Origin of the sequence: Vibrio sp. 10N.261.51.A4 (assembly GCF_041471945.1) — a bacterium.
In the GTDB taxonomy this organism is placed as follows: Bacteria; Pseudomonadota; Gammaproteobacteria; order Enterobacterales; family Vibrionaceae; genus Vibrio; species Vibrio crassostreae_C.
Genome location: NZ_JBFRPJ010000059.1, coordinates 1 through 42,687, shown reverse-complemented (window position 1 = coordinate 42,687; position 42,687 = coordinate 1). Strand labels below are relative to the sequence as shown.

Sequence of the window (42,687 nt, the reverse complement as noted above, 5' to 3'; positions counted from 1 at the left end):
TCTTAAGATCCTGTCTATGAGCCTGCCTTAGTTATCCAATTATCCATCAACTCTGAAAAGTCCAAACACAGTTTTGTCCAAATCCCATTTAGACGCCCAATAATTAAAAAAGGGATTGGTATTTCTACCAATCCCCTCCAAACTCTCTTTCTACTTACAAGCTCTCAATTGCCTTTTGAACCGCAGGGCCAATCTGGCGTTTACGAGAAGTGACGCCTTCTAACGTCAGCATGTCGCTTGTTGGTTCAGCATTGAAAGCTGACTTAATGACTTGATAGTCGCTTTCATCTACCCAAAGTAAGTTTGCTTCTTTGTTCTTGGTGTCTGTGATGGAGAAGAACAGATAGTCTAGCCCGTTCTCTTCTTTGTAAGTCTTCATTGCTGTTAAAAGATCGTCTTTACGGTCAATCAGTTGTTGAGCCGTTAGCGTTTCAGCCACACCGATACCCACCTGTTTGCCACCGTATTTAAAGTTTTTGTAATCCAGCGTCAGAATGGTTTCAGAAGAAAGATGACTGAGATCCGACTTAGCAATCAGCATCTGTTGACCAAAATCTTCGATATCTGAAATACCTGCAACTTTTGCCAGCTTTTCAGCGTATTCACGATCATGCTCAGTCGTGGTTGATGATTGGAATACCACAGTGTCAGAAAGGATTGCGCCTAAGCCTACACAAGCAAGGTGCTTAGGTAGTGACACATCCAGCTTTTCAGCGTTGTCAGCCAGAATAGTTGCAGCCGATCCCCAACCTCGAATATCCATTTCGACAATCTGTGGGGTGTTAATCGGTGAGCCACCAATAGCGTGATGATCAACCACAGCAACAATCGATGCTTGGTCGATAGTTGGCGCTAGCTGAGTGACTTGGTTGAAGTCCACCAGCCCCACTCGATATGAAGAGTAATCTGTCTCTACGCGTGGTGATTCCGCATTACAGTAGTTCAAGATGAAGGTGGATTCTGGATTGATAGGCTCAGGTACTGTCGCTGTACCGCCATAGATATGAGCCGCGAGCATCGCAGACATTACCGTGTCGCTGTCTGGGCTTAGGTGCCCTGTCCATACGAGATCTTCACTGTTTTCATTGGCAGATTGTTTAAGACTGAAAGCATAGCTTGCTGAGCTAAAATACATAATTAGGGCTGCAACGACAGGGGTTAGCTTCACGGGTATTTCCTTATTTGAATTCGATATAGAAGCCCATAAGCTAAACACCAAAAATTTCAGAACCGTGTCACTAATATTTCAGATTTACTTCAGTGAGTAACGAAATGTAATTTCCCTCACTTTGAGAGTATTCTTCTCCCATCAATTGTACCTCCCCCTTTCGATTACACGCCCGCCACAACCAATTTTGGATTAGTTCAGCTTTTCATTATTTCACAATGAATTTCAATGAACCCTAATGATAAGAAAGCTAAGGTACTGATTTATTTACATCATAACATCATCAACCCACATATTAGAAATAAGATAATCTTATTAAAAATGGATTATCGAAAGGCACAAATAAGGCTACAAAGCAGCCTTATTGAGTAAGCATAAATGAGCTATTGATTCACCGATATCGAGGTTCTGTTCCTCCCCTTTCCCACTACTGGTAAGGGATCGGAGATGTAAACCAAGGGGAGGTTAGGAGGGGATTCTAGTGTTTGTATCGAAAGGTATTACTATCATCAACAATCTCGATTTTAACAGGCACGGTGCCTTGTTTAACGTTGCCGATTTTTGCAAATGCCTTGTGCGACAGGTCGATCACTCGGCCTTTTACATAAGGGCCTCGATCATTAATTTTCACATCAACAGACTTGTTATTGTTTGTATTGGTCACTCTCACGATAGTCCCGAATGGCAAGGTTTTATGAGCCGCAGTAGTCGCATTCATATTATACGTCTCACCACTTGCTGTGAGCCTTCCATGGAATTTATCGCCATACCAAGAAGCTTTACCAGCAAGAGCATGTGACTTGGCATATTCCTTTGTTTTAGAACTGCCGACAGCCGACGTTGAGGTGCATCCGGCTAATATCATAAGGATAAGAGCGGTAAAGATAATATGTAATTTTTTCATGTGGTTTGTGTGCGCTAATCTCTGCATGTTTCTCTATTTTCGTTGTTGTTGGTTAGCAATATAATGCTGAGTATAGTCACTGCTCAGCCAAGGCTACCATTCGGTATGATGACGGAATGTTTTCATGAACGACACTTTCTTCCGTCATATTCATGAAAGGTTTTATCGTCAAAACGTCAACTTTAACAACGTCTTAAATCTGTATATTTCTTAATCGCTTCATGTAGATAAGTCACTCAGCCAAACATCCAAATACAAAAGCGGATTGGTATCTCTACCAATCCTCTTTAGGGGTAATTCGTTTTTCTGCCTTAAGCGCAATTGTCCGTAATCAGTCACCTACGCTTCTTCTCGGCTGTATAAGTTACGCTTTACTGGTTTGTACCGAATTCGTCATCGATTTGGCTTTAGTTTCAGGCACCAAAGACATCAACCCGGTAATAACAAGAGCAGCAACACCCGACATCGTGACTGGCGAGCCAAATATGCTTTGCACTAGCGTGGGGGCTTCTTTCAATAAATCCGGTACCAGCATTACCCCCAGCCCTAAACCTAATGAGATGGCAATCGTCATGATTCTGCGACGATCCAGCTTCTCACTAGCGATAATCTTGATGCCCGCCGCAGCAACCGTACCAAACATCACCAATGTCGCTCCGCCTAATACTGGCTTTGGAATCGTCATTAATACCGCGCCTAAGATGGGAAATAGACCTAATAGAAACAGAATTGCCGCAATGAAGTAGCCAATGTAACGACTCGCAATCCCAGTAAAATGGATCACGCCATTGTTCTGGCTGAAAGTCGTGTTCGGAAAAGTATTGAATACCGCTGCGATGAGCGAGTTCACACCGTCACCTAGCACGCCCGCCTTGAGTCGATTGATGTATTTTGGACCCTTAACTGGTTGGCCTGAGAACATGCTATTGGCGGTAAGGTCACCCGTCGTTTCAATAACAGTAATCAAGTAGATAAAAGCAATAGGGAGGAAGGCTTGCCAATCAAAAGCGAAGCCATATTTAAATGGGACTGGGATACTCAATAGCGGTTGAGATGCAAAAGAAACCATTGGCGCTTTGCCCATCAGAATAGCAACGCCCCACCCTACAACCAATCCGACTAAAATCGACGACAGCCTTACCATGGTGTTGTTGCTTAGGTTAAGTGCCACTATGGTTCCGAGCACAATCGCACCCAACATCAAATTGCTTCCAGAACCAAAATCTTCTGCGCCAACACCACCAGCGATATCAGTGACGCCGACTTTAATCAAAGAGACACCAATCGTCGTGATAACGATGCCAGTAGCAACGGGCGTGATCACTACTTTGAGTTTTTCGATAAAGCGCGATAGGACGATTTCGACAAATGCACCAAAGAAGCAGACACAAAAAATGGTGGCGAGCATTTCATCCGGCCCACCTCCATTTGATTTAACAAGAAAACCCGCACCTAACACAGAACCTAAGAACGCAAAGCTGGTCCCTTGGACACAGATCATCCCTGCGCCAACTGGCCCTATTTTCCTAGCTTGTATAAAAGTGCCGACCCCAGACACCATCAGTGCCATGCTGATCAAATAAGGGATGTGTTCACCCAACCCTAAAACACCGCCAATAATGAGCGTTGGTGTGATAATGCCAACAAAGCTGGCTAATACATGCTGCAGCGCCGCGTAACTGGCTGCTTTAACTGATGGTCGATCGTCTAATCCGTAGATCAATTCACTGTTCTGTTCCATGTGACTTCCTTTATGTATTTTTTATTGTATACAATTTACATAAAGGCAATAGAGCAACATATATGCCAATGGTTTAACATCATACTTATCAATCAGTTAAGTTTTCAATCAGTCCAACGTGCACTATAGAGCAACAATGTCGGCTTGTTTTAGTGCAACCGATAGTTTATCCGATGTTCCCAAATTTAGCCCTACAGACACAAAAAAGGATTGGTATCGCTACCAATCCTCTTTAGGGGGTGTTTCGGTTTTTCTACCTATGGAAGGCAGTAACGCTATTACTCGTAATCAGTCGCGTAGGTGTCTTCGTATGTGTGCGAGTAAAATTCGAATAGGTTGCCAAACGGGTCTTCTAGATAAACCATTTGCGCTTGTTTTAGTTCGTCTTCTGGGTGGTAACGCATGATGTCCATACGAACCTTACCGCCAAACTCTTCAACGCGCTTAATAGCTGAATGAAACTGCTCTTTTGGAAGTTGCAGACAGAAGTGGAAGATGCCTAGACGAGAGAAGTCTACTTCGTGACGCTCTTGACGATCTTTCATTTCGAACAGCTCAACACCGATGCCATCAGATGTGACTAGGTGTGCAATGTTGAAGCCTTTGAAGCCTTCGCCAAATACTGCGATACACATACGGCCGATTGCTGATTCGCGCTCTTCCAAAACCTTAGTGTTGTTCATTACGATTCTTAGACCCAGAGCCTTAGTGTAAAACTCGACTGCTTTGTCCATGTCGCCAACCATGATGCCTACGTGATTCATTTTCATAACTTGCTCCAAATTCGTTTTTAATTCTGTGCGTTTCGAAGACTGGCTTCGATGTTTCGTTTCGATGAAGAGAGTATATGGAGATGTGACGATTAACTGAAATTATCATAAATTATATTAATGATAATTTTTTGTTATTTACAGATTGGTATAACAACTCAACTCAACTCGCGTAAAGAAACCGTACTTCCCCTTACCTACATAGACACTGAACCAAATACTGCTTACCTAAATAGAGAACAACCTAAAAAGCATAGCTACTCAAATTGGGGTTGCTGATGTTTGATGGCTTTTGTTAATCGTTTTTGTTGATAGCTTTTACCGATAGTCCTTTCCTTTCGAAGATAGGATTCGCCTATTGAATCTATAGAAATGTCCGATTTCACTAATTTTCGGTGGCAATGCAATATATCTACATCGACGCGGGATAGCGTTAAACACTATAAATTAGAAAGAGAGTCAAATCATGATCAACACAGAAATCAAACCATTCAACGCAACAGCATTCAAAAACGGCGAATTCGTAGAAATCACTGAGCAAGACGTTAAAGGCAAGTGGGCTGTATTCTTCTTCTACCCAGCAGACTTCACGTTTGTATGTCCAACTGAGCTAGTTGACCTACAAGACAAATACGCAGAGCTTCAATCTCGCGGCGTAGAAGTTTACTCAGTATCAACTGACACTCACTTCTCTCACAAAGCATGGCACGATACTTCTGACAAAATCGGCACTATCGAATACTTCATGGTAGGCGACCAAACTGGCAACATCACAAATAACTTCAACGTTATGCGTGAAGGTCAAGGCCTTGCAGACCGTGCAACGTTCCTAATCGACCCTGAAGGCGTTATCCAAGCAATGGAAATCACAGCTGAAGGCATCGGCCGTGACGCAGAAGACCTACTACGCAAGGTTAAAGCAGCACAATACGTAGCCGCTAACCCAGGTGAAGTTTGCCCAGCTAAATGGAAAGAAGGCGAAGAGACTCTAGCTCCATCTCTAGACCTAGTAGGCAAGATTTAATCTAAGCCTAGCTAACAAGAATAGCTAAACGGTTCTACAGGCGCGCTTCGGCCCCCCTCCTAAAGGGCAGTCGCGCGCCACCCTTTCAAAACATCAACACCACAATATTTGCCGACTTGCGCCCCCTTTTTATTTTCCTTTTTCAGCAAGAAGGTATTGGTCAATACCAAGACACAGAATTTAAGAGCAGGCACGATTATGTTAGATCAAGCAATGAAGCAGCAGCTAAAAGCATACCTAGAAAACCTAAAAACCAATGTTCAGTTAGTGCTTAGCCTGGATGGCAGCGACACCGCGAACAAACTTCAAGATCTGGCGAATGACATCTCGTCTTTAACCGATAAAATTGAAGTGACTCGCGATGACAGCGCAAGCACTCGCAGCCCTATCATGCAGGTCGTGAACCAAGAGAAAGGCACCGCGATCGGTTTTGCCGGTTTGCCAATGGGTCACGAATTTACGTCACTGGTTCTAGCACTGCTTCATAGTGGTGGTCACCCTATCAAGCTTGAAGCGGACGTAATCGAGCAAATTAAAGAACTCGATCAAGAGCTTAATGTAGAGATTTTTATCTCGCTCTCATGCCAAAACTGTCCAGAAGTGGTTCAAGCCTTCAATATGATGTCGGCGATTAATCCTCTGGTTAAGACAACGATGATCGACGGCGCAGCATTCCAAGATGAAGTGAAGTCTCGCGACATCATGGCAGTACCAAGTGTATTCGTTAATGGTGAGCTATTTGGTCAAGGCCGTATGTCACTGGCTGAAATCCTTAACAAGGTTGATTCAGGCGCAGCGGAAAAGAAAGCAGCAAACCTAAACCAACAAGCACCGTTTGATGTATTGGTTGTCGGCGGCGGCCCTGCAGGTTCTTCAGCGGCAATTTATGCTGCACGTAAAGGCATTCGTACTGGTGTGGTTGCTGACCGATTCGGCGGCCAAGTGATGGACACTATGGCGATTGAGAACTTTATCTCAGTGAAAGCAACCACCGGCCCTAAATTAGTGGCAAGCCTTGAAGAGCACGTAAAAGAGTACGGTGTTGAAGTAATGACTGAGCAGCGCGCTGCAAACATCATTGCGGCAGAAGACACTGAAGACACTGAAGACGGTTACATCCACGTTGAGCTAGAGAGCGGCGCAACATTACGATCTCGCACGGTCATCACCAGTACTGGTGCTCGCTGGCGTGAAATGAACGTTCCGGGTGAGCAAGATTACCGCAATAAAGGCGTCGCTTACTGCCCACACTGTGACGGCCCTTTATTCAAAGGAAAGAAAACAGCGGTTATCGGTGGTGGTAACTCAGGCATTGAAGCGGCAATTGATTTAGCGGGTATCGTGGAACACGTAACCGTACTTGAATTTGCAGACACACTGCGTGCCGACCAAGTGCTTATCGACAAAGCAAACGCAACACCAAACATCGAAATCATCAAGATGGCACAAACCACACAAGTGATTGGTGATGGCAACCGTGTAACCGGTCTGGAATACAAAGACCGCAACACGGATGAACTTAAACAGATCGAACTAGCGGGTATCTTTGTTCAAATCGGCCTGATGCCAAACAGCGAATGGTTGAAGGGTTCGAAAGTTGAGCTGTCACCACGCGGTGAAATTGAAATTAACGCTCATGGCGCAACATCAATGAAAGGTGTGTTTGCAGCGGGTGATGTAACAACCGTACCTTACAAACAGATCATCATAGCGATGGGTGAAGGTGCAAAAGCAAGCTTAGGTGCATTTGACCACCTAATCCGTAACTCAGCTCCGGTTAAAGAGGCTGAAACCGCTTAAACTTAAAACTTAAAAGCTTCTAGGCATAAAAGCTTTTAACTCAAGTTCCTTAAATATTTGTTAACTTAATTCTTTACTGTTAACGACTTAGTCGACATTTAGACACCACTCCTATGGATTTATGAGTGGTTTTTTTCTTTCTGATCTATGCCGGTTGATAAAGCATGAAAGCAACAACAAGCGCAAGACTTCCACCCAAGCAACGATTCACAAACATCATCTGTTTTGGTGATTGAAGCAACTTTTTAAGCATTGTGCCGCAATACGCCCATACCAACATGCACGGTACGCCCGTGATCACCATACCCGCGATAATGGTCACGACTTGAATCAAATAATCGGCATTCGGGGTGATGAACTGTGAAAACACAGTTAATGACGCAATCCAACCTTTAGGGTTTAACACCTGCACCAACACGCCTGACATAAAGCCCGAGCGATTGTCGGTGGTGCTTTCTTCGATTTGCATATTCGCAATCGACCACGCCATGAACAGCAAATAAGCCGCACCCGCGTATTTCAAAATGCTGTATAGCTCTGGGTAAAGGGTAAATAGGCTCACCAAACCGACACTAGAACCCGCCAATACGATGATGATGCCAACAGCGTTCCCAGAGATAAAAGGTAAAGTCGCAGCAAATCCATAACGACTTGAAATCCCAAGTAATGCGATATTGCCAGCCCCAGGGGTAATTGCAATTGATGTTGAAAATAGCAAGAACGCCAGCATTAATTGAGAGCTCATTTCCTCTCACTCCTAATAAGTAAAGTATTTATAGGGAGATAGTTTACAGATTCGACTAGGAATTAAATTGCTATATAGGCTAATATTAATCCAAATCTGAGCAAGACTTTTCTAAAATATCCATGAAACAGAAAGAATCCACCAAAGAAGTGCTAGATGACACAGATATCGCCATCTTAGAACATATCCAACAAGACGGACGCATGAGCAACAGCAAGCTCGCAGAGAAGGTCAACCTCAGCGAAACCCCATGCTGGCGTCGTTGGAAACGCATGGAAGAAACTGGCTATATCGATGGTTACGCCGCTAAGCTGAATCGTAAGAAATTAGGCTTTCATGTGGCTGGTTTTACCCTTGTAACACTAGGCAATCATGAAGTTGAAAACACAGAACCGTTCGAAGAGTTTGTCGCGGTAACCGATTGGATTCCAATGTGTCACTGCATTGCAGGCGGCGCCGATTACATGGTGCAAGTGTTGGCGAAAGATTTAGAAGAGTACTTTGAGCGTATTAGCTCGATCAGAAGAGTCAAAGGCGTGAGCGCGATTCAGTCGAACATCTCAGTAAAAGAGTTGAAAAACAGCTATCGATTACCGCTTTCAGATTAGCTCCCTAAAACACATAAAACACATAAAACAAAAAGCCCAGCCGCGATAGATTTCTAAAGTCTAAGGCTCTGGGCTTAACGTTATTATTTACTGGGTTAACTTGCTTAGCTATTCACAAGGATGAGCTAGATGGATCAAGGCTAAACCACCGAGTGATGTTTCACGATATTTCTTGTTCATGTCTTTACCGGTTTGGTACATGGTTGCGATGACCTTATCGAGTGAGATCAAAGACTTGCTGTTTCGCTTCAATGCCATGCGAGATGCATTAATTGCCTTCATCGCACCCATCGCATTTCGCTCGATACACGGCACTTGAACCAAGCCGCCAATTGGGTCACAAGTCATACCCAATGAGTGTTCCATCGCGATTTCCGCCGCAATACAGATCTGCTCATTGCTGCCACCGCGTAGTGCCGTTAATCCCGCAGCCGCCATAGAGGATGATACGCCTACCTCACCTTGGCATCCTACTTCCGCACCAGAGATCGAAGCGTTAGTTTTGTACAGAATACCAATCGCGCCCGATACCGCTAAGAAATCTTTTAACTGCTTAGTATCCAACTCTTTAATGAAGCGATGGTAGTACATCAACACAGCAGGAATAACGCCCGCCGCACCATTGGTTGGTGATGTTACCACTTGGCCACCAGCCGCATTTTCTTCGCTAACCGCAAACGCAAACAAGTTAATCCAATCCATGATTTCCATTGGGTCGTTTTCAACCGCCGCATTCGCTTCTAACTTTTTCAGTAGGTTAGGCGCACGACGAGTTACGTTCAAACCACCATCAAGAATGCCTTCGGTTTCAAAGCCACGCTCCATACAACGACTCATCACTCGCCAGATTTGATCCGCTTTCTCTGAAATAATGTCAGCGCCTTCGAACTCCGCTTCATTTTTTAGAATCATACCACCGAGGCTCATCCCACTATTGTCAGCTTGTTGAAGCATTTCATCGGCGTTTTTGAACGGGAAAGGAACTTCTACCGCTTGGGTTTGAGTACCATTTTGCAGTTCATCAGCAGTTGCGATAAAACCGCCGCCAATCGAATAATAAGTTTCATCGACAATCACGTTGCCACTCTGGTCAAACGCAGTAATCATCATGCCATTTTCATGCAGAGGCAGATTGTCTTTGTGGAACAACATGTCGGTTTCGTAGTTGAAGGCAATGTGCTTGGTGCCCGCTAAATCCATCTCACCACTGTCTACGGCATGACGCATTGCTTGGTTTGCGCTGGTGATTTTGATGGTGTCTGGTTTATTGCCGAGTAGCCCCAATATTGTAGCTCTGTCGGTGTGGTGACCTATGCCAGTCAATGACAAAGAACCGTATAAATCCACCTGAATACGCGTCACTTCTGCGATTTTATCAGCGATTAATTGTGTGAAATGGAAACCCGCAATCATTGGGCCGTTGGTGTGAGAGCTCGATGGCCCAACACCAATTTTGTAGATATCAAAGATCGATAACATAGATATACCAGTAAAAAATCGGTCAATTAAGAAAGAGCGGCATAAAGCCAATCAGGGATAACAGTACAAGCAGCAATCGTCACAACAGCGAACACCAACAAGCCATAATGACTCGCGGTAGGCTTTGCAAACAAATGCTTTTGCTTTTCTATAAATTCATTTTGTTGCTCGGTTACCTCTCCCCAGAAGCGGCTCACAACAACACCTAACACTAAGAAAACCACAGTGCCAATCAAGGCAAACCAAGGCCAAGCTATTCCGCTGTATTTGGCGATGAATACGACGGCCACACTGCCAATACTGCCCGCAATTACGCCTTTCTCGTTTGCTTGTTTGAAGAACAAACCCAAGATGAAAGAGCCAAGGCGAATACCAACAAAAATAGAGGTTAAGCTCGCAATCGTTTTAAGCACTGATTCATTAGAAACAGCCAGTAACGCAGGCACAACAACCGACGCTGCAGCAACCAGGCTCATTTTTCTAGCCACTGATTCATAGTGCGCGTCAGAGGCTTGCTTACGGAAGAAGCGCTTATAGAAATCGAACGTTGCGACCGTCGCCATTGAGTTATAGGTGGAATCCAATGTCGACATTGCCGCAGCCGAAAGTGCTGAGATCACCAAACCAACAATGATTGGGTTGGTATGGTTAAACACAAAATCGAGAATCACTTCGTTGCTGTTTTCAAAACTGCTGTCTTGATAAAAGACACTTAACAGCACCCCCATCACAGCAAAGAACAGATAAACAAAAAATGCGCCGTAGCCACAAAGCAACATCGATTTTTGCGCTGTTTTAACACACTTAGTCGCCAATGTTCTTTGAATAATCAGTTGGTTAGTGCCATACACACTCAGGTGCAAGAAGCTCACAGCCACTACGCCGGCCCACAATGTGGTATCGACGCCTAAGTCAAAATCGAGATTGATGATATTCAAATGTTCAGGAGACAACATCTCGCCCGCATCGATTTTCATCAGTAATAAAACAAAGATCGCAATGCTGCCGATAATCAACACTGCTGACTGAAGCATGTCAGTCCAGATTACAGTCGAGATACCACCCGCATAGGTATACAACGCAGTAAATACGCTGATGTAGATGATCGCCTCAGAGATACTCACTGGCAGCACTTGCACTAAGATCAGGGCTACCGCATACAGAATAACCCCTGCCGAAATACACTGAACCACAATGAACACGATGGAATTGATCGTGCGAGCAACAACGCCAAAGCGGTGCTCTAGGTATTCGTAAATCGAGGTTAGGCCGAGCTTGTAAAACACCGGAACAAAGAAAAGCACAGTGAAAAAGATCACTATTGGATAGTTCAAATGTACGCTCATCGCTTCCATGCCTGAGCTATAAACCCAGCCCGGCATGCCAACGAACGTCATTGCGCTGATGTAGGTTGCAAGAATCGACACACCTGCCGTAAACCAACCAAACTGTTTTCCACCAGTCGAAAAGTCGCCACCGACGCTATAGCGCCTATTAACTAAGTAGCTGATAAACAAAGTAGTTAGCACATAAAGAGCAATAACCACAAAACTTGAGTACGTAACCATTTTTAGATTCCGTTTATTGTATGTCGCAATTAATTCGCTGCCAATAGTACTCAAAAATGGATGTTTTCCCTCAAAAACCCACAATAAGTGTGACTATTATCACTAAGATAGACGATTAAACACTCAAACCACCCCACAAAGCACAAAAACCCAGTTAAATGAGATCAAGTTCACTAAAATGCACAAAATGGGTACGCACTCATTTTAAAATTGACTTTGATCACGGATCTAATAACCACAAAAATTCTATTATCTCTCCCGAAATGAAGACGGTGTGATGAAGCTAAATAATCAACACACAATAATTAAAACCAAAACCACCCTATATAAAATAAAGGTTTATCGGTCATGACCATTAAAAAACACATGAGCGAAGTTCCTATGATTCAAAGGGTAGCCGCATATCTAGCAATTCTAGTAGGTTACTTTTTTTATTGTTATAACTTTGTAATTATTGACTACGTACGCCCATACATTGTGGAAGAATATGCTGGTATTAGCCTTTCTGATACCGCTCAGTTCTACACTTGGCAGTCTGTTGGTGCTCTGATTGGTGCACTGAGCTGTGCATGGTTCGCAACCAAGTTCGGCAAAAAGTCCACGCTAGTAGCAATTACGGCATTAAACGGTGGTGCAACCATCATCAACATGATGTTTACCGACTACGCCACTTGGGCCGCAATGCGTTTCATCATTGGACTGTCTTTAGGCGGTTACTTCACTGTAGCTGTATCTTTGATGATTGGCCTATTTACACCAACGGTTCGCGGTAAGTTGACTGCTTTTGCTTCTTCAATGTTCTCTGTTGCTTTAGTGGCAATGGGCGCTTACGCAGCCTTCATTACAAGTGTTGATGCACCTTGGCAGAGCCTAATGTGGGTAGGTGGTATTCCACCGCTTGTAGCAGCAGCGTTAATGATCTTTGTATTACCAAGCGACAAAACAGTGATCGCCTACGGTGAAGAAGATCAACAAACCACAACCAATGCAGCTGGTGAAGTAACCGAAGCTAAAAAAGGTTCTTGGGGTGAGATGTTAAGCAAGCCTTACCGCAAAATTACGATTACTTGTTTACTTCTTTCTGGTCTTAACTTCTACGGATTCCAATTCTTCGGTGGCTTTGTAACTACCTACCTGAAAGATGTTCGTATGTTTGATGGTGCAACCATCGGTTTGATCTTCTCTATCTCAGCATTTGGTTCACTCTTCGGTGCTTGGTTCTGGGGATGGGCAGCAGATAAGTACGGTCGTAAGATCAACGCGTTCGGCTTCATCCTCGCAGGTATCATGGTTTCTATCTTCTTTGTCGCACCTGGTGACATGATGATTGGCGGCCTAAACATGCTGGCTCTTCTAGGTCTTATCTACAACTTCGGCCTGTCTGCTTCTGCAGTATGGGGCGGTTACTTCTCTGAATTGTTCCCAGCACGCTTGCGTAGCTATGGTGCAGCTTTATTCCATGGCGGTCGTATTATCGGCATGTGGGCACCAATGGTTCTTATCTTCATCCAAGAGCGTACCGACCTACAAACAGCAATGTGGGGCTCACCAATCGTATGGATTATCGCCGGCCTACTATGGCTAACACTGCCTGAAACTCTAAAAGGTGGCGTCTTCGATAAGAGCAAAAAAGCTGAAGCAGCAAAAGCTTAATTCGACACTCATACGCTGAAGTTCAAATACGAAAAGTTTAAAGCCGGCTGATAAATCAGCCGGTAACAAAATCCAAATCGAGTCCTGTTCCGAATGTTGACTCGACAACACAAAGAGAAATTATTATGTCTAAATATCAAGAAGCGAAACGCATTGTTCGTGAATACTTCGATGCAATGGAAAACGCAACTCACGAGAACGTTGCTGAAGTTTTAAAAGCACACACTTCTGAAGATTACTTGTGGCGCGGTGTTTACCCATTCCGTGAGCAAGAAGGCGCACAAGCAGCAGCTGACGTATTCTGGGCACCAATGATGAAGTCAATGACTCGCATGCAGCGTCGTCAAGACATCTTCATCGGTGGTAACAACGAAGTTAACCCAGATGAGATTTGGGTAATGAGCATGGGTCACTTCATGGGTCTATTCGACGCTGAATACCTAGGTATGCGCCCAACTGGCAAGATCATGAACGTTCGCTACGCAGAATTTAACTGTGTTGTTGATAGCAAAATCACTAAGACAGGCCTGTTTCTAGACCTACTAGGCATGATGGATCAAGCGGGTTGCTACCCACTTCCACCATCAACTGGTAAGCACTTCGTATACCCTGGCCCACGTAACCACGACGGTCTGCTATTCGAAGACGCGGCTCCAGAAGAAGGTGTTGCGACACTGGCTCTAGTAAACAAAATGGTTGATGACCTGTCTGCTCTTAACGACAGCGGCGCAATGGGTTGCCCACCAGAAGTACTCGCGAAGAGCTGGTCAAAAGACATGATTTGGTACGGCCCATGTGGTATCGGCGCGTCTTACACTATTCCTCGTTACCAACAACAGCACCAACTTCCTTTCCGTAATAACCTGAAAGACAAGAAGTTCAACGGCCACGTTTGTCGTTTCGCTGAAGGTAACTTCTCTTGTTTCTTCGGTTGGCCAAACCTATCAAACACACCAACAGGTGGCTTCCTAGGTATGACTGGCGGCGAAGTGCGTGCAAACATGCAAGTGGTTGACGTTTACTACCGCGACGGTGACAAACTGTCTGAGAACTGGGTTCTTATCGACCTTCCTTACTGGCTACAACAGCAAGGTCTAGATGTGTTCGAACGCACTTCAAGCATCATGAACCCAACGCTGTAATCGATACGCTTTAATCCAAAAGATTGAAACGAAATAGTGGCAACCTAAATAGACATCTGATTTAGGTTGCCACGCTTACTGGGGGACCCTTCTCGCTCCTAGTAAGTGCTCCAACCAATTCATTATTGCTCCACTAATAACTGAATCTACTAGTGCCTCATGGATGGGGTACACCCTGCCAAACCATTACCAATATAACGGGCTTGAAAGCACGGTGGCTTTCTACGGCCTGAATAAAGAGAATTACAATGAAAAAGTCGATTCTTTCAGCAGTGATCCTGACAGCACTTACCTCAGGTTCTGCTTTTGCTGCACACACTTTTACCAATGACGCGGGCGATAGCCTTACTTTAGACGGTCGTTTCGACGTTCGTTACCAAGATAAGGGCGGCGACCACAACGGTGAGTGGAACAGCGGTAGCTCTCGTTTCGGCCTTAAAGGTCAAATGGGACTCGATAACGGCTGGACTGGCTTTGGCCATGCTGAATGGGGTTACAACTCAGGTGCTAACGGCGACAATATTTACGACCGACTTCTATACGCAGGCGTAGAGCACGACAAATACGGCAAGATCGCAGCAGGTACTAAGCAGTGGTCTACTTTTTATGACGTCGCATGGTACACCGACTTAGGTCGTGTCTTCGGTACTCGCGGCTCAGGTGTTTACAACCTTTCTGACTGGGGTATTGCATCTGGTACAGGTCGAGCAGAAAACTCCATTACTTACCGTAACTCAATCAACGACCAAGTAAGCTACGGCTTCACTTACCAAACGACACGTGAAGAAGTGGCACTAGCGAGTAATGCGACAGCTTCATTGAAAAACGGAATGGGTGCGTCAATCACTTACAAACCGGTTGATGGCGTAACACTAGGTGCAGCTTACCACCAAAATGAAATTGCAGACCTAGACTCAGGTGTGGTTGGCGTAGAAAATGGCGACAACATGCGCATCATGCTATTGGGTGCGAACTACAGCAACGGCGGCTTCTACGCAGGTGCCACTTTCCATGTTGGCGAAAACTGGGAAGCTGTAAGCCAAGGCGGTACGGATGTAATGTTCGATACCCTAGGTGGTGAAATCTACACGTACTACCACTTCGACAATGGCCTACGCCCTACGTTGAACTACAACTACATGGAAGATCGTGATGACCAAACAGATGGCTATGAGCGTAACCTGCTTATCCCTGGTGTTGAATACCACTTCCAGAAGAACAAATTCCTAGTTTGGACTGAATACCAATTCGACCTAGGTAAAGATCAGCTCGTTGGCAATAAATTCGAAAACAGAGATGACCAATTCGCTGCAGGTATTCGTTACTACTTCTAACGCCCAGTTAGTCGATTCATAAATTCTTTAAACAAAGCTCTGCTCTTACGCAGAGCTTTTTTGGGTCATACCCAGAATAATATTCAACACTCTCTATTAACCCTTATTTTTCATCCAATCATGGCATATTGTATTTTTGAGTACGTACCTAATTATGTTACTCTATGCACAATCAATTTGGTTCAAAAGTATGGTCTATGAGCTCTCCAAAACACTCCACGGCGTCAAAGCCAACCGTCACCTCTAAAGATGTCGCTAAACTTGCTGGCGTTTCTCAATCAACTGTATCTCGTGTATTTGTCCCGGGCAGTTCAGTGTCTGAAAAGACCAAGCAAAAAGTGTTCGATGCAGCAAAATCGTTGAACTATCGTCCCAATGCCTTTGCCCGCAGTCTGACGACAAATGAGTCCAAATTGATTGGCTTAGTTTTCCCAGATGCCGACTACCCTATCCACATGAAAACTCTGCAGCTTATCTCTACTGAGCTACAAAAGCAGGGTTACTCTGCGGTATTGATTCCTTGGCAAGTGGATGGAAACGACAACCACTCGATTCCTAATATATTCCAATACCGAGTTGATGGCGTAATTGCTGCTTCGGCGACCTTTAATAAGTCGCTTTATGAAGAGTGTGAAGAGTTCAACATCCCCATTGTTCAGTATGCTCGTGTAGTTGAGGGGACTAAGAGTAGCCATGTAATAAGTGACAACTACGCCGCAGGCCAAGTCGCCGCTCAACATTTACATAGCGTAGGAACAAAGTCAGCGGTTTACCTGACAGGTAACGTGCCAACCTACACCAACGGCGAGCGTGAATCGGGCTTTTGCTCAGAATTCGAAGATCTAACAGGCAAGCAAGCTCGTGTTATTGAAGCTGACTATGACTACCTTGATGCTCTAGATACCATTCGGACTCTGTTTTCAGAACCCACACATCCTCAAGCGATTTTCTGTGCGACAGATAACCTCGCGATGGCAGTAATGGATGTGGCGCGCTTAGAATTTAACCTGCGTATTCCAGAAGATCTTCAAGTGATTGGTTTTGACGATATCCCACAGACTCAATGGTTGAACTACCAACTCACTACCTTCAAGCAAGATTTCAGACGCCTTGCACGTGAATCAGTGAAAATTGTCGTTAGCCAGATTCAAGAGCAAGACACAAGCTTGGTTAAGCTGATGGTGCCAGTGAAGTTCATTGAACGAAACACGACGCTAAAACAGAACCAACGTTAAGACGCTTTCAAACAAAAATCCCGCTCAGTGTGAGCGGGATTTTTTATGATATTTAACTAGTTACCTACACCACCGGTCTTCTCTGCCGGAGAGTCAGGCGTCACTGGAGGCCACTCTTGGAAGGTTGCTAGATGTTGTTGGACAGCCGCTTGTGCCGGGCCAAATGCCCACATTTTTTGTCCCATCCATTTTAGGTACATGCCCGACTCTTCCGCCGCTCGCTCGTATGGGTCACGACGTAAGTTAAACAGCAATGGTGCGTTTAGCTCTTCTTTAGGGCCACTCCAACCGTGGTTTTGCACGATGAAATGCGCCTTCCAATCACCAACACGAACCGCTTGCAGCTTGTCTCGTTCGTAGTAGTAGATCTCTTTACGGTTTGACTCGCCTTTCTCGGTCAGCATATCCACTTGGTTGTAACCATCAAGGTGCGCTTTAAAGCCATCGTGACCTTTCAGCAGTTTTTCTTTTAGATCCGTTGGACCACCAGCCGCAGCGACAAGAGTGGGTAACCAATCCATACCATCAAAGATGCCATTGCCTACAGTACCCGCTGGGATTTTACCCGGCCAGCTAACCAATGCAGGGGCTCTTACGCCACCTTCCCAAGTTGTGCCTTTCTCACCGTGATAAGGTGTCATACCGCCATCTGGCCAAGTCATGATCTCTGGGCCGTTATCGGCAGTGAAAATGATGATGGTGTTGTCAGCAATACCGAGTTCTTCCATCTTCGCCATCATCTCACCGACGTGATCATCAAGATCTTTCATGACCACTTCTTGGAGTCCCCAACCGTTTTGACCGAGCATCGCTTCGTATTCAGGTGACAGGTGCGTCCAAACGTGACCGCGTGATGGACAGTACCAAATAGGTGTGAGATGGATAACGCAGATCAATAAGGATTGGAAGTTTCACGCAACCATTGATGCAGGGCTTGGTAGTGACACCAACTTTACCTCATCTCTGTTAACTGGCGTGCGATACCAGATAAACAGTTGGTCTGACTTAAATGTTGCCTACAAATCGACCTGGGTTGATTACGAAAACAAGGGGACCTTTGAATACGATACCGCATCGCAAGGGTTCCTGATTGGTTGGGCTGCTCATTTCTAGTCAAACAATAAGAGGTAAGCCTGATATCGTTAGGCTTACCTGACAATGTCAATCTTTCAAGAGTTAATGCCGGTTTTAACTAACGAACAAGCAAAACTACCCATCAACGACCTAGTTATTCACAGTGTTTGGAACTACGCACTCTTTCTTCATGATAGTTAAGCCGGCCTCGAGAGTTTCTGTCCAAGCTTGTTCGACGCTTTCATCGTAGTGAGGGTCATATTTTTTAACTGTATTGAGTAACGAATTGAACCACTCGTTGAGCTCAATCTCGGAAATATCCAGCCCTAGGTCTTTATGCCTTTTACCCAATTTCTTTACTGAGTTACGCACGCTTGGTAGACCAGCAGAGTTATAGATAAGAATGATCGAGGCTTTAAGCATCTTGGTTTGATGCTCTAATCCTATCTTTTCAAAACGTTCTGAAAATCTTGGATTATGCTCGCAAAAATCCGCCAAAAACGTTTCGAGAAATTCTTGGTCAATCCGGCAGCGCTCAAAACTTTCATAAAACAGTTCGTTCGGTTTCATCTAGCCAGTCCTTTGCAAAATTTTGAGTTATCGGGAAGCTAACAAGTCCAGAGCCGCAACTTAGCCAACTCCGAACCATCAATATGATCTAAGTATACGCCACTGTGGCATAAAATGAACGATGGCATAACGTAAACTACGGCATAAAGTGCGTTGCACAAATCTTGTTTCCATCAGGATCTCGCAAATAAGCCATGTACAAGCGACGCTCGTCAGAACCTCTCGCTCCGGGGCCATTTTCAATGCTGGTACCGCCATTTTCGACGCCAACTCGATGCCACTCATCTACAACTTCAGGAGAAGACGCAAGAAAACCCACCGTCATACCGTTGCCGTGAGTCGCAGGCTGACCATCAATCGGCTTCGTTAAGCCCAACACACCCGTTTGGCTAACGTAAACACAGCGCCCTTTGGGATCAACAGAGCCTTCGCTATAACCAAGCACTTTCATGATTGGGTCATAAAAAGCCTTCGCGCGTTCAATATCATCGGTACCGAGAAAAACATGGCTGAACATAACTAACCTCTTCTTTTATTGAAAGAACCATCTAAACTAGACCTATAATTCGTGTTTGTCTAGGCACGCTATTCGGTCACAACTGTTGCTTAACCCATTGAGCAAACACCTGAAACTTAGTTCGCTGTTCCATGCCTTTCGGGAACTCAGTTAATCTGTTCAACAATTCGTTGTGCGCCCTGCCCTTGGTCATGCAAGATATCATCAGGATTTAGCAAGTTGCACTTTTGCATACTCAAGCATCCGCAACCGATACAGCCGGTTAAGTTCTCTTGTAGCGATTTAATCTGCGCCATTTTACTGTCGAGTTGCCCCTGCCACTTCTTAGCAACGCGCTCCCAATCTCGCTTAGTCGCGGTATGGTTCATCGGCAGTGTCGATAATTCTTCGGTGATCTCTTCCAGCGTGAAGCCTATCGACTGCGCGACTTGTATCAAAGCAATTCGTCTCAACATCGCCGACTGATAACGGCGCTGATTTCCGTTAGTACGAATCGAAGCAATCAACCCCTTGGTTTCGTAAAAGCGTAAGGCCGAAGGAGCCACGCCACTGCGCTCAGCCAACTGGCCTATGGTGAGGTATACGATGTTTCTCATGATCTTTCACTTCCTGTTTGAATAGCCGTTTCTTCCTGATAATAACCAGTATAATATAGTTAACTTTAACTTGAAGTTTGCGTTCAAACTTAGGTTTGGGCTAGATTACAAAATACGCGCAACAAAGCAACCTAACGTATTGATTTTTTTGAGCTATGATTTTGTTCGCTGATTACCATACATGTCGTCAAACCCGGGAATGCCTTGCTCCCACACAGGTTTATCTTCACCGACAATGGTTTTCAATGTATCAATGAAGAGCTTGGTTTTTATGGGTGCATCTCGATGTGGGTACACCGCATAGAAAGTGCCAAAGTCATCCAAGTTTAAGTGAGTCATAATAGGCACTAACTCTCCACTGAGCACTTCATCTTCAATCATCTGCGCCGTGACAACCGCGAGAGTGCTGCCAGTTAGCGCGCTCTTGGAAATCATCTCAACGTCATTCACTTTATAAGCGGCATTAAGCTGGAAATGCTGCGCTTGCCCCTCTTGATCGACATAAGAAAACTTATCAATCAACAAACCCGGAGCGGCATAGATAGTCGCAGGTAATGACTCTAACTTTTCGATGGTGTTGATCTCGCCATGCTGAGCAATGAACTCAGGTGAAGCGACAATCAGCAATCGACTTCTGGCTATCTTACGGCTGATTAGGCTGGAGTTTTTGGGCTTACCAATACGGAAACCAATATCAAACCCTTCTTTAACCATATCGACGATTCGGTCTTCGAGTCTCAATTCAAAATCAACATCTGGATACTGCTTCTGGAAAACCGCAATCGCCTGCTGAACATATTGTCGACCGAACATGGTCGAGCTGGTGATTCTTAATAACCCTCGAGGCTCTGCATGATAATTTTGCGCCAAGCGTCGAGTATCGTTCAACAGTGCACGAAGCTGATGCGCTTGATTGACCATCTCATTGCCTGCAGCTGTCAGAGATAACGAACGAGTGGTTCGATTGAGTAACCGAACATCCAGCTCTTCTTCAAGACGGCTGATCTGTTTAGAGATAACGGAACGGTCGACGTTTCTTTGCTCCGCCACTTTGACAAACGAACCCAGCTCAACCACTTCAAGTAACAATAATAAACGACTCGATATATCCATAACGCCCTTTGTTGCATTTAAGGCACCAATCAAGTGCCAATATGACTATTTTTCTCATCTTATTACAAATCTATAGTAGCTGCACATAACGGAGACAACATTCAGTCCCGACCTAATAGAGGAACACCCCATGACACTACTATCTGTGACTAACCAAAATGGCATCGCAACAGTATCGATCAACAACCCACCAGTGAACGTGCTGACTTTCGACTTGATCAACGAGATCAATGCCTTTGTACTTTCATTGAAAGATGATCGTGATACTAAGGTTGTGGTCTTCAAATCATTACATGAGAGCTTCTTTCTGGCTCACCTAGATCTCAATGTGATCAACTGTACACAAGGTGGACAAGCTGGTTCGATTGAATTCAACCACATGATTGAGAACATTAAAGCGATGAAACAAGTCTCTGTCGCGGTAGTTGATGGCGTAGCTCGTGGGGGCGGTAATGAATTTGTGATGGCGTGTGACCTTGCTTACGGCACTGAAAACTCGGCGTTCGCACAACCAGAAATTCATGTAAACATCCCAACGGGTGGCCAAGGCGCAGTTCAATTTGCAAGACGCATGGGCAAAAACAAAGCGCTACAAGCTTTGCTGCTTGGTAACGATTTTACGGCTCAACAAGCAGAAGAGCGTAACATCATCACGCAGTTTGTACCGAAGGCAGAGCTAGAGGGTTTCTTAGCAGCGACACTCGGTGTAATCAGCCAATTAGAAGTACGTGATATCGTGATGTACAAAGAGATCATCGCTGCCTCAATCAAAGATGAGCAAGCGGGCGCTGAACTAGAACTTCGTTACTTCTTAGAGCGCGCAAAAGAGCAGAAAACCGCAGCAATTATCGGTGCGTTTCTAAAACACGGTGGTCAAACTGAGCGTGAAGCGAAAGACATTCAAGGTATCTTCGTTGACACCGCAGCAGAGTTATCACAATAGACAATGACGCAATTAAATGGCCATCGCTTGATGGCCATTTATGTATGTATCTACTTATTTATCTATTTATCTATTTATCTATTTATCTGTGCACCGATGTAGTAATTCTCTCACTCACTGAAGCAGTTAGATCTGACTCATGATCGATTTCAGGCTCTCGGCCATTTCGGTATTGATGATCTCACCCGTTTCTACATTAAAGTTGTCGTAGAAACTTGGCACCGACATCGACCCCTTCACATCTGCATCAAAGTAAGGTGCCGAATTTACCGCAGACGACAACACAGAGTTTGCGCCGCCTGGGCCTGGTGATGTGGAGAGCATCACAACAGGTTTGCCTTGGTACACTTTCATGTCGATTCGTGATGTCCAATCAAACACATTCTTAAAGGCTGCGGTGTATGAGCCGTTATACTCTGCAAAAGAGATGACCACAGCATCTGCTTCGCCAATCTTGCTAAAAAAGCGTTGAGCGTGTTGATGAACACCTGAATCTTGCTCTCTTTTCTCGCTGTAAATTGGCATCTCGAAATCATTAAGGTCGAGCACCTCGACTTGCGCGCCTTCGACTAAACCTGCGGTGTACGCTGCAAGTTGTTGATTAATTGATGTTGTACTGTTGGTCGCGCCAATCGCTAATACTTTCATTGTTGATCCTTGTTCATTTTTCTCACCTTTTTGCACTCATGACTTCAATTACGGAGCTCAAAATTCATAACTGAAGATTCGTAACGTCTGTTTGATAACATCAAAACCTGCACTAGGCGACAAGGTGATAGATTGTGTTTTTAGATTGGGGATGATGATAAAACCTCAAGTTAACTTGAGGTAAAGCGATATTTTCAAAATATAGGAAATAGTTTAAAAACACTTATAAAGCAGTTGATTATGAAAGGTTTAACATAGGTTGGCATTACACAGGAAAAAGTCAGCACACCCAAAATACATTGAGTGTGCTTTATCGAAGTATTATTTACTTAAAGTGATTTAATGGACAGACACCAGAGTAAGCGACACCGGATAGCTCGGCCATTTCGCGATTCCATGTTGCCAAATCATGAGGGTTAAATTGATTCAAATGATCATGCCCACATGCCCTCGCCATCACTTGCATTAATTCTGTCGAGGCTTCAAAGAAGTTCTTAAGCTGGTTCGATGCTTTCTCGACATTCAAACGCTGACGTAAATCGGCTTTTTGAGTTGCAATACCAGCAGGGCAATTATTGGTGTTACACATTCTCGCCGCCACACAACCTATCGACTGCATGGCACTGTTTGAGATAGCGACACCATCAGCACCAAGCGCCATCGCTTTTACGAAATCCATCGGCACGCGCAAGCCGCCCGTGATGATCAATGTGACTCTGTCACTGACCCCTTGTTTATCGAGATACGCTCTAGCTCGAGCGAGTGCTGGAATAGTGGGAACACTGATATGGTCACGGAACATTTCTGGCGCCGCCCCTGTACCGCCACCACGCCCATCTAAGATGATGTAATCGGCACTGGCATCAAGCGCGAACTGAATGTCTTCTTCGATGTGATTGGCACTTAACTTAAAGCCAATCGGGATACCGCCTGTCACCTCTCGAACACGGTCGGCGAACTTTTTAAAATCCTCGACCGTGTTAAGGTCGACAAAGGTGGGTGGAGAAATCGCTGCCGTGCCCGCTTCAATGCCACGCACCTCCGCGATCTTGCCTATGTTCTTCGCGCCCGGTAAGTGCCCGCCCGTTCCGGTTTTGGCACCCTGCCCGCCTTTAAAGTGGAAGGCTTGAACGTTTTTGAGCTTAGCTTCATCGTAACCAAACTGAGCACTGGCTAATTCATAAAAGTAGCGAGAGTTCGCCGCTTGCTCTTCGGGTAACATACCGCCCTCACCGGAGCAGATACCCGTCCCTGCGAGTTCGGCACCTTTCGCCAATGAGACTTTTGCTTCTTCAGATAGCGAGCCAAAACTCATATCAGACACAAACAAAGAGATGTCCAATTTGAGTGGCTTCTTCGCTTTGGGGCCAATAATCAGTTCAGTTCCAACGGGCACATTCTCCAGCAAAGGCTTGGTGGCCATTTGCGCGACCATCACTTGAATATCGTCCCAGTGAGGCAATAGATGTCTTGGAACGCCCATGGAGGTCATTGGCCCATGATGTCCAACCTTGGATAAACCATCACGCGCCAGTTGATGAATAAACTCGACGGTAGGTTCTTCTTTGGTTGCGCTCGCAGCTGGCGACAAATCTGGCGCAGCCGCTTGAATGTGAACCTCCGGGCCTTCTTGCCCAACTTGTTCCGCTGTGAACTGTTTATGAGTGCCATCGCAGAAAGGAAGGTTGTTGGAATACTTACAGCGACAAAGGTAGGCGTCTCTGCTCTCTTCGGCGACAAAGCTTTTCGGTTTGAACCCCGTACCAGCATGAGAACCGTCACAAAACGGTTGGTTTTTCGACTTCCCGCAGGTACAGAAGTAATACTCCTCCCCTTCTGTTAGCTCCACTTTGACTGGCTTGGTATCCGCTATCACTGGATTCTTCATAGTTCGCTCACCTTTTCTTTCTTATGATTTGATGACTGAAGCGATGACTTGCTCACAAGAGTAAAGTAAAGGTGAGATACGCGGCTAATTCAATAAATAAGCCAGAGAAAACAAGCTGAATAGACAGTCTAAAAACAGAAATCTTACTGATTCAACACAAACAAAAATGGCCACCAAATCGGCAGCCATTGTGTTTTAAATCTGAGTCTAAGCTAAACGTGAAAGGTTAATCGAATAACTCGATGACCAGCTTGTTGTCTTTAATCACTAGATTAGGTTCCGATGACTTGATCAATGACTCTTGAACCTTGTTGCTGTCGAGTTTGTAAACCGGAGACTGGGACAAAGCAAAACCTATCATCGATACAGCTGGTTTGAGTAGTGTCTCTATTTCAGGCGAAAGCTGTTTGCCTTTTTCTTCAAAGCGCTCTAGTCGCAGCGACTTTAGATACACCTCGCCACTCTCCTTGTCGTATTCGGGAATCGCGCTGAACTCTAAGTCTAAATCCAACCCCATATTAGGCATATTGAACACTTGAACTTTTGCATTGGTATTCGCCAACACGGACACGCGTTGTGCATCGGCTCGACCAATTTGCACTTCTAGATCATCCACAGCCACTTGTGCGTACATCACACTTTGTACACCAACCTCTTGTTCTAGCATCACTGAGTCTTCAAGGTACTTCGTCATTTCTTGCTCGGTAATGCTGTAGCTAACACAACCACTGAGCATCAGGGCTGTCACAGCTATAATCAAACGGTTCATTAACTTTGTTGTCATTGGAGATAGGCTCTTATTTTTTAAATGCATGGAACGGATGTTACCTCGAGATGATACTGTAAATTGGTTGTCACAATAACAGTGTCGGATAACTGGGCAGAATGATCCACCTAAATGGTGATGTCGTATCAATGAGAATTGACGAAAATAGTAAGGAAAACAATGACTGCATTAACGATATTTTACGATGGAACCTGTCCACTTTGTGCAAAAGAGATGGCAGCACTGACTAAGTCTGATTCCAAAGATCAGATCCAGACCGTCGATATCTACAGTGAAGCGTTTTCAAACTACCCGCAAATAGATGCCGAGGCAGCCAATACAATCTTGCATGCACTGGACGAAAACGGAAAGCTGCTGCTCGGTTTAGACGTGACTTACCAAGCGTGGAAGCTAGTAGGAAAGGGTTGGCTGTATGCCCCGTTACGTTGGGCGATTTTTAAGCCAATGGCAGATTGGTGTTATCTACGGTTTGCCAAAAATCGATATAAGATTTCGTTTTGGCTAACCGGAAAATCACGTTGCAACGGTGACAGCTGCACAAAATAGTGTTGAGTTAAGACATGCCGCTGGCGACTTTGTAGTAAACGATGCCAAATAGGGCTGCGAACACCAATACCGTAACGGCCACTTTCAACCAAATAAATTTCATGCTTTGTCCTTTTAATTCTGTTTACTGTTCCACGCGACAAGTTAGCACAACAAAACATACGGTTGTGTAATGATTGATAGAACTTTGTAGTCATACCAATCACAGTAGGTAAGTGTCAAGAAATAGCGCAGGAAAAAAGCTGGAGAACAAGGCGGCTCTTTTCGACAAGAAGTTTAGATAAGTAGTTATTCTACAATCAAAAAATCTAACGACTTTATCGAGATTTTTAACAAGCTAGGGTGAACAGTTATTTACTACGATTGGTCTCAACCCTGATTCCCAGAGAGAACCTTTATGTCGGCAAAAGAGAGAAACCTTCCCACACATCGAATTTCTAGATTCAGTAAGTTCGCTTCGTTGGCGACAAGAGTCGCGGGTAACGTGCTAACGGAAGGCACCAAACAAATTGCACAAGGCAACAGGCCCAAAGCAAAAGACTTACTGTTAACGCCTCAAAACATTGCTCGCCTGACCGATCAACTCGCACACCTGCGCGGTGCGGCTATGAAGTTAGGACAGATGCTATCAATGGATGCGGGTGATGTCTTAGAACCAGAGTTAGCCGACATTCTCTCTCGCCTGCGCTCCGATGCCGATCCACTGCCAACAAAACAGCTCAATCAAGTGTTAGAAAGCTCGCTCGGGAACCATTGGAAAACCGAATTCCTGTCCTTCAATTTTAAACCGATCGCCAGTGCATCTATCGGACAAGTTCACCAAGCCTATAGTGATGCTGGGGACAAACTCGCAGTCAAAGTCCAATACCCCGGCATTAGAAAAAGTATCGACAGTGATGTAGATAACGTGGGCACGCTGCTCAATATTGTTGGCTTGATACCAAAGTCGGTCGACTACAAAGGCTTGTTAGAAGAGGCAAAGAAACAACTCCACGATGAAGCCGACTATGCTCGCGAAGCTGATTACGCAACTCGTTACCATGATGCATTGAAAGAATACTCTCACTTCGTCGTACCTAAGATTCATCCGCAAGTCTCTTCAGAATCGGTGCTCGCCATGGACTTCATCGAAGGCGTCACGATAGAGCAAATCGAAAGTTACGACCAAAGCACACGTGACTTTGTAATGCACAGCTTACTGGAGCTTCTGTTCAGAGAGTTGTTCGATTTTAAGATGGTGCAAACCGATCCCAATTTCGCCAACTACCTTTATGTTGAAAACACCCGACAAATTGGCTTATTAGATTTCGGAGCAACCCGTGAGTACAGTGACCGCTTCAGCGAGGGTTATCGCTTGGCCTTTTCCTCTGTCATTAACAACGATGAGCAAGTGCTCAACCGAGCTTTAGAGCAAATAGGATTCTTTAGCGAGACAATTCTTCCCGAACAACGCCAAGCGATTCTAAATCTAGTGAAGATGGCCTGTGAGCCGATGTTAGTTGACGAAGAGTACGACTTCAAAGCCAGTGGATTGGCACAAAGGCTTCGTGAAGCAGGCACCATTTTGAGCATGGAACAAGAGTATTGGCATACGCCGCCCGCCGATGCGCTGTTCCTGCACCGAAAAATTGGTGGCATGTATCTATTAGCGGCTCGCCTTGGTGCAAAAGTGAATATCAGTCGCTTGGTCGCTCCATATCTTATCTCAGAGAGCAAAATCACAACTAAAAGCGCGAGTTAATGAGACAGTAAATAATACGCAAAGTGATCATTTCATCGTGCTCAAGAGTAATAACCATTACGCCAACTAAAATGAGCCAACCCTATGAAATGTTCACTACTTTGCTCAACCGCACTGATTACAAGCCTCACGAGTTCCATCGCCTTTGCAGCGAGCTGTCCCGAAATACTTAATGGCAAACAGCGCTTGTTAAACTCAACCGAAGAAATCGCCTTGTGCGATGAGTTTCAAGGCAAAACTCTATTGGTGGTAAATACAGCGAGCCAATGTGGCTTCACTCCGCAGTTTGAGCAACTCGAGCAACTTCATCAAACCTACAAAGACCAAGGCTTCACGGTTATCGGTTTCCCAAGTAATGATTTTCGCCAAGACAAGGGAAGCGAAGAGAAGACGGCAAAGGTTTGTTACCTAGACTATGGCGTGACCTTCCCAATGATGGCGCGAGCTTCACTGTCTGGTAGCAACGCCAACCCCGTGTTTACAGAGATACAACAGCAAGCGGGCGTAACGCCTAAATGGAACTTTTACAAATTCTTGATCAGTAAAGAAGGTAAAGTCGTCGCCACCTTCCCTAGCTCCACATCTCCAGTGAGTGCCACGCTCAAAAACGCGATTGAGCAGCAGTTATGAAGGCGGATTACATGGCAACAACTCAAACCCGTAACACCATGGCCAAACTGGGGTACATGGGGTTAATTCCGTTTTTATTCGGTCTTCTCCTTTCGCTCACCGACAGCCAATTTATGGGGATAAGCGGTGAAACGCTGTTCATCACCTACAGCGTGGCAATTTTGAGTTTTCTTTCAGGGATCTTGTGGGCAAATGGCATCGAAAACTTTGAAAGCCAATCAAGTAACAAAGCACTGCTAATAAGCAACGCGATTGTGCTCATCGCTTGGCTGGCAGTATTGCTTGGCGAACAAAAAGAGCTAGTGACAACTCTGATTCTCATCTTTGGTTATATTGCGGTTTGGCGAGCTGAAAGGACGATGAGAGAAGAGAACCAGAGCCAAGGTCCTGATGGCTACTTTGATATGAGGACTCGGCTGACCTCTAGTGTCGTGTTAATGCACGGTATCGTGATGCTAACCTAGAGCTACGAGATTGTCTTTGAAATGTGAGCCTTTGATTTAGTTAAGCGCCTTTGTTAAAAACCGTTAGCAACAATCTAGATGATGAGCTTCATCACTAACCTCGGCTCATCATCACCAAAGTAGTTGTCTTCTTGCTTGATGGTAACGAACCCCATCGATGCATAAAGCCCACGAGCCGATGTGTTATTTGGGTCTACAGTGAGCAAAAGCCTAGCATCTCGAGGCAACTGCTCAATCGCCTGTTGCATCAGTTTCCGGCCAACTCCCATGCCACGATAATTCTGGTCTACAGCCAATGATAGGACCCAAAACTCATTCTGCTTGTCTGTGGTTGTCGTTAAGGCATAGCCAGCAATCTTTGAGTCTTGCTTAGCAACCAATAAACCTTTTCCCCAGCAATCAAAGGCCTGACGAAAGAAAAACAGCGGATAGGCGTGAGCGCCAAACAAAGCATGTTCAAGCTGGTAGATATCAGCCAGTTCTTGTTTTTCCGCACAAACAACATTCATAGATAGACCTCATTTAAACCGAACCTCAAGTTTAAACATGCAAACTCAAAGGTGCTATTAATAATATATCAACAGCCTAAAGGCTTACGAACTACCTTAACGAAGATGCCACTTAACTAACGCCTGAGGAGTAGATTAGGTTACTTATGTTTTACTGTCGAATAACCAACAAATTTGCGCCAGATAACGCAAGAAAAACCGAGCACGCTTTGTTGAAACGTTTTGCCATTTGTGGCTTAGAGAACCAGTTTCTGAGGTATAAGCCAAATGCCGCGTAGATCGATATCGCGAGCATTTCTAACACTAGAAAGGTGCTACCTAAAACAAAGAATTGAGTATTTACGTTCGCTGAAACATCGACAAATTGAGGAAGGAATGCAGTGAAAATGAGTATCGCTTTTGGATTGCCAGCAGCGAGTGCAAATTCTTGTTTAAACAGACCAAACCAATTCTTATTTCGTTCGATATCCACGACCGGACTGGCGTGTGAGCGCCATAGGTTGAACGCGATCCACAACAGATACATCGCGCCAAATAGTTTGATCAGGAAAAACAGCGTTTCAGAAGTATAAAGCACAACCGCTAAGCCAGATGCAGCCAAAGCAATCATGCCAGAAAAAGCGAGGATTCTTCCTAGGCCTGCGACAAAGGCGGCCTGAAATCCGTAACAACGGGCGTTGTTCATTGATAACAAATTGTTTGGGCCCGGAGTCATGTTGAGCGCAAAACAAGCGGGGATAAACAGCAGTAACTTCCAGATTTCCATTGGTGCTTCCTAATTGCCAAATGCCGTGATTATAAAATCCTTAAACAATGTCTTATCGTTTATAACAGCATTTCATATCTTTTGTAACTGCATAAAAAATAAGCACCAAATCTATACAGTAAATTTTCAATCAGTTCTCAAAAAACTGTTCGTACTCGGGTGTCGCTAGATTTTCGGCGACACCAATCTCACCGACGAAATAGATAGCGCTCGCAATTGTATCTATCGTTGGGTTTGATTCTCGCTCTGGGAAGTCGCCAACAGCAGGAACAGATTTTGGCGCAGACACCGAACTACAAACAAGGCTATTACATACCCTGTTTTGATTTTCTAAGGAGATAGCTTCAGGAACGTCAAAGTGCTGAGTGAGTACGTCGTGGTTAGACAATTCAGACGAAGCGTACGATAAGGTTGAGAATAGAGCTGAGAGCACAATCCACTTGTTCATGTATCTTTCCATTGATGGCATTCATTGAATTTATAAAAACTATCGGATCTCACACATTATGAACAGTGTTTTATTTTAATTTGCGTGAGACTGCTTACCCAGCATCAACTTGTCGAGCAGAGCTTGCGGGACAACGATCACTGAGTATTTAACAAAGGCCACCAGCGCGATTACACCAACAGCCGATCCAAGAATAAAGTCATGAACATCAACCAGCACCAAGCCAAGAACTCGATCACTAATGATGGCAAGTATGGCGATACTCAGCGCTGTCATCCATTTACGATGCTCGTAAGGCAAGTACTCCATTTTTTGGCTCACGATATAGAGCAGTGACAGTCTCACGGCATAAGTGCCACAAAGCACCACCACAACGCCCCACACTCCATAAATCGGTGTCACAACAAAATAACCAATCGCAGCTAGAATCGCACACCCGCCTTGTATCCACATTTGCGATTGGCTTGAGTGACCGCTGAAACAGCCAAGGTTAAGGTAATCCCCAGCGTTCTTAATCACACCAATCGCCAAGAGTGCCACGACAATCGTGCCTGCATATTGATAACTGCTTGGCAAAATCAAAGTAATAAAACCAGGTACAGTAAGGATCATCAAACAACCGAATACAATGGCCAGATTAACACCGACTAACGCCCTATCGGCACACATCTTACTGCCACCCGGCTGTTGAAGCATCGCCACACGGTTTGGAAACCACCAAAGCGCGTAAGGCTGCAACAACAGACCAAGAATCAACGCGAACTTTCCGCTAACCGCATAAATCGCGAGTTCTTCGACACCGACGAAGCTTGCCATTACCCAGCGGTCGAGCCCCATGATCATATACATTGATGCACCGCCAACCAGAACGGGCAGTCCGAATTTTAAGATCTTCGCCGAGTATTTGAAGCAACCAAAAGATCCCATCTCTTGCCATTGATAACGCACTAAACAAACCATTAGCAACACACTGGATACCGCAGCTGAAATCAACACGCCATCTATACCGTATCCAGCCTCAAGCAAAACAAAAGTCATGATGGCTTGAACACCGGCTTTCAACACATTGAGCATGCAAAAACGTTTCGCCATCGCGTTCATACGCATCAGCGTTAGCGGGATAGAAATCGCCCCATCGAGCATGGTAGGAATAAGCAGAAGCAGTATCTGGTAAGGCTGGAATTCAACTGGCAACATTAAGATTAACAACGGCATACTGAGGGCAATCAAGGCGCCCCCAAGCACGCACACCAGCACGCTCAATGTGAAGCAGTTCGAGACGAGCTTTTGCTTTTCATCACCTTCGGCGACACCCACATAACGATACATGGCATCGACAATACCGAAGCTGAACAATATCGTCCCAATGTCTGCCAGCAAGACAATGGCTTCTAAGGAACCATACTCTGCCAACGTCATATTGTGCGTAATGTACGGGATCATCACCAATGAAATCCCTTTCATCATTAATATACCGATGGCGTAGTAAGCCGACTGCTTTAAAGAACCCATAGTCGTCACCTTTTCCTTACCAAGCTGGCTTTAGGAAACTTTTACAGTCTCCAATTAGGTGTCGCAATGTGCGTTTTTGAGGTGACATGACCAAAGAACGGAAACTGTAGGCAATAGCCTGTCTATTCTGTTGTAAACCTCGATAATAGTCAGCATAACCTTCCAGTATTCTCGCCTTTGCGATTTTGAAGCTAGAAGTGGGTAGATTCCATCGTTGACTGTCATTTTGGTAATGTTGAAGAATAGTCTCTATAGACTGCAAATTTCTCAATTTAAGACTTTCAGTTTGGGTAACAGAGCTCGCTCTCATCAAGTAGCCAACCTGCACCGAGTTCAACACACCGATCTGATGGTTTTCACTCATTCGAAGCCACAGTTCCCAATCTTCCCCATACTTGATGTCAGCATTGAAACTGTCTGTTTGAGAAAACACATCCGCTTTCACTATGACCGTTGATGTTCCAATCACGTTATTTTCTATGATGAACTCCAACGGGTTCTCGATATTGATGAACAGCTCATCTTGATCTTGAAACTGCGACCAGTAACTAAAGCAGTCGACTATTACTTGGTAATCTTCAGTAAGATGCTCGTAGTTAGTAAAGCTCATCGCGAGATCAGGGTAACGTTGATGAAATTCGAGTTGGCGCTCAATTTTTTCAGGAAACCAGAAATCGTCTGCGTCTAAAAAAGCGATGTATTCACCGGTCGCCTTTTCAATCCCTAGGTTTCTCGCTTGAGGCGCACCAACACCCAATGTGGACAACGTAATAATGCGTTCATCGTCTATAGAAGCAAGATACGTCGACGTTCCGTCGTTACTGTTATCGTCAATGACAATCAGCTCAACATCTTGGTGAGACTGCTTTAGTACACTGCCAATCGCTTTCGGCAGGTAATCCAAACAATTGTAGGTAGGAATAACAACACTTACTTTAGCCATAATGACGCCCTGAGATTTATACATTATATGGCTAACGTTGCACGTTCTATGCCGAGAGTGTCTTGCTACGAAATCAGCTCTATATCAGTCACCTACACGCCTATTCTCAAAATGACGACCAAACACAGATGTTCAAAAAAACTGCAACTCCAATTTGATTATCAATTTGAGAAAACGAGCTACCTCTTAAGGGGTAACCTTCGAAAAGCAATCAGAAAGCCCTCCAAAGCTACGATTCGATCTTGGTTCGTATCTTGCTTTATTGGTTATTACCTTGGCTTGATAGCTTTAGTCATATGGATTTGAGGAGTAAGGAATGAAGAAAGTAGCATTTGTGGCGCCAACCTACCCAGTACTCAGTGAGACCTTCATTCAAACAGAAGTCGACTCTGTGAAAGCGTGTGGGCACGATGTTTGTGTAATGACGTTCAAAATTGAAAACAGTGAAAAACAGTTCGACTACGACATTGTCGAAATAGGTAAAAATGTTCGGAAGGGTAAAGTCGCCAGCATTAACTGGATAGGTTTCATCAAGGCTGTCTCATTTATTTCTAAGCAAACCAGCATGCCGAAAAAGTCACTGTTCGCTTATGGGTTTAAATTAGCGCTGCAACTCGCGGAAAACGACGTCGAACACGTACATGCGCATTTCTGTCAGCACACCACAGCTCACGCCATCGTCGCGGCAAAGCTGCTGAATATCACCTGTTCGTTCGTTGCTCATGGTCATGATGTTTACGAGTTCGCTTATGACATTGAACATAAAATCTCATCGAGTGATTTTGTGGTTGCAGTGTGTAAAGACATGCTTGCTGACTTCAATACCATGGCGAAAGGAAACATTAAACTCTTGCATTGCGGAGTTAATACCAAACAGTTCCAACTCAACCCAAAAACCGAAACGAAGCAACTTCGCTTTATTTTCCTTGGCCGATTAGTGGAGCAAAAAGGTATCCACCATCTTATTGATGCATTGGCGCCGATTGCCGAACCTCTCGACATTCATCTCGATATCATCGGTACTGGCGATTTAGAGCAACAATTAAAGTTACAGGTCAAAGAGCAAGGGCTCACTCGAAACGTGACCTTTCTTGGCGCTAAGCCTCATGAATGGGTGAAAGAGAAACTATCGAATTATGACAGCCTAATCGCGCCCTTCTGTTTTTCCGAAACCGGGTGTGTGGATACAGGACCACTGGTTTTAAAAGAAGCGATGGCCGTAGGAACGCCAGTTATTACCACCAACATCATGGGATGCAAAGAGATCGTCTCACAAGAGACAGGTTTTGTGGTTGGCGAAAAGAATGTGGAAGAATTAAGAGAAGCGATTGAGCGTTTCGCGCAACTAAGCAGCAACGATAAAGCATCGATGGGGTTAAAGGCACGTGAGAGAGTGAAAGACAGTTTTAATTCGATCAAACAAGCTCAGCAATTATCTCGTTGGATAGAGAACCCAGCTCAATAAGGATTAACTCAGGCAGTAAGCATCACAAGGACTGCTACGCCTCACAAGAACGACTAAGCACCATAAGAAAACGGAGCACCACAAAAACAAAAGAGCGCTACATCAATTTGAAATGTAACGCTCAACTTAGCACTGCCCAATGATCGCGACTTATGCTTTCAGTAGCTTTTCATTAAGAAGCCTAACTAGCCTGCTCGCAGTGCCAAAATAGACTCAATATCGTCGATGTCACGATATTGAGCGAGTTGTTGCTCTTTCGATGAAATAGCCACAATCGACATTCTATCGGCCAGTTCGTTACCTTCAATACCAACGTGACCGTTCACATGGTAGATGGTAATTTTTGAAGCCAGTTCTTGGTAGAGCGCATACGCAGGCTTAATAATATCGAGGTTTTTGATCTCACCGCCAGACTTGGTCCAGCCCTTTTTCTCCCAACCCGTTGCCCACTTAGTAATACAATCAATTGAGTACTTAGAATCACAATAAATCGCAACAGAGAGGCCCGCGTTTAACTTCTCTTTCGCGAGAATAAACGCTTGCTTAAGCCCATGTAATTCGGCGGTATTGTTGGTACCAACAGGTTGATACAAGCCATACCACAATTCTGTTAATTGGTTGTTTCGGTATACCGCTAAACCCGTCCCCGCTTCACCGGGGTTTGGTTCACAAGCACCATCGGTAAAGATCTTGATATCAAAAGGCATATCAGTGATTTGCTGCTCCGAAAGAGGCGGCACCTTGGCTTTCGTCGCCTTACCCGCAGAGTTTGGCTTTGTCGCTGTAGAACCTGACGCAGACGACGTTTTACCACCGAAAGCAGACTCAGCCTCGCCTAGTGTTGGGAACGATTTATATCTCGCACCAGCAAAGCCATCGACTTGAGACTTACAGTCATTCCAAGTGGTAAAAATACCCGGTGTACGACCTTTCCAAACCACATAATATTTCTTAGCCAAACTAACTCCTTACCAAAACCTAAACACACAAACAGTGAATCAGTACATTAGATGCCACCACGCTATACGTTGCAAGGTCTATCACTCTAAAACAGGTCTAAAAAAGCTGCGTTCATAACTCACGATGCAATCAACTTCGTCTGCAAATTCAAACGCTTTAATACACTCGGCATCGTTCAACGATTTAATCCGATACTCTTCATAGGCAGCCAAACTTTCAAAGGTAAACAGCGCCAAGGCAATATTGTTCGCCCCTTCCGACGGTAAAAAATAACCATTGTGTTGGCCCCCGAATTTAGCGACCAGAGGAATCCACATTTTTGCGTATGCCTCAAACTCATTTACCTTTTTAGGATCAATCACATATCGAACAGAACAAGTAATCATATTTATACAGCCCTTAAATAATAGGAGAAACACAAAGCCTAAGTTGACATTGAAGTTGAAGCTCACGAGAAAAGGTAATCAACCGCGACAAGGTTATAGAACAAAAACACCGCCATGCTAACGCCGATCGTTAGTAGCACATTGCCTGTTTTCCAAATCAATAAGCCAGTCACCACCGCGCCTATCAAGTATGGGTTTTCAAGGCTTGGCCAAAATGTTTGTTCAGGAGCAAATACAATTGGCCCCCAAATCGCAGTCAGCACCGCTGGGCTTGAATAGCGCAATAGGCGCCTTGCGGTTTGATTGAGTCGAAGCGGGATTGCAGGCTCAAGAAACAAATACCGGCTAAAGAAAACAATCGCAGTCATGAGTAATATCGTTAACCAAATCATCTCTATTTCCCCTCCACGATTGTCTTGTTACCGTTGTTTCGCTCTTGGAACGACTCGCTGAAAAAGCCCGCTAACATACCGGCGATCACTGCAATCATTAGCCCGCCCTCAATATTGTTAACCGACATGGCAACCGAAGTGACCAATGAAACCACAACACACACAACGACGGGTAGAGTTCGGATTAATGGGAACACCAAAGCGATAAAGGTTGCTGCGACCGCGAAGTCGAGCCCAATCTCATTAAGCGAAGGAATTTGGCTTCCCGCGACAATGCCGACAAAGCTCGCAATATTCCAAACGAGATAAAAACCGCCGCCTACACCCGCAGCATACCAGCGATTAAATTCTTTCTGAGACTGCCCACTACAAATCGCGAACAGCTCATCGGTGAGCCAAAATCCGAGTAATAGACGCCAACGCGCAGGAAGATGGCTAATTTTGTCACGCATCGATACGCTATACAGAAAGTGTCTTGAGGTGATGAACAGTGTGGTCAACAACATAGTGCCTAAACCAATACCCGCTTTGAACATACCCGCAGCGACAAGTTGCGCTGAGCCAGCAAACAAAATAGCCGACATCGCTTGCGCTTGAAGTTGATTCAATCCGGCATCTATCGCATATGAACCGGCTAGAATTCCCCAAGGGATTACCGCAATACTCAAAGGCATTCCCGCTAAAACGCCTTTCCATAACTGTGTTCGTCTATCCATTGTTTCACTATCCATATCATTCTTTTCTCTCTTTACATTCGCTATTCAATGTAAGAAGAGTGGAGTCGGTTCGATTGTACAAACTTGCTCGATTTCGCGAACCAATTAAGGTGTCCGATTTAGAGCATTTTAATGTATTGCCCCGGCGTGTAGCCATTGGCCTTTTTGAAGTGTCGATGAAAATGGCTTTGATCATGAAAGCCACACTCTTGCGCTGTATCTGAAATGGTATGTCTTTGTTTCAATAACTTACGCGAAAGCCTTAACCGAGATTGGATTTGATACGCATGTGGCGGAAGACCAAACTCTTTTTGAAAAGAACGCACTAAGTGAAACGGGCTCAATGCCGCCAGTTTAGAGAGTTCTTCTAGAGACACATCGGCTTGTGGAAAGTCATCTAAGAACTCTTTCACTAAGACAAGCTGGCGCTGAGTTTTCCCATCGAGTTGAGGGTTAAGCGGCGATTTTCCGTGTCGGCTAATCAGTTTAACCAACATTCCGTACATCAAGGTTTCTCTTAACAAGCGATTGTCAGATTCATCAATCGTGTTAAAGACTAATCTCAATTGATTGGCGAGTTCAGGATCTTCAACAACCGCTCTTGGGAAGTAAGGCGCCCCGTAATTGGGTAGGTTTAGCTCTTGAGTGATCTTGGCAAGTTGATCTGGGAGTGGATACATGGCTCGATACGCCCAACCGCCTTCAGTGGCAGAGTGACCGCTATGGACTTCGTCGGCATTGACCAGAATAATCGCATTTTGTGGCGCAATATGATGTCCGCCCGTTCGATAGAAACGCTGAGCGCCCTGCTCAATAACCCCAAGCGTATAGCCCTCATGGCTGTGGCGCGAGAAGTTCTGCTTTTCGTATTCAGCATTAAGGGTTTCAAGGCCACCGAGCTCTTCTGTGATCTTATATTCGGCCTTTTCTTTAGAGCGTTTCTTGTTCTCCATAACAATTCCCAAGCCTGTTGATTATCGAGCGACTTATCAGTCTACTCTATAGTCTCTTTCAGCTTTTGTACAAAATTGCGCTTTTGTTTGTTAATACTGTTTTTGTCGTTGGCTTAATAACGCTCTCTAACTGGGAGGAAAGTCTTGGTCTATAAATAGTTGGCGAATAATTGACAATAATTTAATTATACATGCCAATACTGTCTTCAAATCATCGGCAATAGACCTGATACACCATGAAAAATACGCTAATCCTTTTCTTTTTCCTGAGCCTTACAGGCTGTACGCACAATCAATCCAAAGCACTGAGCATGAACTCCTCGTCGGTTAATACATACCCACAATCGATGTCGAACCTGCAACTGTGCGACACCTTGTATTACGGGCGCTCAAGTAACCAGACACTGGCCGCTATTGGCAGTGAATTCAATCGAAGAGGATTATCCAAGAGTTGGTGTGACACCGAAACCAACAAGCTTTATCTAACAAAGACAATTGATTGGGTTGCTGACCAAGTAGAAGACAAAGAAGATTCAGAGGAAGAAGCGTCGGCAGTGGTGTTGCCAGCGAATTAGAACGGGTTAGCAATGTTGTTTGCTTATTAGCCGAGCTACCTAGTCAGGACTAGCCGAACTTACTTTATTGTTCAGGCACATCATTGATATGTTGTGACACACGAACTAGCTTACTGGTTTTAAAACCCATGCTCTGCGCCCGTTCAATCAGCGAGTCTAAGTCTTGTTTGGTGAACTCTGCAGTGCGATACAAGATCTGTAAGGTATTTTTGGTAGGACCCACCAACAAAGCCTGAGTGTAATCTTCATTCAAGAAAATTACCTTTCTCTGCTTCTCATAAGGGCTATTCGCTTCGACTGAAAACCACGCTTCGGTTTGAGAGCCCTTAAATGTTGCGGCTTGTTCTTTGGTCTTCCACTCATTCTTTTTCGCGTTGTAGCCTCGAGTTGTCAGCTTAAGATTACCGTCAGATTCAAATAAAAAGCTAAACGACAAAGAACCGAGCTTTGATTGCAATGGATGCGGGATAAAACAAGCGGAATACCATGTACCAGCGAAGCGTTCGGCATCAAAGTCAGAGGCGGGGATTTTAGACGTAGGTTTACTGCCACGAAACGTAAACAACAGCTTAATCATTAGCATCGCTAATATTTTGTATGTCATGTCACTTACTCTTTATTCGATTGTTATTAGACCCACACCTTCGATCGCATAATCAGTCGACGAATTGGTCTGTTTTTACAAGCTTAGCCAACAAGGTCTGTAACTGCTTGGATTCGTCTTCACTCAACGCACTCTGAAACTGCTCGCTGATACTATCGACCATAGGCTCACAATATTCGGCAAGCTTCTTGCCCTCTTCCGTTAAAGAAAGAAGTTTTACCTTTTTGTTCGTTTCACTCTTGCTGGCCTCAATAAGGTTCAGCTTAATCGCGTTATCAACCAAACGCTTGGTCACAGAGCGATTTCGAAGCAAGTAATTGGTTAACTCTTGCTGAGTGATTTTGCCATGCTTATCTAACACTCGAAGCGCACCAAACATCTCTAGAGAAATGCCCGAAGTGGTGCCCATCTCAGCGGTGACTTGAGCTCGAAACTGTTTGTAAGCAAAGCCCATTAAGAACATAGGATTGCTGTCGAGTGCATCAATTCCGGTGATGGATAATGCTGGTTGATTTTCCATATATAATTCCTTGGCAGACCACTAATAATACCAACACGATGGACATTAACTCTGCACGAAAGTAGGTATCTTGCAAACCAAGATCGGTTGCTGAAACATAGAGTTGCAATGGTAGCATAGTTCCTAACATCGCTTCAGTATGCATACCTCGCACGCCACCACGACTGCCGCTGATCCAAATTGCTATCATGGTCACCAAGCTTGTTAGTCCAATGATATACACCCAATTATAGGAGTGTTGCCCCGCTAACAAGGTTACGAAGACCAACGCCAATGCACAACCACCAACGTGGGCTTGTAAACAGTTTTTCACCACCATTTGATAGTTCATGCGTTCACTTTGCGCAGCCGCAATAATCACAGGCATCATACAGAACGTCGCGGCAATCAAATCGACCATCATCAAAAATGCTAAACCAACTCCAAGCATGACCACATATATCACTCGCTGCTGGTACGTCACAGGAACACTTTGCATTGGCAGCGGCGACATCGCTTTGGGCGGCTTTAAGAACAGCATCACAAATCTCACCACAACCATGGTCGTCACCATGCTCACTGCTATATCGCGAACCCAGTCCGTCATCGGCATTGGGCCATGTTGTGCAAACACAATCACCAAAAACCAATTGAGCAATGGGATGTAGATTTTCCCAAGTTTGGCAGGCGTGTCGGCCCACCTTCTTGCTAAATCAAATACCCATAAACTGATCCCCCAAACCACTGCCGGGTGTGAGGCAAATAACTGATCGACAAGCAGAGCCACACAAGCGACACCCAAGATAGGGAGAAACGCTTTGAGCATACCTCTCACTGAGTAGTCGTTAATCTTGGTCGCCGCCATTACCGGATAAAGAGCGAGGTACGCCGCAACACCTAGCTGTAGCCAAAGTTGAGCCAACATACCCAAAGACACGATAGCGCTGATCCAAGCTACTTCAGACCAGTTAATCGGGCCTCGAACTTCGTTATTCATAATCTGCCTCTTAGGTCGTAAATCGTTATTTCGTCAGTGGGTAGTCAGTTAGTCGATGATTGAAGAGCACAGTTAAACTAGGTAACGAATGCGAGCTAGCACTTCCATCCATGCACTTCCGATCACATCCCAAAACGTCGCTTCAGGCACCACCATCACGCTCACTTTAGAGCCAGAGAACAATGAGTGATCAAGTGACGGCAACGTTACTTGTGTACGCACTTTTTGTTGGTCTCGAATCCAGCGATCATCATTCACGACTTTCGCGAGGCCGCTGTTGTCGCTGCTCGCATCATAGATAGCCAGTTCACGACCTTGAATATTTCCCTCAAACACCTCACCAGGCATTGCATCAAACACCAAACGAACGGTTGTTCCCGCAGTCAGATTTGCACTGCCCTTTTCGTTGAAGTCTGCGTTAATCCAAGCATGCTGGCGATCAACCAAAAACAAAACGGGGCTGCCAGCGCCAACATAGGTTCCTGAGTTAAGGTTGAGATTGCTGATTACGCCATCAACAGGCGCGACGATTGTCGTTTTGCCCAAATCCAATTGCGCCAGTTCAACGCGAGTTCGAGCAACAGCCAAAGCACCGTTGTCGCTGCTTTTCTCAAGCTCAGCTTTTATCTGCTCAATATCGGCTTGCGCAGCTTCGACGGCTTGCTGTCTTACAATCGTGTCCGATCGGCTATCGTCTAGCGTTTCTTGGCTAACAAGTTTTCTCGAAATCAATTGCTGGTTACGCTTCAATTTTCTCTCGGCATTCAGAGCTTCGTGTTGGCGCTGACGTAACGTCGCTTCCGCGCCATGCAAGTGCTGCTTGCTTGCTTCATAGCTTTGCTCTGCTTCAACCAAAGCCGCTTCAGCCTGAGTTAACGCCAATTCAAAACGAGTTGGATCTAAGCGAACTAGCAGTTCCCCTTTTTTTACATCCTGACCATTCTTAACAGCCAACTCCACCACTGGCGCCGACACTTCTGCAGCAATACGGCTGGTTGGAATGTGCAATTGAGCTTGAGTTGTGAACGGCGCAAGGTTGTCACTTGCCACCAAGAAAAGAGCAAACAAGGCACTGGTGCCAAGTGTTAGATAGAGCATCCATTGATACGCTTTATTAGCCATAATGTTTCACCTGCAACAAAATAATGCGCTCATTGTATTGATTTTTGTTTCAGATGCAACATAAATCAAAGGTGAGTATCTTAAAGATCTTGCGAGAAGTACAGCAAGCTACTGTTTATGAAAGATATAAATAGAAATTTAGATAAGAAAAAGTCGTGTAGTTAGTTTGGGAAGCAAGAGTTCCAGAAGTTATCTAATGCCTTTGCTCACAATGATATGCATTAACACTGATATTCTTTAACATTTGATTAACCAACTTATCCATTAAAACTATAAGGAAATAAAAATGAAGTGGATATTTGTTGTATTCGTCAGTGTTTTCTCAGTATTTACTTACGCAAAAGATTGGAAGCAAATCCGATTTACGGTGGAAGGAGCATACCCACCATTCAGCTGGACAACGCAAGATGGTGAATTAGAGGGGTTTGAAGTCGATTTAGCCAACGCCTTGTGTGTCGAATTAGAAGTAAAATGTATCATCTCAAAAACTGACTGGGACGGGATTATCCCTTCGCTTTTAAGCCGTAAAAACGATGCAATTATAGCGGCTATGACAATTACCGAAGAACGTGAAAAGAAAGTTAACTTCACGATGCCTTACGCTAAAGTTCCCACTCGTTTTGTCATGGAAAAAGGGCGTGAAATCAATATGGATGACGGCAGCTTAAATGAACTAACAATTGGAGTTCAGCGCGCTACCATTGGTGACAAATACCTTTCCGAGATCTACCCAAATGTAGATATCAAGCGTTATGGATCATTCGACGAAGCCTTTACCGATTTACTCAACGGGCGCCTAGATAGCGTGTTTGGTGGTTCTATGGGACTCAATACGGGCTTTCTTGAAACGGAGCAAGGTAAGGACTACCACTTTACGGGTCCTAAATTTACAGAAGAAAAATGGTTCGGGCGTGGTATTGGTGTCGCGGTACGAAAACAAGATAATGAACTCAAAGATCTTATTGATGACGGTATCCAGCGCTTGATCGACAATGGTCAGCATCAAAAAATCGCAAGTAAGTATTTTTCATACAGCATTTACGAATAGTTTGGTATGCAGTGTGGACTAAACTAATTGCGAACTGTGTTCACTTTAGAAAGCATCAGATAGCAAAAAGCCGCTCATAAAGAGCTAATGCCGATCGTTTAAGA

At 44.8% G+C, this 42,687-nt stretch carries 43 protein-coding genes and 2 pseudogenes; 16 read left to right on the top strand and 29 right to left on the bottom strand.

The genetic code is table 11. From position 1 onward, the window contains the following. Positions 1-154 precede the first annotated feature (154 nt). From AB4384_RS13870 to AB4384_RS13855, 4 genes are all read right to left on the bottom strand, one after another. Positions 155-1,168 (bottom strand): manganese-dependent inorganic pyrophosphatase, encoded by a 1,014-nt coding sequence (locus tag AB4384_RS13870; RefSeq protein ID WP_372129685.1) that lies wholly within the window; start codon positions 1,166-1,168, stop codon positions 155-157. A gap of 478 nt (positions 1,169-1,646) precedes the next feature. Further along, positions 1,647-2,099 carry a septal ring lytic transglycosylase RlpA family protein gene (locus tag AB4384_RS13865; protein ID WP_102320537.1) on the bottom strand — a complete coding sequence of 151 codons (453 nt, stop codon included), beginning with the start codon at positions 2,097-2,099 and terminating at the stop codon, positions 1,647-1,649. A 337-nt stretch (positions 2,100-2,436) separates the two neighbouring features. Then, positions 2,437-3,813: a uracil-xanthine permease family protein gene (locus AB4384_RS13860; RefSeq protein WP_372129684.1), complete on the bottom strand. Its 1,377-nt coding sequence runs from the start codon at positions 3,811-3,813 to the stop codon at positions 2,437-2,439. 278 nt (positions 3,814-4,091) lie between these two features. Then, positions 4,092-4,583, bottom strand: coding sequence for a VOC family protein (locus tag AB4384_RS13855; protein WP_017065982.1), 492 nt, complete (start codon positions 4,581-4,583; stop codon positions 4,092-4,094). Between the two features lie 466 nt (positions 4,584-5,049). On the opposite strand from AB4384_RS13855, the gene ahpC reads away from it, so the two are divergent. After that, positions 5,050-5,607 carry an alkyl hydroperoxide reductase subunit C gene (gene ahpC / locus AB4384_RS13850; protein ID WP_016798107.1) on the top strand — a complete coding sequence of 186 codons (558 nt, stop codon included), beginning with the start codon at positions 5,050-5,052 and terminating at the stop codon, positions 5,605-5,607. A gap of 198 nt (positions 5,608-5,805) precedes the next feature. Next, on the top strand, positions 5,806-7,407 hold the full coding sequence (ahpF, locus tag AB4384_RS13845; RefSeq protein WP_372129683.1) for an alkyl hydroperoxide reductase subunit F: 1,602 nt from the start codon (positions 5,806-5,808) through the stop codon (positions 7,405-7,407). A 145-nt stretch (positions 7,408-7,552) separates the two neighbouring features. Here the strand turns inward: ahpF and AB4384_RS13840 are convergent, their stop codons facing one another. Further along, complete coding sequence (locus AB4384_RS13840) at positions 7,553-8,152, bottom strand: LysE family translocator (protein WP_372129682.1); 600 nt, start codon at positions 8,150-8,152, stop codon at positions 7,553-7,555. Between the two features lie 122 nt (positions 8,153-8,274). Between AB4384_RS13840 and AB4384_RS13835 the strand changes: the two genes are divergently transcribed. Further along, positions 8,275-8,760 (top strand): Lrp/AsnC family transcriptional regulator, encoded by a 486-nt coding sequence (locus AB4384_RS13835; RefSeq protein ID WP_017065258.1) that lies wholly within the window; start codon positions 8,275-8,277, stop codon positions 8,758-8,760. Between the two features lie 108 nt (positions 8,761-8,868). Here the strand turns inward: AB4384_RS13835 and AB4384_RS13830 are convergent, their stop codons facing one another. Both AB4384_RS13830 and AB4384_RS13825 read right to left on the bottom strand, forming a co-directional pair. Then, complete coding sequence (locus tag AB4384_RS13830; RefSeq protein ID WP_017065257.1) at positions 8,869-10,239, bottom strand: L-serine ammonia-lyase; 1,371 nt, start codon at positions 10,237-10,239, stop codon at positions 8,869-8,871. 26 nt (positions 10,240-10,265) lie between these two features. Further along, a complete protein-coding gene (locus AB4384_RS13825) occupies positions 10,266-11,807 on the bottom strand; it encodes a sodium:solute symporter family transporter (RefSeq protein WP_017065256.1) in 1,542 nt (513 codons plus the stop codon). 348 nt (positions 11,808-12,155) lie between these two features. Here AB4384_RS13825 and AB4384_RS13820 point away from each other — a divergent pair, with 348 nt between their 5' ends. The 4 genes from AB4384_RS13820 to AB4384_RS13805 all read left to right on the top strand — a co-directional run bounded on the left by AB4384_RS13820 (position 12,156) and on the right by AB4384_RS13805 (position 17,171). Next, entirely contained in the window at positions 12,156-13,460 is a 1,305-nt protein-coding gene (locus AB4384_RS13820) for an MFS transporter (RefSeq protein WP_017104144.1), read from the top strand. A 125-nt stretch (positions 13,461-13,585) separates the two neighbouring features. After that, on the top strand, positions 13,586-14,602 hold the full coding sequence (locus tag AB4384_RS13815; RefSeq protein WP_372129681.1) for a nuclear transport factor 2 family protein: 1,017 nt from the start codon (positions 13,586-13,588) through the stop codon (positions 14,600-14,602). A 248-nt stretch (positions 14,603-14,850) separates the two neighbouring features. Further along, positions 14,851-15,936 carry a porin gene (locus AB4384_RS13810; RefSeq protein ID WP_017065839.1) on the top strand — a complete coding sequence of 362 codons (1,086 nt, stop codon included), beginning with the start codon at positions 14,851-14,853 and terminating at the stop codon, positions 15,934-15,936. Positions 15,937-16,133: 197 nt separating this feature from the next. Further along, on the top strand, positions 16,134-17,171 hold the full coding sequence (locus AB4384_RS13805; RefSeq protein WP_017065252.1) for a LacI family DNA-binding transcriptional regulator: 1,038 nt from the start codon (positions 16,134-16,136) through the stop codon (positions 17,169-17,171). A 56-nt stretch (positions 17,172-17,227) separates the two neighbouring features. On the opposite strand, the pseudogene AB4384_RS13800 reads toward AB4384_RS13805, so the two are convergent. Beyond that, positions 17,228-18,037 (bottom strand): annotated as a pseudogene (locus tag AB4384_RS13800) (sulfatase-like hydrolase/transferase); the annotation flags it as partial. Between AB4384_RS13800 and AB4384_RS13795 the strand changes: the two are divergent. Further along, positions 18,033-18,284 (top strand): annotated as a pseudogene (locus AB4384_RS13795) (DUF481 domain-containing protein); the annotation flags it as partial. The pseudogenes AB4384_RS13800 and AB4384_RS13795 sit on opposite strands and share 5 nt — an antisense overlap. A gap of 111 nt (positions 18,285-18,395) precedes the next feature. Here AB4384_RS13795 and AB4384_RS13790 read toward each other — a convergent pair. The 4 genes from AB4384_RS13790 to AB4384_RS13775 all read right to left on the bottom strand — a co-directional run bounded on the left by AB4384_RS13790 (position 18,396) and on the right by AB4384_RS13775 (position 21,041). Continuing rightward, positions 18,396-18,815, bottom strand: a complete 420-nt coding sequence (locus AB4384_RS13790) for a globin (protein ID WP_102320543.1) — start codon at positions 18,813-18,815, stop codon at positions 18,396-18,398. A gap of 136 nt (positions 18,816-18,951) precedes the next feature. Then, a complete protein-coding gene (locus tag AB4384_RS13785) occupies positions 18,952-19,332 on the bottom strand; it encodes a VOC family protein (protein WP_017062185.1) in 381 nt (126 codons plus the stop codon). 146 nt (positions 19,333-19,478) lie between these two features. Beyond that, positions 19,479-19,928 (bottom strand): redox-sensitive transcriptional activator SoxR, encoded by a 450-nt coding sequence (gene soxR, locus AB4384_RS13780; RefSeq protein WP_372129680.1) that lies wholly within the window; start codon positions 19,926-19,928, stop codon positions 19,479-19,481. A 153-nt stretch (positions 19,929-20,081) separates the two neighbouring features. After that, on the bottom strand, positions 20,082-21,041 hold the full coding sequence (locus tag AB4384_RS13775) for a LysR family transcriptional regulator (RefSeq protein ID WP_012604456.1): 960 nt from the start codon (positions 21,039-21,041) through the stop codon (positions 20,082-20,084). A gap of 130 nt (positions 21,042-21,171) precedes the next feature. Here AB4384_RS13775 and AB4384_RS13770 point away from each other — a divergent pair, with 130 nt between their 5' ends. Then, positions 21,172-21,984 carry an enoyl-CoA hydratase/isomerase family protein gene (locus AB4384_RS13770; RefSeq protein WP_372129679.1) on the top strand — a complete coding sequence of 271 codons (813 nt, stop codon included), beginning with the start codon at positions 21,172-21,174 and terminating at the stop codon, positions 21,982-21,984. A gap of 126 nt (positions 21,985-22,110) precedes the next feature. Here the strand turns inward: AB4384_RS13770 and AB4384_RS13765 are convergent, their stop codons facing one another. The 3 genes from AB4384_RS13765 to AB4384_RS13755 form a co-directional block, all read right to left on the bottom strand. Further along, on the bottom strand, positions 22,111-22,632 hold the full coding sequence (locus AB4384_RS13765) for an NADPH-dependent FMN reductase (RefSeq protein WP_372072966.1): 522 nt from the start codon (positions 22,630-22,632) through the stop codon (positions 22,111-22,113). Between the two features lie 325 nt (positions 22,633-22,957). Beyond that, on the bottom strand, positions 22,958-24,520 hold the full coding sequence (locus tag AB4384_RS13760) for a glutamate synthase-related protein (protein WP_372129678.1): 1,563 nt from the start codon (positions 24,518-24,520) through the stop codon (positions 22,958-22,960). 226 nt (positions 24,521-24,746) lie between these two features. Then, positions 24,747-25,304, bottom strand: a complete 558-nt coding sequence (locus AB4384_RS13755) for a DUF1439 domain-containing protein (protein ID WP_017065247.1) — start codon at positions 25,302-25,304, stop codon at positions 24,747-24,749. A 162-nt stretch (positions 25,305-25,466) separates the two neighbouring features. On the opposite strand from AB4384_RS13755, the gene AB4384_RS13750 reads away from it, so the two are divergent. From AB4384_RS13750 to AB4384_RS13735, 4 genes are all read left to right on the top strand, one after another. Next, positions 25,467-25,853, top strand: coding sequence for a thiol-disulfide oxidoreductase DCC family protein (locus AB4384_RS13750; protein WP_372129677.1), 387 nt, complete (start codon positions 25,467-25,469; stop codon positions 25,851-25,853). 397 nt (positions 25,854-26,250) lie between these two features. Further along, positions 26,251-27,594 (top strand): ABC1 kinase family protein, encoded by a 1,344-nt coding sequence (locus AB4384_RS13745; protein ID WP_372129676.1) that lies wholly within the window; start codon positions 26,251-26,253, stop codon positions 27,592-27,594. An 84-nt stretch (positions 27,595-27,678) separates the two neighbouring features. Next, on the top strand, positions 27,679-28,224 hold the full coding sequence (locus tag AB4384_RS13740; RefSeq protein ID WP_017062212.1) for a glutathione peroxidase: 546 nt from the start codon (positions 27,679-27,681) through the stop codon (positions 28,222-28,224). Beyond that, a complete protein-coding gene (locus AB4384_RS13735; protein WP_017062213.1) occupies positions 28,221-28,688 on the top strand; it encodes a DUF3429 domain-containing protein in 468 nt (155 codons plus the stop codon). Before AB4384_RS13740 ends, AB4384_RS13735 begins: the two co-directional genes overlap by 4 nt. Positions 28,689-28,762: 74 nt before the next feature. Here the strand turns inward: AB4384_RS13735 and AB4384_RS13730 are convergent, their stop codons facing one another. The 5 genes from AB4384_RS13730 to AB4384_RS13710 all read right to left on the bottom strand — a co-directional run bounded on the left by AB4384_RS13730 (position 28,763) and on the right by AB4384_RS13710 (position 32,866). After that, a complete protein-coding gene (locus tag AB4384_RS13730) occupies positions 28,763-29,197 on the bottom strand; it encodes a GNAT family N-acetyltransferase (protein WP_372111803.1) in 435 nt (144 codons plus the stop codon). 151 nt (positions 29,198-29,348) lie between these two features. Next, a complete protein-coding gene (locus AB4384_RS13725; RefSeq protein ID WP_102320553.1) occupies positions 29,349-29,963 on the bottom strand; it encodes a LysE family translocator in 615 nt (204 codons plus the stop codon). A gap of 130 nt (positions 29,964-30,093) precedes the next feature. After that, positions 30,094-30,411: a hypothetical protein gene (locus AB4384_RS13720; protein ID WP_017070274.1), complete on the bottom strand. Its 318-nt coding sequence runs from the start codon at positions 30,409-30,411 to the stop codon at positions 30,094-30,096. A gap of 75 nt (positions 30,412-30,486) precedes the next feature. Then, positions 30,487-31,923 (bottom strand): lipopolysaccharide biosynthesis protein, encoded by a 1,437-nt coding sequence (locus AB4384_RS13715; protein WP_372111806.1) that lies wholly within the window; start codon positions 31,921-31,923, stop codon positions 30,487-30,489. A gap of 16 nt (positions 31,924-31,939) precedes the next feature. Further along, positions 31,940-32,866: a glycosyltransferase family 2 protein gene (locus tag AB4384_RS13710; protein ID WP_372129675.1), complete on the bottom strand. Its 927-nt coding sequence runs from the start codon at positions 32,864-32,866 to the stop codon at positions 31,940-31,942. Positions 32,867-33,182: 316 nt separating this feature from the next. On the opposite strand from AB4384_RS13710, the gene AB4384_RS13705 reads away from it, so the two are divergent. After that, positions 33,183-34,331 (top strand): glycosyltransferase family 4 protein, encoded by a 1,149-nt coding sequence (locus tag AB4384_RS13705; RefSeq protein WP_229648041.1) that lies wholly within the window; start codon positions 33,183-33,185, stop codon positions 34,329-34,331. A 185-nt stretch (positions 34,332-34,516) separates the two neighbouring features. Here AB4384_RS13705 and AB4384_RS13700 read toward each other — a convergent pair whose 3' ends face one another. The 5 genes from AB4384_RS13700 to AB4384_RS13680 all read right to left on the bottom strand — a co-directional run bounded on the left by AB4384_RS13700 (position 34,517) and on the right by AB4384_RS13680 (position 37,738). After that, positions 34,517-35,290, bottom strand: coding sequence for a ribonuclease H family protein (locus AB4384_RS13700; RefSeq protein WP_136982855.1), 774 nt, complete (start codon positions 35,288-35,290; stop codon positions 34,517-34,519). Positions 35,291-35,371: 81 nt separating this feature from the next. Next, entirely contained in the window at positions 35,372-35,677 is a 306-nt protein-coding gene (locus tag AB4384_RS13695; RefSeq protein WP_136982856.1) for an NIPSNAP family protein, read from the bottom strand. Positions 35,678-35,739: 62 nt separating this feature from the next. Beyond that, positions 35,740-36,069, bottom strand: a complete 330-nt coding sequence (locus AB4384_RS13690; protein WP_050644634.1) for an AzlD domain-containing protein — start codon at positions 36,067-36,069, stop codon at positions 35,740-35,742. A 2-nt stretch (positions 36,070-36,071) separates the two neighbouring features. Further along, positions 36,072-36,800 carry an AzlC family ABC transporter permease gene (locus AB4384_RS13685; RefSeq protein WP_136982857.1) on the bottom strand — a complete coding sequence of 243 codons (729 nt, stop codon included), beginning with the start codon at positions 36,798-36,800 and terminating at the stop codon, positions 36,072-36,074. A gap of 104 nt (positions 36,801-36,904) precedes the next feature. After that, entirely contained in the window at positions 36,905-37,738 is an 834-nt protein-coding gene (locus AB4384_RS13680) for an AraC family transcriptional regulator (protein WP_372083968.1), read from the bottom strand. Between the two features lie 236 nt (positions 37,739-37,974). Between AB4384_RS13680 and AB4384_RS13675 the strand changes: the two genes are divergently transcribed. Further along, positions 37,975-38,313 (top strand): hypothetical protein, encoded by a 339-nt coding sequence (locus AB4384_RS13675; protein ID WP_017084570.1) that lies wholly within the window; start codon positions 37,975-37,977, stop codon positions 38,311-38,313. Between the two features lie 64 nt (positions 38,314-38,377). Here AB4384_RS13675 and AB4384_RS13670 read toward each other — a convergent pair whose 3' ends face one another. The 4 genes from AB4384_RS13670 to AB4384_RS13655 all read right to left on the bottom strand — a co-directional run bounded on the left by AB4384_RS13670 (position 38,378) and on the right by AB4384_RS13655 (position 41,535). Beyond that, positions 38,378-38,917 carry a lipocalin family protein gene (locus AB4384_RS13670; protein WP_017062226.1) on the bottom strand — a complete coding sequence of 180 codons (540 nt, stop codon included), beginning with the start codon at positions 38,915-38,917 and terminating at the stop codon, positions 38,378-38,380. 52 nt (positions 38,918-38,969) lie between these two features. Then, on the bottom strand, positions 38,970-39,437 hold the full coding sequence (locus tag AB4384_RS13665) for a MarR family winged helix-turn-helix transcriptional regulator (RefSeq protein WP_017062227.1): 468 nt from the start codon (positions 39,435-39,437) through the stop codon (positions 38,970-38,972). After that, on the bottom strand, positions 39,400-40,413 hold the full coding sequence (locus AB4384_RS13660; RefSeq protein ID WP_017070267.1) for a DUF2955 domain-containing protein: 1,014 nt from the start codon (positions 40,411-40,413) through the stop codon (positions 39,400-39,402). The genes AB4384_RS13665 and AB4384_RS13660 overlap by 38 nt, the downstream gene beginning before the upstream one ends. 72 nt (positions 40,414-40,485) lie before the next feature. Further along, entirely contained in the window at positions 40,486-41,535 is a 1,050-nt protein-coding gene (locus AB4384_RS13655; protein ID WP_372129674.1) for an HlyD family secretion protein, read from the bottom strand. 286 nt (positions 41,536-41,821) lie between these two features. Between AB4384_RS13655 and AB4384_RS13650 the strand changes: the two genes are divergently transcribed. Further along, positions 41,822-42,583, top strand: coding sequence for a transporter substrate-binding domain-containing protein (locus AB4384_RS13650; protein ID WP_017070266.1), 762 nt, complete (start codon positions 41,822-41,824; stop codon positions 42,581-42,583). Positions 42,584-42,687 lie beyond the last annotated feature (104 nt).

Bases quoted from the DNA above. Each gene is read 5' to 3' on its own strand.
- AB4384_RS13865 (WP_102320537.1), bottom strand. From the start codon at position 2,099: ATGCAGAGATTAGCGCACACAAACCACATGAAAAAATTACATATTATC.
- AB4384_RS13860 (WP_372129684.1), bottom strand. From the start codon at position 3,813: ATGGAACAGAACAGTGAATTGATCTACGGATTAGACGATCGACCATCA.
- AB4384_RS13855 (WP_017065982.1), bottom strand. From the start codon at position 4,583: ATGAAAATGAATCACGTAGGCATCATGGTTGGCGACATGGACAAAGCA.
- ahpC (WP_016798107.1), top strand. From the start codon at position 5,050: ATGATCAACACAGAAATCAAACCATTCAACGCAACAGCATTCAAAAAC.
- ahpF (WP_372129683.1), top strand. From the start codon at position 5,806: ATGTTAGATCAAGCAATGAAGCAGCAGCTAAAAGCATACCTAGAAAAC.
- AB4384_RS13840 (WP_372129682.1), bottom strand. From the start codon at position 8,152: ATGAGCTCTCAATTAATGCTGGCGTTCTTGCTATTTTCAACATCAATT.
- AB4384_RS13835 (WP_017065258.1), top strand. From the start codon at position 8,275: ATGAAACAGAAAGAATCCACCAAAGAAGTGCTAGATGACACAGATATC.
- AB4384_RS13830 (WP_017065257.1), bottom strand. From the start codon at position 10,239: ATGTTATCGATCTTTGATATCTACAAAATTGGTGTTGGGCCATCGAGC.
- AB4384_RS13825 (WP_017065256.1), bottom strand. From the start codon at position 11,807: ATGGTTACGTACTCAAGTTTTGTGGTTATTGCTCTTTATGTGCTAACT.
- AB4384_RS13820 (WP_017104144.1), top strand. From the start codon at position 12,156: ATGACCATTAAAAAACACATGAGCGAAGTTCCTATGATTCAAAGGGTA.
- AB4384_RS13815 (WP_372129681.1), top strand. From the start codon at position 13,586: ATGTCTAAATATCAAGAAGCGAAACGCATTGTTCGTGAATACTTCGAT.
- AB4384_RS13810 (WP_017065839.1), top strand. From the start codon at position 14,851: ATGAAAAAGTCGATTCTTTCAGCAGTGATCCTGACAGCACTTACCTCA.
- AB4384_RS13805 (WP_017065252.1), top strand. From the start codon at position 16,134: ATGAGCTCTCCAAAACACTCCACGGCGTCAAAGCCAACCGTCACCTCT.
- AB4384_RS13790 (WP_102320543.1), bottom strand. From the start codon at position 18,815: ATGAAACCGAACGAACTGTTTTATGAAAGTTTTGAGCGCTGCCGGATT.
- AB4384_RS13785 (WP_017062185.1), bottom strand. From the start codon at position 19,332: ATGTTCAGCCATGTTTTTCTCGGTACCGATGATATTGAACGCGCGAAG.
- soxR (WP_372129680.1), bottom strand. From the start codon at position 19,928: ATGAGAAACATCGTATACCTCACCATAGGCCAGTTGGCTGAGCGCAGT.
- AB4384_RS13775 (WP_012604456.1), bottom strand. From the start codon at position 21,041: ATGGATATATCGAGTCGTTTATTATTGTTACTTGAAGTGGTTGAGCTG.
- AB4384_RS13770 (WP_372129679.1), top strand. From the start codon at position 21,172: ATGACACTACTATCTGTGACTAACCAAAATGGCATCGCAACAGTATCG.
- AB4384_RS13765 (WP_372072966.1), bottom strand. From the start codon at position 22,632: ATGAAAGTATTAGCGATTGGCGCGACCAACAGTACAACATCAATTAAT.
- AB4384_RS13760 (WP_372129678.1), bottom strand. From the start codon at position 24,520: ATGAAGAATCCAGTGATAGCGGATACCAAGCCAGTCAAAGTGGAGCTA.
- AB4384_RS13755 (WP_017065247.1), bottom strand. From the start codon at position 25,304: ATGACAACAAAGTTAATGAACCGTTTGATTATAGCTGTGACAGCCCTG.
- AB4384_RS13750 (WP_372129677.1), top strand. From the start codon at position 25,467: ATGACTGCATTAACGATATTTTACGATGGAACCTGTCCACTTTGTGCA.
- AB4384_RS13745 (WP_372129676.1), top strand. From the start codon at position 26,251: ATGTCGGCAAAAGAGAGAAACCTTCCCACACATCGAATTTCTAGATTC.
- AB4384_RS13740 (WP_017062212.1), top strand. From the start codon at position 27,679: ATGAAATGTTCACTACTTTGCTCAACCGCACTGATTACAAGCCTCACG.
- AB4384_RS13735 (WP_017062213.1), top strand. From the start codon at position 28,221: ATGAAGGCGGATTACATGGCAACAACTCAAACCCGTAACACCATGGCC.
- AB4384_RS13730 (WP_372111803.1), bottom strand. From the start codon at position 29,197: ATGAATGTTGTTTGTGCGGAAAAACAAGAACTGGCTGATATCTACCAG.
- AB4384_RS13725 (WP_102320553.1), bottom strand. From the start codon at position 29,963: ATGGAAATCTGGAAGTTACTGCTGTTTATCCCCGCTTGTTTTGCGCTC.
- AB4384_RS13720 (WP_017070274.1), bottom strand. From the start codon at position 30,411: ATGAACAAGTGGATTGTGCTCTCAGCTCTATTCTCAACCTTATCGTAC.
- AB4384_RS13715 (WP_372111806.1), bottom strand. From the start codon at position 31,923: ATGGGTTCTTTAAAGCAGTCGGCTTACTACGCCATCGGTATATTAATG.
- AB4384_RS13710 (WP_372129675.1), bottom strand. From the start codon at position 32,866: ATGGCTAAAGTAAGTGTTGTTATTCCTACCTACAATTGTTTGGATTAC.
- AB4384_RS13705 (WP_229648041.1), top strand. From the start codon at position 33,183: ATGAAGAAAGTAGCATTTGTGGCGCCAACCTACCCAGTACTCAGTGAG.
- AB4384_RS13695 (WP_136982856.1), bottom strand. From the start codon at position 35,677: ATGATTACTTGTTCTGTTCGATATGTGATTGATCCTAAAAAGGTAAAT.
- AB4384_RS13690 (WP_050644634.1), bottom strand. From the start codon at position 36,069: ATGATTTGGTTAACGATATTACTCATGACTGCGATTGTTTTCTTTAGC.
- AB4384_RS13685 (WP_136982857.1), bottom strand. From the start codon at position 36,800: ATGGATAGTGAAACAATGGATAGACGAACACAGTTATGGAAAGGCGTT.
- AB4384_RS13680 (WP_372083968.1), bottom strand. From the start codon at position 37,738: ATGGAGAACAAGAAACGCTCTAAAGAAAAGGCCGAATATAAGATCACA.
- AB4384_RS13675 (WP_017084570.1), top strand. From the start codon at position 37,975: ATGAAAAATACGCTAATCCTTTTCTTTTTCCTGAGCCTTACAGGCTGT.
- AB4384_RS13670 (WP_017062226.1), bottom strand. From the start codon at position 38,917: ATGACATACAAAATATTAGCGATGCTAATGATTAAGCTGTTGTTTACG.
- AB4384_RS13665 (WP_017062227.1), bottom strand. From the start codon at position 39,437: ATGGAAAATCAACCAGCATTATCCATCACCGGAATTGATGCACTCGAC.
- AB4384_RS13660 (WP_017070267.1), bottom strand. From the start codon at position 40,413: ATGAATAACGAAGTTCGAGGCCCGATTAACTGGTCTGAAGTAGCTTGG.
- AB4384_RS13655 (WP_372129674.1), bottom strand. From the start codon at position 41,535: ATGGCTAATAAAGCGTATCAATGGATGCTCTATCTAACACTTGGCACC.
- AB4384_RS13650 (WP_017070266.1), top strand. From the start codon at position 41,822: ATGAAGTGGATATTTGTTGTATTCGTCAGTGTTTTCTCAGTATTTACT.